This is a genomic window from Streptomyces sp. NPDC059668, from assembly GCF_042734135.1.
Taxonomy (GTDB): domain Bacteria; phylum Actinomycetota; class Actinomycetes; order Streptomycetales; family Streptomycetaceae; genus Streptomyces.
This window is the reverse complement of sequence record NZ_JBHWEL010000042.1, coordinates 1-41,312: the sequence shown is the minus strand read 5'-3', so window position 1 is coordinate 41,312 and position 41,312 is coordinate 1. Positions and strand designations below refer to the sequence as shown.

Here is a 41,312-nt window from a genome sequence, read left to right as displayed (position 1 = left end):
CCCCTTGGGCTGTCGGGCCTTTTTTTTTGTTATCCCCGGTGGCCCAACCCCCGGGGGGGGCCGGGCCCCCCCCGGGCCCGGCCGCCGCCGCCCCGTCGGTCCGCGGGCCACGGGCGCGCACCACGACCGCGTATCTGCGTTATGTGGCGGGCAAGTTGGGCGGCGCGGCCGTCTCGCTGCTCGCCGTCCTCGTCACCAGTTTCTTCCTCTTCCGGCTCATCCCCGGCGACCCGGTCAAGTACATGACCGGCGGTCGTCAGGTGTCCGCCGAGCAACTGGCCCACTACCGAGCGGAGTTCGGGCTCGATCTGCCGCTCTGGGAGCAGTTCACGGACTACTGCGGCAAGGCGCTCACCGGTGACCTGGGCACTTCCTACCAGTTCCGGGCCCCGGTCATCGACAAGATCACCGAGGCGCTGCCGAACACCCTGCTCCTGACCGTCACGGCGTTCGTCCTGTACACCGCGCTCGGCATCTTCCTCGGCACCCGCTCCGCCTGGCGCAACGGCGGGGTGAGCGACCGTCTCAACACCGGTCTGGCGCTGACGCTCTACTCGATCCCGTCCTTCTGGCTCGGGCTGCTGCTCATCATCGTCTTCTCGGTGGGCATGGGACCGGTCCCGGGTCTGTTCCCGACCGGCGGCATGGAGTCGGGGGGCAAGGAGGGCTTCGCGTACGTCCTCGACGTCGCCCATCACCTGGTTCTGCCGGTGGTGACGCTGGTCGCCGTCGAGTACGGGCAGACACTGCTGGTCACCCGCTCGGCGCTGCTGGACGAGATGGGCAGCGACTATCTGACCACGGCGCGGGCCAAGGGCCTGCGCGACGATCTCGTACGGCGCCGTCACGCCGTGCCCAACGCACTACTCCCGACGGTCACGCTGATCTTCATCAACCTCGGCCGGACGGTCGCGGGCGTGATCCTCGTCGAGACCGTCTTCTCCTGGCCGGGCCTCGGCGGCCTGTTCTACCAGGCGCTGAGCGTGCCCGATCTGCCGTTGGTCCAGGGCCTGTTCTTCGTCTTCGCGGCGGCGGTGGTCGTGATGAACACGCTGGCAGACCTGATCTATCCGCTGCTGGACCCACGGGTGGGCCGATGACCACGACCGAGTCGGACGGGCCGATGACAACCGAATCCACGACGGCCGAACCGGCCGTCACGGCGGGCGCGAAGAGCCCCCGCACACTCGCCAGGCAACGCCGCCGCAACTCCGCCGTCCGCTTCTGGCGGCAGTACCGCACCCACCGGGCGGGCGTCCTCGGGCTCGCCGCGCTCACGCTCTTCGCCCTGATCGCCCTGACGGCGCCGCTGACCGTCGGCTCCCACGTGCAGAGCGTGACCGACGCGCCGGGCCGTCCGATGGAGAGTCCCAGCGCCCGATTCCCGCTGGGCACCGACCAGTTCGGACGCAATCTGCTCGGACTCGTGGTGTGGGGCGCCCGGGTATCCCTGCTGGTCGGGCTGCTCGCCGCCGTGCTCTCGGTGGCGATCGGCGCCCTCATCGGGATCACCGCGGGCCACTTCCGCGGCTGGTACGCGACCGTGCTGATGCGGATCACGGACTGGTTCCTGGTGATGCCGACCCTGGTCCTCGCGATCGCGCTGGCGACCGTGATGACCCGCTCGCTCGGCACGATCATCCTGGCGATCGGCGTCACCACCTGGCCGACGACGGCCCGGCTGGTCCGCGCGCAGACCCTCGCCGTCGAGTCGCGGCCCTACATCGAGCGGGCCAAGGCACTCGGCGGCGGCCACTGGCACATCATGACGCGGCACGTGCTGCCCAACGTGATGCCGCTGGTACTGGCCCAGACGACCCTGATCATCTCGTCCGCGATCCTCGCCGAGGCGACGCTCGCGTTCCTCGGCCTGGGCGATCCCACGATCGTGTCGTGGGGCGGGCTGCTCCAGGACGCCCGGGAGGCGGGCGCGGTCAGCGCCGGCAAGTGGTGGTACCTGGTTCCGCCGGGGATCGCCATCGCGGTGGTCGCCCTCGCGTTCACCCTGTGCGGGCGTGCCGTCGAGTCGGTCCTCAATCCCAAGCTGGGGGTGACCCGTTGAGCACTCCGGTGCACACTCCCGCCAGGCAGCCCCTGCTGGCGGTCAGGAACCTCGAAGTGACGTACCCGGGCGGGGCGGCCGCCGTACGCGGTGTGGACCTCTCGCTCGACGCCGGGCAGAAGCTCGGCATCGCGGGCGAGTCCGGCTGCGGCAAGTCCACGCTGGCCCTCGCGCTGCTGCGGCTGCTGCCCGCGGGCACCCGCACGAGCGGGGAGATCCTGCTCGACGGCGAGGACGTGCTCACGATGAAATGGGGCCGGGTGCGCGCGGTCCGCTGGGCCGGCGCCTCGATCGTCTTCCAGGGGGCGATGCACTCGCTGAACGCCGTGCACCGCATCGGCGACCAGATCGCCGAGCCGATCCTGCTGCACAAGAAGGCGACCCCGGCGGGCGCCAGGAGGAAGACCGGCGAGCTGCTGGAACACGTGGGCCTGCCCGCCGCCCGCGCGGACGCCTACCCGCACGAACTGTCCGGCGGGCAGCGCCAGCGCGTCATGATCGCCATGGCGCTGGCCTGCGACCCCCGGCTCGTCATCGCCGACGAACCGACCACGGCGCTCGACGTGATGATCCAGGCGCAGATCCTCCGCCTGATCGAACAGCTCGTCAGCGAGCAGGAGTTGGGCCTCCTCATGATCAGCCACGACCTCGCGGTCCTCGCCGACACCTGCGACCGGCTCGCGGTGATGTACGCGGGCCGCGTCGTCGAGGAGGGCCCCGCCCGGCAGGTGTACGACAACGCCCGGCACCCGTACGGCAAGGCCCTGTCCGCGGCCTTTCCGCGCATCGGGGACAGCGCCTCGCGGTTCGCGCCGCGCGGCCTGCCCGGCGATCCCCCGGACCCGTCCGCGCTCCCCTCCGGCTGCACGTTCCACCCCCGGTGCCCGGTGGCGCTGGACTCGTGCGCCGACCAGGACCAGGCACTGCGGGACGCGGGCGCGGGACGGTGGGCGGCCTGCGTGCACGTGGACACGGCCGTGGGAGCGGCAGAGCCAGTCAGGAGCACGCCATGACGAACCCGCCCGCGCCGCCGGCCCCCGTACCGGCGGCGACACCGGCGCCCGCGCCCGCGCCGCCACTGCTGAGCGCGGAGGGACTGCACGTCTCGTTCCCCGGACGGCACGGCGCCGCCCGCGCCCGCGCCGTCGACGGGGTCGACCTCGACATCCGCCGCGGCGAGATCGTGGCGCTGGTCGGCGAGTCCGGCTGCGGCAAGTCGACGCTCGCCCGTTCCCTCCTCGGCCTCGTCCCGCCCACCGGCGGTCGCGTCACCTTCGACGGCGGACCGCTCGACTACTCCTCGCGCGCCCTGAAGGCCTACCGCAAGCGGGTCCAGCTGGTCCTCCAGGATCCGAGCGGCTCGCTCAACCCCCGGCACACCGTGTACGACGCGGTGGCCGAGGGGCTGCGGATCCACGGGTACGGGGGTGACGAACAGGCGGCCGTCGCGGGGGCCCTCTCACGGGCCGGCCTGCGTCCGCCGGAGCGATTCTTCCTGCGCTACCCGCACGAACTGTCCGGGGGCCAGCGCCAGCGCGTCGTCATCGCGGGCGCACTCGTCCTGGAGCCCGAACTCATCGTCGCCGACGAACCGGTGGCCTCCCTCGACGCGTCGGTACGGGGCGAGATCCTCGCCCTGCTCCTGCGGCTGCGCGCCGAACTCGGCCTGTCCGCTCTGGTGGTCACCCACGACCTGGGCCTGGCGTGGAACATCGCCGACCGGGTCGCGGTCATGTACCTCGGCCGGATCGTGGAGACGGGCGAGGTCGCCGAGGTGCTGACGGCACCCCGACACCCGTACACCCAGGCCCTGTTGTCCGTCCTCCCGGAGGCGCCGGGCGCTCCGGTCGTGCTCACCGGCGAGCCCCCGGACCCCTCCCGCATCCCCTCCGGCTGCCGCTTCCACGCGCGCTGCCAGATCCTGGCGGCCGGCGAGGCCGAACGGGCGGGAGTCGCGGACGCGTGCCGCGGGCAGGACCTGCCGGTCCTGGGCGGCGGCGGGGAATCACAGGTGTCGTGCCACTGGGCGGGGGCGCGGATCGGTACGTGAGGCACGTACCGATCCGTGAGGCGTGGGCCGGTGCGTGATGCGCGGATCGGCCCGTGAGGCACGGGCCGCTCCGTGAGGCACGGGCCGCTCCGTGAGGCACGGGCCGCTCCGTGAGGCACGGGCCGCTCCGTGAGGCACGGGCCGCTCCGTGAGGCACGGATCGCTCCGTGATGCGCGGGCCGGTGCATAAGGCGCGGGCCGCTCCGTGATGCGCGGATCGGTACATGAGGCACGGGCCGGTCCGTGAGGCGTGGGCCGGTGCGGGCAACGGGATGACCGGTGGCGGTGGCTCAGGTGGGCGCCTGCCGGGTCGAACGGCAGCGGCCGGCGCCGGGTCGGGTACCGGTGCCTGGTCCAGGTTCGAGTCCTGGACCAGGTCCGGGTCCGGGTCCGGTGCCGGGTCCGGGTCCGGGTCCGGTGCCGGGTCCGGGTCCGGGTCCGGTGCCGGGTCCGGGTCCCGTGACACCGGCGTGGGACCGTCCGGGGAAACAGTCGTGGCCGGTGCCCGGTGAGGGGCGCCGGCCACGCGGCTGTGTGCCGGACGCCTACAGGGTTCCGTACGCCTCGATCAGTTCCAGGGACCGCTTCACGTCGTCGGCGATGGCTTCCAGCAGCGCCTCGATGGAGTCGAAGCGGGCCTGGCCGCGGACGAAGGCGAGGAAGTCGACCGCGACGTGCAGGCCGTACAGGTCGAGGCCGACACGGTCGATGGCGTAGGCCTCCACCGTGCGCTCGGTCCCGTCGAACTGCGGGTTCGTGCCGACGGAGATCGCCGCGGGCATCGCTTCGTCCCCGACGTGCAGCCAGCCCGCGTAGACGCCGTCGGCGGGGATGGCGGTGTGCGGGAGCGTCTCGACGTTGGCCGTGGGGAAGCCGAGCTCGCGGCCGCGCTGGGCGCCGCGGACCACGATGCCCTCGACGCGGTGCGGGCGGCCCAGGATCTCGCGCGCGCCCTCCACGTCGCCCTCGGCGACCAGTCGCCGGGTCATGGTCGAGGAGAAGGGCTCACCGCCGCCGGCCGCACCGCTCACGTACAGCTCCACCACCTCGACCTCGAAGTCGTACGTCTCGCCCTGTTCGCGCAGGAAGTCGACGTTGCCGGCGGCCTTGTGACCGAAGCGGAAGTTCGGGCCCTCCACGACGGCCTTCGCGTGCAACTTGTCGACCAGCACCTTCGCCACGAAGTCGGCGGGCGACAGCTTCGAGAACTCGGTCGTGAAGGGCAGGATCAGCAGCGCGTCGACGCCCAGCTCGGCCATCAGCTCGGCGCGGCGGTGGTGCGGGGCGAGCAGCGGCGGGTGGCTGCCCGGCCGGACGACCTCGCTCGGGTGCGGGTCGAAAGTGACCACGACGGAGGGAACGCCCAGCTCCCGGGCCCGGTCCACCGCGTGCTTGATGATCAGCTGGTGTCCGCGGTGCACCCCGTCGTAGGAACCGATGGTGACGACGCTGCGCCCCCAGTCCTGGGGGATGTCCTCCAAGCCACGCCAGCGCTGCACTGTGACCGCTCCTTGTCGAACCCGTGTCCGTGATTGCCTCATTCGCAGCTCTAAGGGTGCCATGCCGCGTGCTCCCGGTTCGCATCGGCATCGAGCTGTGACGCGGAGCACGAGAACCTGACCAAGGCCTGACTCAGGCGGGGACCCGCACACCGGCCAGATTCTCGATCATGCGGCGGGTGCTCGGGCCGACGACTCCGGCCCACTCCTCGGGGGCGCCGGCCAGCCAGCGGGCGACCACGGCGGCGAATCCCGGCACCTGGCGGGCCAGCTCGACGAGGCCGCGGTCGAAGCCGGTGGCCCCGGTGGGCGTGCGCACCATCAGCCGGCCCACCCGGTTCACCAGCTCCCTGGTGGGTTCCTCGCCCCGGCGGGCCAGGCCCTCCGCGGCGGCCCGAAGCAGGGTTTCGAGGACGGCCGGGTCGCGCTCGTGCGCGAGCAGCAGATCCAGCAGTTCACGCCGCAGCTCCTGGGAGGCACGGCTGCCCGGCGCGGCCAGCACGGTCGCGAGGGCCGCCCGCACCGAGGCCGGACAGCCGATCAGCAGCCCCGTGACCAGCGGGAAGAGCGCCGTGCGTGCGACGGACCCGTGGGCGAGACGACGGTCGACATAGGCGGCCATGTGTGTGGCGGCCTCCGGGCGCAGCTCCACCATCTCCCGTACGAGGGCGGCGACGCGGTGGGCGAGCGCGGGCGTGGTGACGTCGGCGAGCGTGCGCAGCGCCTCCGCCGGGTCCGCGCCGGGCTGCCGCAGCCGGGCCCGGAACGCGGCGATCACCGGGTCGGGGTGCGTGGCGAGGGCGGGCACCAGGGCGCGGGCGGGGAGCTGTGCGTCGCCCGCGGCGAACCGCTCCAGCGCCTGTGGCAGGTAGGCGGCCCGGCTCCGCGGATCGCGTACGAGCAGGCCGAGCGCTCCGCCGTGCAGTGTGCAGTCGGCGGGGCGGGCCAGCAGGGCGAGCGCCGCGTAGCGCAGCAGGGCGCGGTCGGCCTCGGTGCGTACGTGCGGCGCGGCGCGCAGTCCGTACGCCACCGCCGCGACCCGCCGCGCCGGGCGCGTGTCGTGCGCCCACCGGTCGACGGCCCGGCACACCGCCGACGGTTCCTCCTCGGCGAGCGCGGCGAGCAGTTCGTCCGCCCGGCGGTGCGCGCTGTCCACGAGAGCCTCCGCCAGGTCGTCCAGCGCGCGCCGCCGGTGCGCGTAGAGCAGCGCCTGCGCCGCGGTGGCCACCGTCGCGTGGGGCGTCGCGGGCAGGGGGCGGTCGTCGTCGAACCAGGTGATGAGGTGAGGTGCCACGCCGGCGGGATCGGCGGCGAGGAGCCGGGCCACCGCGTCCAGGTAGCGGGGGGTACGGGGGTCTCCTGGCACGGGGAGGCCTTCCGGTACACGGGGGCTTTCCGGTGTGCGGGTGCTCTTCGAGGCCCCGGCGACCACCGGCGTGGGGGTGTCCACCGGCGTGCGGATGTCCTCCGGCGCGCGAGTGCCCGTCGGCGTGCGGCGGAGAGCGATGGTCCGTTCGTCGGGGGCCTCTTCCAGGAGGGCAGTCCCGGCCTGCACCATCGCGGCTGGAACGGTGTCCTTGGGACCCATATCCTCCGGCCCCATGTCGGCCGGAGCCATGTCGACCCCACCCATATCGGCCGGCCCCATGTCGATGGCACCCATGTCGACCCCAGCCATGGCGACCCGAGCCATGGCGACTGGTGCGGCCTCATCCGCGGTGGTGCCGTCCAGCGCCGTCCGACGTGGTGCCTCGTCCGCGACGACCAGGCTCCTGAGCAGGTCGAACCGCTCCGCCGGCGGCAGTGCCAGCGCCTCCCAGAACGCGGGCCCGAACTCCGCCGGCACCCGCCGTCCCTCCGCACGCCACCGCACGATCCGCTCGGCGAGCAGCGCGAGGGTCCCCGCGTACGGGGACGTGTCGGGCAGCCGCACCACGACGTCGCCGAAGAGGCGCGTGGCCCACCAGGCGGGGTCCTCCGGCGGGGCGGGCACGTCCGGCAGGAGGGCGTCCAGGGCGTGGACCAGTTCTTCGAGTCGAGGGGTCAGTGCCGCCGCGCCCTGTTGACGGGCCAGGAGCAGCAGGGCCTCGACGACCGGTCCGATGCGGTGCCGGGGGACGGGGAGGAGACGCGGACCGGTGCGGACGGCGGGCCGGGAGCCACGGGACCGGCGGCGGCGCGACGCGCCCGGCCCGGTCACCGGTCCCGGCGCGGACCGTGGGCCCGTCCCGGCCGGCGACGGTGTCCGCTGGGCGGGAACCCGCTCGGCGTCGGCCCCACGCGGGGACGGCGCGCGGACCCCGGTGGACGGGGCCGTGTCACGGCTCCGGTGGACCAGGGCGTGCAGGGCCGCGTCCAGGTCCAGGTGGGTGCCCTGGATCCAGTCGGCGAGTTCCTCGTGGGCGAAGCGGTAGCCGTTGCCGGCGGGGACCAGGAGGCGCTCGGTGAGGACGGCGGAGGCCCAGCCGGTGGTCCGGCCGGAACGGCGCCCCGGAGCGGGACCCCACGGGAAGACCGCTTCGAAGGACTCGCGGTCCAACTGGCCCTGCCCCGGACCCAGACACCGCCGCGCGGCCTCGTGCACCCGACCGGAGACCTGCGCGGCGAGGCGCCGTACGGCGTTGCCGCGCAGCCCGTTCGCCGCCGCGAGCCGGACCGCGACGCGCAGGCACATCAGGTCCAGATGGGCGCCGAGGACGTCGTGCCGGTCGAGCCGGCCGGGCGGGGCGTCCGGCAGCGCGGCGCGCACCTCGGCCAGCAGGCGCAGGGTCAGCGGGTGCCGCGCGTCGGCGGCCCCCAGCGTGCCCTCGGGGATCCCGGCCCCGGCCCGGATCCGCCGTGCCTCCTCCTCCGTGAGATCACCCAGCAGGACGCACGGTGGCCCCGGCGGCTGCGGCTCGGCCCAGGCTCCCCGGTGCAGGAGCTCCGCGGGGAAGTGCTCCCCCGTCTGCTCCCAGTACTCCGGCCGGCAGGCGACGACGAGCCGCGCCCCGGTCTCCCCCAGCCACTCGGCCGTCCCCGCCGTCCAGTCGGACATCCGGTGGGCGAGGGCGGACGGCATCTCCTCGGGGCCGTCGAGCAGGAGCAGCAGCGGCCGTCCGGCGCCCCGGGCGAGCGAGGCGACGCGCTCCGGGCCGATGTCGCCCAGCTCACCGCCGTACCCGCCGGGGGGCAGCACCTCCGAGTCGCCGGGCGTCCCTTCCCGCGAGGCCGCCACGATCCGTCCCGCCCGTTCCAGCGCCCGTGCCGCCGCGTCGGCGACGGAGGTGTCCGTGGCGAGAAGGTCGGCTCCCCGCAGCCAGAGCGTGGGGGCCGGTTCCGCGCCGCCGGTGCGGCGGGCGGCGAGGGCGGCCAGTTCCGTCGTACGGCCGCTGCCGGGTGGGCCGACCAGCCCGAGTACGGCGGCCGGACCGCGCACGAAGGCCTCGAACTCCCTGACGACGGCGCTCCGTTCGACGATGGTGGACGATTCCGCACCGGTGCCGGACGGGGGCACCGCACCCGGCCCGTCCGAGCCGACCGAGGTCGCCGTGAGCTCCAGCACCCCGGCCGGATTGAGGTCGGCGCCGTACGCGGGCACGGTCGCGGCGTTGCGGGCCAGCAGCGCGGCGAGCGGGCCCCGCACGCCGGGTGTCCGCAGGGGCACGGCGAACCGCGCCGCGGGGTGCTCGCCGTGCAGCGCGGTGCCCACGACGCCGATCACCGCCCCGGTCGACAGGTCGAGCACCGGGCCTCCGGCCGCCCCGCCACCGAGTCGGAGCGCGTCCGCGCCCGCCGTGCCGATGGCCAGCTCCAGCGCCTCGCCGAGGACGTGGAATCGGTCGGTGGCGGTGTACGTCACGGCGGTGGTGCCGAGCACCCGTGCCTCGCGCCAGCCGCCCGCGGCGAGCCGGACGTACGCCCCGGTCCCGACCCGGTCCCGCACGGTGACGGGGAGCGGATCGAGGCCGAGTCCCTCGGTGCGGACGAGTGCCAGATCCACGGCGGGCAGGGGGGTCACGGCGTCGGCGTCCACCACGCAGCTGCGGTCGCCGGGGGCGTGGAGGACGAGGCGGGCCAGACCGTCCACGGCCTCGTGGCTGGTGATCACCGTGCCGAGGTGGTCGGCGACGAAACCCGTACCGCGCGGGCGTCCGGCCAGGTCGCAGATGCGCACCACGCCTTCGTCCCGCGCGCGGCCGATGGCGTCCGCCGCCTGCTCGTCCCCGGTCCGCGGGCCTCGTCCCGCCATGTTCGAACCTCCCCGCCGCGCTCCGATCCTCCGACGGTAGGCGCGAGGTGATCAGCGGGACAGATCGCATGGTGAACGCGCCCCCTTCCGCTCCCTCGGTTCACTCCGAGCGCCTGCCCGAAGGGGTGAACAGGGCCGTGCGGATGGATAGACCCTTGGGTGGGGGAACCGAGGGGGGACCATGGAGCGGCGGGCACGAAGCCCCGTGACCGCCGCTCCACGGGCGAGTGCCACTTCGCCGGCGCGCCGAGGGCGCCTGGGCCCGCTCGCGCGAAAGCCGTGGAGCCACACGGGCTTCGCGGGCACCGCCGGCTTCGCGGGACGGCGCGGGCCTCAGCCGAAGACGGCGAGGCTCTTGGCCTTCCCCTTCTGCTCCTCCACCAGCGCCAGGAACTGCCCCGCCGGATCGAAGACGGCCACGGCGCCCACCCCCGCGTACTCCTCGGGGATCTCCAGACGCACGCCGTTGAGCAGCAGCCGCGCCCGTCTGTCGTCCACGTCCCAGCGCGGGAACGCGGCCGTGGCGGCCTCCGCGACCGGCATCACGGTCAGCTCCTCCTGGAGCTGGTCGAGGGTGCGCGCGCCGTCCAGCTTGTACGGGCCGACGCGGGTGCGGCGCAGGGCGGTGAGATGGCCGCCGACGCCCAGGTCCGCGCCGAGGTCGCGGGCGAGCGCCCGGATGTACGTCCCGGACGAGCAGACCACGGAGACGACCAGGTCCAGGACGGGCGTGCCGTCCTCGGCCACGGCCTCCCGGACGTCGTACACGGTGAACGACGAGATCGTCACCGGGCGGGCCGGGATCTCGAAGTCCTCGCCCTCACGTGCCCGCTTGTAGGAACGCACGCCGTCGATCTTGATGGCGCTGACCTTGGACGGCACCTGCATGATGGCGCCGCTGAGCTTGGCGATCCCGGCGTCGACGGCTTCCCGGGTCACCCCGGAGGCGTCGGTGGAGGAGGTGAGGTCACCCTCGGCGTCGTCCGTCAGCGTGTTCTGGCCGAGCCGGATCGTACCGAGGTACTCCTTCTCGGTGAGCGCGAGGTGCCCGAGGAGCTTGGTGGCCTTCTCGACGCCGAGGACGAGCACGCCCGTCGCCATGGGGTCGAGGGTGCCGGCGTGGCCGACGCGACGGGTCTTCGCGATGCCCCGCATCTTGGCGACCACGTCGTGCGAGGTGAAGCCCGACGGCTTGTCCACGATGACAAGCCCGTCGGGCGTCCGGAGCTTCTGGGTCATTCGGCGGCGTCGTCCTCGTCCTCGTCGCCCGGCTTCTTGTACGGGTCCGCTTCACCGGCGAAGGTGGCTCCCGCCGAGACCTCGCGGACCTTGGCGTCGGAGGCCCGTGCCTTGTCGAGCAGGTCCTCGATGGTCTTGGCGGTGTCCGGCAGGGCGTCCGCGACGAAGGTCAGGGTCGGGGTGAACTTCACGCCCGCCGCCGCGCCGACCGCGGAGCGGAGCACGCCCTTGGCGCTCTCCAGGCCCGCGGCCGCGGCCGCGCGCTCCTCGTCGTCCCCGTACACCGTGTAGAAGACGGTCGCCTCCCGGAGGTCCCCGGTGACCCGGGTGTCCGTGATGGTGACGTGGGTGCCGAGCCGCGGGTCCTTGATCCCGCGCTGCAGCTTCTGGGCCACGACCTCTCGGATGAGGTCCGCCAGCCTCTTGGCACGCGCGTTGTCGGCCACTGGTCCGTCTCCTTCTTCGCCTTGCTTGTTTCGTCAGTCTTCGTCTGTGTGGAGCCTGCGCCGTACCGACAGCAGTTCCACCTCCGGCCGTGCAGCGACGAACCGTTCGCACCGGTCCAGTACGTCGGTGAGGTGCTCGGTGTCCCCGGAGACCACCGCGAGGCCGATCTCGGCCCTGCGGTGAAGGTCCTGGTTGCCCGTCTCCGCCACGCTGACCGCGTACTTCCGCCGGAGTTCGGCGACGATCGGGCGGACGAGAGAGCGCTTCTCCTTGAGCGAGTGGACATCGCCGAGGAGCAGATCGAAGGACAGCGTCCCCACATACATGTGTAACCGGATGTCCCGCCGGTACGGGATAGATGGCCTGCCAACAACACTTGGCAGGGACATCAGAACCGTACAACGAACCGGTGGGATGCTCGCCGGGGTTTTCCGCCCCTGCATCCTCGCGGGGCTCCGCCCCGGACCCCGTGGGTCGTTTCCCGGTCGCGGCCTGGAGGGGCCGGTCGCGCAGTTCCCCGCGCCCCTCGGAAGGGGCGCGGGGAACCGCACGGCCTTTTGAACGGCGAGCCGGCCGGCGGTGACTTCTCACCACCGGCCGGCTCGCGCCACTGCCTTACGACCGCGGCTTCTCGCGCATCTCGTACGTCGCGATGACGTCGTCGACCTTGATGTCGTTGAAGTTGCCGAGGTTGATACCGCCCTCGAACCCTTCGCGGATCTCGGTGACGTCGTCCTTGAAGCGACGCAGCCCGGAGATGTTGAGGCTCTCCGCAATGACCTTGCCGTCGCGGATGAGGCGCGCCTTGGTGTTGCGCTTGACCTCGCCCGAGCGGACCAGGACACCGGCGATGTTGCCCAGCTTGGACGACTTGAAGACCTCGCGGATCTCCGCCGTGCCGAGCTCGACCTCCTCGTACTCCGGCTTGAGCATGCCCTTGAGGGCCGCCTCGATCTCCTCGATGGCCTGGTAGATCACCGAGTAGTACCGGACGTCGACGCCCTCGCGCTCCGCCATCTGCGCCGCGCGGCCCGCGGCGCGGACGTTGAAGCCGATGACGATGGCGTCGGAGCCGGTCGCCAGGTTGATGTCGGACTCGGTGACCGCACCCACACCGCGGTGCAGGACACGGATGTCGACCTCGTCGCCGACGTCGAGCTGGAGCAGCGAGGACTCGAGAGCCTCCACCGAACCGGACGCGTCGCCCTTGATGATGAGGTTGAGTTCCTGCACCAGACCGGCCTTGAGGGCCTCGTCCAGGTTCTCCAGGGAGAACCGGACACCCCGGCGGGCGAAGTTGGCGTTGCGCTCGCGCGCCGCCCGCTTCTCGGCGATCTGACGCGCCGTGCGGTCCTCGTCGACGACGAGGAAGTTGTCGCCGGCGCCCGGGACGTTGGTGAGACCCAGGACCAGGACGGGGGTCGACGGACCCGCTTCCTCGACGTTGTTGCCGTTGTCGTCGAGCATCGCCCGGACACGGCCGTACGCGTCGCCGACCACCATGGTGTCGCCGATGCGCAGCGTTCCGCGCTGGACCAAGACCGTCGAAACGGCACCGCGGCCGCGGTCGAGGTGGGACTCGATCGCAATACCCTGCGCGTCCTGCTCCGGGTTGGCCCGCAGGTCGAGCGAGGCGTCCGCGGTCAGGACCACGGCCTCCAGCAGGGCGTCGATGTTCAGACCCTGCTTCGCGGAGATGTCGACGAACATCGTGTCGCCGCCGTACTCCTCGGCCACCAGACCGAACTCGGTGAGCTGACCGCGCACCTTCGTCGGGTCGGCACCCTCGACGTCGATCTTGTTGACCGCGACCACGATCGGCACGTCGGCCGCCTTGGCGTGGTTCAGCGCCTCGATCGTCTGGGGCATCACGCCGTCGTTGGCCGCCACCACGAGGATCGCGATGTCGGTCGACTTGGCACCACGGGCACGCATGGCGGTGAACGCCTCGTGACCGGGGGTGTCGATGAAGGTGATCCTGCGCTCTTCACCGTTGACCTCGGTCGCGACCTGGTACGCACCGATGTGCTGCGTGATACCGCCGGCCTCGCCCGCGACGACGTTCGTCTTGCGGATGGTGTCGAGAAGGCGGGTCTTACCGTGGTCGACGTGACCCATGACGGTCACGACCGGCGGACGGACCACGAGGTCGTCCTCGTCGCCCTCGTCCTCGCCGAACTCGATGTCGAAGGACTCGAGCAGCTCGCGGTCCTCCTCCTCGGGGCTGACGATCTCGAGGACGAAGTTCATCTCGTCCGCGAGGAGCTTCAGCGTCTCGTCGGAGACGGACTGCGTGGCAGTGACCATCTCGCCGAGGTTCATCATCACGCCGACGAGCGACGCCGGGTTGGCGCCGATCTTCTCGGCGAAGTCGGTGAGGGACGCACCGCGCGACAGGCGGACGGACTGTCCGTTGCCGCGAGGCAGCATCACGCCGCCGACCGACGGGGCCTGCATGGCCTCGTACTCCTGGCGCCTCTGCCGCTTCGACTTGCGACCACGACGCGCCGGACCGCCGGGACGGCCGAACGCACCCTGCGTGCCACCACGGCCACCGGGACCACCCGGACGACCGCCGAAGCCGGGACGGCCACCGCCGCCGCCACCCGGACCACCGGGACGACCGGCGAAACCGCCGCCACCGCCACCGGGACCGGCCGGACGACCGGCGAAACCGCCACCGCCGCCACCCGGACGACCGGCGAAGCCGCCGCCACCCGGACGACCGCCGCCGCCACCGGGACCACCGGGACGACCGCCGCCGCCACCGGGACCGCGGCCACCGGGGCCGCCACCGGGACGCGGGCTGCCCGCAGCGGGACGCTGCGGCATCATGCCGGGGTTCGGACGGTTGCCACCGGGGCCACCGCCGGGACGCGGAGCGCCACCCTGCGGACGGGGCATGCCGCCCGGGGTCGGACGGGCACCGCCCGGACCGCCCTGCGGACGCGGAGCGCCGCCGGGACCGCCCTGGGGACGGGGACCGCGGTCCTGACCGCCCGCGCCCTGCGGACGCGGACCACCGGGAGCACCGGCACCGCCGGGACGCGGGGCGCCACCCGGACGGGGCGCCTGCGGGCGCGCCATTCCGGTGGAGCCACCCGAGGTGAAGGGGTTGTTGCCCGGACGGGGACCGGCCGGACGGGCGCCGGGACGCGCGGACTGGCCGCCGGGACGCGGGGCGCCCTGACGGTCGCCGCGCTCGGGGCGCTCGGGACGGTCGCCACGGCCCTGGCCACCCTGGCCGGGACCACCGGCGGGACGGGCACCGGGACGCGGAGCCTGGCCACCGGGACGCGGGGCGGAACCCGGACGGGGACCCGCGGCCGGAGCCGAGGGAGCCGACGGGGCCGACGGGGGCGCGGTGAACTCGGGTGCGGCCGGCGCCGGAGCCGCGGGAGCGGGCTTCGGAGCGGGCTTGGGACCCGGGGTCGGACGCGGACCCGGCGCGGCCGGGGTGACCGGCGCGGCGGCGGGCCGCTCGGAAACGGCCGGCTTCGGGGCCGGCGGCCGCGGGGCGGCCGGACGGGCCGCCTGCGCGGGAGAGGGGGCTGCCGGCCTAGCCGGGGCAGCCTTGCGTGCGGCGGGCTTGCCGCCACCGTTGCCCTGCTGGAGGGCGTCGGTCAGCTTGCGTACTACGGGCGCCTCGATCGTCGACGACGCCGAACGGACGAATTCACCGAGCTCCTGGAGCTTGGCCATGACGACCTTGCTCTCAACCCCGAACTCCTTGGCGAGTTCGTATACCCGGACCTTAGCCACTTCGCTCCTTTTAGGTCCGGGTTGCGTCCGGACCGTCGCTACTTCATGGGCGTACTCATCGCGTGCTCATCGAGTGCTCATCGCAATCTCGACCTACTTCCAACTCGCGGGGTACCAGGGCCGTACGGGGGTTCCGCACGACACGTCTTACGGTGTTGCCTGCTCGACGCAGAGGCGCAACGCCGCTGTGTCGAGCACTCCCTGGGCACGCAGCGCCCTTGGGAACGCCCGGCGGCGTACCGCCAGGTCCAAACAGACCAGGGCGGGGTGTACATACGCACCCCGGCCGGGCAGCGTACCGCGATGATCGGGGACGCATTCACCCTCGATCGCCACGACCCGCAGCAGATCAGTCTTGGCCGCTCGCTCCCGGCACCCCACACAGGTGCGTTCAGGGCATGCGCGGGCTCGCGTCCGGCCAGACACTCTTAAGTCTACCTCTCCGCACCGACCTCACCCCTTTGGGGCAAGAATCGAACAGTTGCTGTGCAGATAACTGTCGTGATCCAAGCCACTCGCGGCTCGGATCTATTCCCCGTTCCGGTCCCCGCGCCGCTCGGCGGGCTGCTCCGAGGGCTGCTCGGTGTCCGGACGGATGTCGATACGCCAGCCGGTGAGGCGGGCCGCGAGGCGGGCGTTCTGGCCCTCCTTGCCGATCGCCAGTGACAGCTGGTAGTCGGGGACCGTCACCCGCGCGGAGCGGGCCGCAAGGTCGACGACCTCGACCTTGGAGACACGGGCCGGGGACAGCGCGTTCGCCACCATCTCGGCCGGGTCGTCCGACCAGTCGACGATGTCGATCTTCTCGCCGTTCAGCTCGGCCATCACGTTGCGCACCCGGCCGCCCATGGGACCGATGCAGGCGCCCTTGGCGTTCAGGCCCGAACGGGTGGAACGGACGGCGATCTTCGTACGGTGGCCGGCCTCGCGGGCGATGGCGGAGATCTCGACGGAACCGTCGGCAATCTCCGGCACCTCCAGCGCGAAGAGCTTCTTCACCAGGGCCGGGTGCGTACGCGACAGCGTCACGGACGGACCGCGCACACCCTTCGCCACCCGGACGACGTACGAGCGCAGCCGCAGGCCGTGCTGGTAGGTCTCGCCGGGGACCTGCTCCTGCACGGGCAGGATGGCCTCCAGCTTGCCGATGTCGACGAGCACGTTCTTCGGGTCGCGTCCCTGCTGGACCACGCCCGTCACGATGTCGCCCTCACGTCCGGCGTACTCGCCGAGCGTCGCGTCGTCCTCCGCGTCCCGCAGACGCTGCAGGATCACCTGCTTGGCGGTGGTCGCGGCGATCCGGCCGAAGTCCGACGGGGTGTCGTCGAACTCGCGGATCTCCTGCCCCTCCTCCAGGTCCTCGGGGTCCTCCTTCGCCCACACGGTCACATGACCGGTCTCCCGGTCGAGCTTCACGCGCGCGTGGCGGCGGCTTCCCTCGGTGCGGTGGTAGGCGATGAGGAGGGCCGACTCGATCGCCTCGACCAGCAGGTCGAAGGAGATCTCCTTCTCCCGTACCAAACCCCGCAGGGCACTCATGTCGATGTCCACGGCTACGCCTCCTCTGCGTTCTCTTCGGTCTCTTCGTTCTTGCTCTTGCGGTTGAACTCGACCTGGACGCGGGCCTTGGCGATGTCCGTGAGGGCGAGTCGCCTGGTGGTGGGCCTGCGCCCCTTCACACCCGGCACTTCCAGGTCGAGGCCGTCGTCGTCGGCCTTCAGGATGCGGGCGACCAGCTCCGCGCCGTCCCCCAGCTGGAACTTCACCAGCCGGTCCGTGGCGCGTACGTAGTGTCGGTGCTCCTTGAGCTCACGCTCGGCACCGGGGGTTCCGACCTCGAGGGTGTACTCGCCCTCGCCCATCGCGTCGCTCTCGTCGAGCTTCGCCGAGAGCGCGCGGCTCACATCGGCGATCTGGTCCAGGTCCGCACCGGCGTCCGAGTCGACGACCACACGCAGCACGCGCTTGCGTCCGACCGAGTCCACCTCGATCTCTTCCAGGTCGAGTCCCTGGGAGCTGACGAGCGGTTCCAGAAGTTCTCGCAGCCTCTCGCTCTGGGTGGTGCTCATCCGGGTGACTCCTCGGCCGCGTGTGCTGTTGTGGGTTGGTCGCGTGTCTGGTCAAAGGGTATCCGGTCGCAGGGGGTGTTGCCGTCCATCGGGGCGGGCGGGGGAAGGGCCGGCGGCCGCGCGGGAACCGGCCCGGCGGAGGCGGGGGAGAGCCGCTGGCGGGCGCCGGGTCCCGGCGCGGGTACCGTGATCACGGGCGCGCCGCCCTCCCGTTCGTACGAGCCTTCCGAGGACGTCTGCCGTGTCGTTCACCCCGCCGTCCCGCACCCCGTCGGGTCCGCGCCGCAGGAGCCTGCTCACGTCGGCCGCGGGTGCCGCCGTGCTCGTGGGCTGTTCCCCTCCCGAGTCGTCGTCCCCCGGCACCGCGGACCGCGGCCCCTCGGCCGCGGACGCCGCACGCGCGCGCGCCGCCCGCGACAGCGAGACGCTCGCGGCGCGCTACGCCGCCGTGATCGCCGCCCATCCGTCGCTGGCGAAACGGCTGGACCCGCTGCTGACCGAGGTCGTGCGGCACGCGCAGGCGTTCGGCGGCACCGCGCACCGGCCGTCGGCCTCACCGTCCGCCTCTCCGTCCCTCTCGCCGTCCACCCCTCCCTCCGCGTCCTCCTCGGGCTCCGCTTCCGCGTCCGCGTCGGCCTCCCTCTCCGCCACCGCCTCCTCCTCCGCTCCGGCTTCCGCGGGTGCCTCGCCCGCCGTGCCGGCCCGCGGGAAGGACGCCCTCGCCGACCTCGCGGCCGCCGAACTCGCCCTGGTGGACCGGCGGACGAGAGCCCTGCTGGACGTGCCGGGAGAGCTGGCCCGACTGCTGGCCTCGGTGGCGGCGGCCGGGGCGGCCCACGCGTTTTTGCTGACCAAGGAGGCGAAATGAGCTCGACGGGGGCGACGGAACCGGCCGGGAAGGCCGAGGAGAGCCGGAGTGCCGGGACGGCCGGACCGGCCGGTCACGGGAGCAGGACGGCGGAGCTGACGGCCCTGCAGGCCGCCCTGTCCGCCGAGCACGCCGCGGTGTACGGGTACGGAGTCGTCGGCGGCAGGATCGGCGGGTCCCGCCGGACCGAGGCCCGCGCCGCGTACGACGCGCACCGTGCGCGCCGCGACGAACTGGCCCGCGCCATAAGGGACCTGGGCGGGCAGCCCGCGCCCGCGGCGGCGGCGTACGCGCTGCCCTTCGCCGTCGAGGACTCCGGCGCGGCCGTACGGTTCGCCGCGGAGCTGGAGGAACGCGTGGCCGGGATCTACTCCGACCTGGTGCGCGCCTCCTCGGGCGACCGGCGGCGCTCGGCGGCCGAGGCGCTGCGGGAGGCGGCAGTGCGGGGCGTGCGCTGGCGCGGGGAGAGCGTAGCCTTCCCTGGTCTCGCCGAGCGGACGGCCGCCTCGTTCGCGGCGGCACCCTCGCACACGTGACGCGACTCTCGGAAGGAACCCCTCCCCCATGGACTCCCGCATGGCTTTCGAACCGCCGCAGCGCCTGGTACGGGCGCTCGGCGAGGCGCAGCGGGGCGGGGCCGACGGGACCAAGGCGGACGACGGGTCGGGCAAGTGGCTGGACGAGCTGGCCGGAGCGGTTCAACAGACGGTCGCCCTACGCGAGTTGACCGTGGAGCGGGTGCAGGCGCCCGGCGGCCGCAGCAGTCTGGTCGTGCTGGTGCGGCAGGCCGACGGAACGCCCGCGGTGCTGAAACTGGCGCCGGAGCGGGCTCGTCCGGAGAGCGAGCGGGCCGCGCTCGCGCACTGGGGCGGGCGGGGCGCCGTGCGGCTCCTGCCTCCGCTCGGCGCGGTGGGCGACGTCCACGGAAGTCTGCTGCTGGAGCGGTTGCGGCCCGATCTGTCCGTGCGGTCGCTGCCGGAGGCGAAGGCGTTGCTGGAGGCGGCCGGTACGCTGCGGCGGCTGTGGGTCGAACCGCCCGCCGCGCAGGTGCACGCCTTCGAGACGGTGGCCGAGCGGACCGGGCGGCAGGCCGAGGCGATGCGGGCCGCGGCGGACACCGACGCCGAGGTCGTGGAACTGGTGGACGCGGCGCTCGCGGCCCGCGCGGAGCTGATCGCCGGCCCGCCCGAGGAGCGGCTGCTGCACGGCACCTTCCGGCAGAGCAAGGTGCTCGCCGGTGAGCGCATGCCCTGGCTGGCCGTGGGCCCGGACCCGGTGATCGGTGAGTGCGCCTTCGATCTGGCCCGGCTGGTCCGTGACCGGGTGGAGGACCTGATCGCCTCGCCCTCGGGGGCCTCGATCACCCGGCGGCGGGTGAAGCGGCTCGCCGAGTCGCTGGAGGTGGACCAGGAGCGGCTGCGCGGCTGGACCCTGTTCCGGGCGGTGGAGTCGGGGGTGCGGGCCCGGCGGGTGGGGCGTGAGCAGGACGCCGAACTGCTGCTGGAGTTCGCCGGCTGGCTCTGAACCGGCGGACCTGGCGGCCTGTTCCGGCCACCCGGCGAGCACCCCCTGGCGGCGGCTCGCAGGACGGACCTCCGGCTGCGGCCGGGGCCGTGGTGACCCCGGCCGGACCGTCCGTCCCGCCGTCCTGCCCGCCCGGCTCGGTCAGGCCGTCAGCCGCGCGATCGCCTCGTCGACGGTCAGTTCCTCGCGCTCGCCGGTGCGGCGGTCCTTCAGCTCCAGGACGCCCTCGGCCGAGCGGCGCCCGGCGACCAGGATCTTCGGCACGCCGATGAGTTCGGCGTCCGTGAACTTCACGCCCGGGGAGACACCGGCGCGCTCGTCCACCAGGACCCGCACGCCCGCGGCGCCCAGCTTCTCGGAGACGTCGAGGGCCAGCTCGGTCTGCAGCGCCTTGCCCGCGGCGACGACGTGGACGTCGGCGGGGGCGATCTCCTTGGGCCAGCACAGACCCTGCTCGTCCGCCGACTGCTCGGCGAGCGCCGCCACCGCGCGCGAGACGCCGATGCCGTAGGAACCCATGGTCACGCGGACCGGCTTGCCCTGCTGGCCGAGGACGTCGAGCTGGAAGGTGTCGGCGTACTTGCGGCCGAGCTGGAAGATGTGGCCGATCTCGATGGCGCGGCCCAGCTTCAGGCCGGCGCCGCAGGACGGGCAGGGGTCGCCCTCCTGCACCACGACGACGTCGAGGTAGTCGTCGACCTCGAAGTCACGGCCCGCGACGACGTTCTTCGCGTGCGTGTCGGCCTTGTTGGCACCGGTGACCCATGCCGTGCCCGGGGCCACCCGCGGGTCGGCGATGTAACGGACCTTCTCCAGGCCCTGCGGGCCCACGTAACCCCGGACGAGGTCGTCGCGGCCTTCGAAGTCCTCGGCCGTCACCAGTTCCACGACGGCGGGCGCGAGGTGCTCGCCCAGCTTGCCGAGGTCGACCTCGCGGTCGCCGGGGACGCCGACGGCGACGATCTCGCCGTCGACCTTGACCAGCAGGTTCTTGAGGGTGGCGGAGGCCGGGACGCCGAGGTGCCGGGCGAGCGTCTCGATGGTCGGGGTGTCGGGGGTGTCCAGCTCCTCGACCGGGCCGTGCTCGCCGGCGACGGGCGTGAGCTTGAAGGTCACGGCCTCCGTGTTGGCGGCGTAGTCGCAGGCCGGGCAGTCCACGAAGGTGTCCTCGCCGGCGTCGGCGGGGGCGAGGAACTCCTCGGAGGCGGAGCCGCCCATGGCGCCCGAGACCGCCGACACGATGCGGTAGTCGAGACCCAGCCGGGCGAAGATCTTCTGGTACGCGGCGCGGTGCAGCGCGTAGGACTCGGCCAGACCCTCGTCCGTGGTGTCGAAGGAGTACGAGTCCTTCATCTGGAACTCGCGGCCGCGCAGCACGCCGGAACGCGGGCGGGCCTCGTCGCGGTACTTGGTCTGGATCTGGTACAGCATGACCGGCAGGTCCTTGTAGGACGCGACCTGGTCCTTCACCACCAGGGTGAAGATCTCCTCGTGCGTGGGGCCGAGCAGGTACTCGCCGCCCTTGCGGTCCTTGAGGCGGAACAGCAGGTCGCCGTACTCCTCCCAGCGCGCCGAGGCCTCGTAGGGCTCCTTCGGCAGGAGGGCCGGCAGCAGGACCTCCTGGGCGCCGATGGCGTCCATCTCCTCGCGCACGACCCGGGAGATGTTGTCGAGGACCTTCTTGCCGAGCGGCAGCCAGGTCCAGATGCCCGCGGCGTTGCGGCGCACATAGCCGGCGCGGACGAGGAGCTTGTGGCTGAGCGTCTCGGCGTCCGCCGGGTCGTCACGCAGTGTCTTGACCATCAAACGGGACATGCGCTGGACCTGGGCCATGGTTCTCGACTCCTGCTGCGTAAGGGTGATGGCAAGGAGGTTAGCCGGGGGGCCGCCGTCCCCGGAAATCCGTTTCGCCCCGGGCCGCCCGTCAGGGACGCCGCAGGGGCAGGGGCGCGCCCATCACGGCGTACGGTTTCGGCGCGCTCGGGAAGTGGACCTGCCGTGCCAGGTCCTCGTAGCCAAGCGAGTGGTACAGGCCGCGGGCGGGACTGTCCGTGTCGATGGCCGAGAGGATCGAGCGGGGCTGGGCCGCGCTGTCCGTGATGCCGGTGATCAGGGCGCGGCCCGCGCCGCGGTTCTGGTAGCGCGGGTGGACGTGGAGCTCGGTGATGACGAAGGAGTCGTCGAGCCAGGTGTCGTTGCCCCGGGCGCGCAGATAGGGCTCGACGACGGTGGACCACCAGTGCCCGCGGTCGTTGGGCATGCCGTAGACGAATCCGACGAGCCGTCCGTCGACGGTGGTGGCCCCCAAAGCGCGGGCTCCCGGACTGGTGAGGTGGCGCAGCACGATCTGGCGGCGGACGGCGATCTCGTCGGCGCCCAGTCCGAAGGCGAGCGCCTGGACGTCGAGCGCCTCGTCGACGCGCGCGGCGAGATCCAGCGGGCCGATGACCACGTCGTCGGGGGTGCGGGGCCCCTGACCGGGAAAGCGCAGCATGCCGGGGAGACTACAGGGCACCTACGAGGGCCGGAGCGGCTCTTCGGGGCGGTGGCCGCGGGTGCGGTGGGCGGCGTGGCTAGAACAGGACGCTCATGAAGGCCCCGATCTCCTGGAAGCCCACGCGTCGGTAGGTCGCCCGGGCGGCCGTGTTGAAGTCGTTGACGTAGAGGCTGACGAGGGGGGCGACGTCGGCGAGGGCGTAGCGCAGGACGGCCGCCATGCCGGGGGCGGCGAGTCCCTGTCCCCGGTACTCGGGGGCGACCCAGACGCCCTGGATCTGGCAGGCCTGGGAGGTGGCGGCGCCGATCTCGGCCTTGAAGACGACCTTGCCGTTCTGGTCGACGCGGGCGAACGAGCGTCCGGTGCCGACGAGTTCGGCCACGCGCGCCTGGTAGAGGAGGCCGCCGTCACCGGCGAGCGGCGAGACGCCGACCTCCTCGGTGAACATCGCCACGCACGCCGGCATGATCGTCTCCATCTCGTCCTTGCGGATGCGGCGGAGGTAGGGGTCCGGGGCGATGTCCGCGGGGAGGCGGTCGGTGACCATCAGGGGCTGGTGGGCGCGGACCTCGCGGGCGGGGCCCCAGCTCGGTTCGAGCAGCCGCCACAACTGGGCGGTGGCCTCAACGGGGCCGACGATCGAGGAGCAGCGGCGGCCGGCCCGGCGGGCGCGGTCGGCGAAACCGCGGACGGCTCGGGGGGTGGCGCAGATCGGGACCAGGTTGGCGCCGGCGTAGCAGAGGGACTGGAGCATGCCGTCCTCGTACCAGCCCCACATCTCACCGCCGAGCCGCCAGGGGTCGAGGCCGGCGATCTGCACCCGGGACGCGACGAAGGCGTTGGCGACCGGCTCACGGTCGAGCACGGCGAGCGCGGCGTCCAGGTCACTCGGTTCGAGGACCCTGGTGGTGGTCTGGGTCAACACGTACGGGGGCCTCACCCTGGGGTCTACTGATCTCCGCACTTTACCTGGCGAGGTTCTGGCCCGCCGCCCCTTGTGCGGGACGGCGTCCGGCCGCGGGGTGGGCCGGTTCGGCCGGGGGCGTCCGGGTGCGGCGTGGTTCGGTTCGGCCGGGGGCGTTCGGCCGCGGGTGGGTGGGGGCTGGGCGCACGGTCCCCCGCGGCCCCGGAGCGGGGGCCGCGCCTCGGAGCCAGCCACTGCCCGGAGGTGTCCGGGTGCGGGTCGGCGAGGGCTCGGCGCGTAGTCCCCCGCGTCCCCGGAGCCGGGACTGCGCTCCGGAGCCGGCCGCTGCCCGAGAACGTTCGGCCGTGGGTCCGTGAGGGCTTGAGGCGCAGTCCCCCACGCCCCCGGAGCGGGGGCTGCGCCCCGGAGACAGCCACTGCCCGGAGGTGCCCGGGTTCGGGTGGGAGGAGGGTCAGCCCGCCACGGCCACCGAAGGCTCGCCGGAGGCGACCCCGTCGGCCTCCATCTGCTCGGCGAGCTTCATCGCTTCCTCGATGAGGGTCTCGACGATCTTCGACTCGGGCACCGTCTTGATGACCTCGCCCTTGACGAAGATCTGCCCCTTGCCGTTGCCCGAGGCGACGCCGAGGTCGGCCTCGCGGGCCTCGCCCGGTCCGTTCACCACGCAGCCCATGACGGCGACCCGCAGCGGGACCTCCATGCCGGTCAGACCCGCGGTGACTTCCTCGGCCAGCTTGTAGACGTCGACCTGGGCGCGGCCGCAGGACGGGCAGGAGACGATCTCCAGGCCGCGCTGCTTGAGGTTGAGGGACTCCAGGATCTGGAGGCCGACCTTGATCTCCTCGACGGGCGGGGCCGAGAGGGAGACGCGGATCGTGTCGCCGATGCCCTCGGACAGCAGTGCGCCGAAGGCGACCGCCGACTTGATCGTGCCCTGGAAGGCGGGTCCCGCCTCCGTGACACCGAGGTGGAGGGGGTAGTCGCAGGCGGCGGCCAGCTGCCGGTAGGCGTTGACCATGACGACCGGGTCGTTGTGCTTGACCGAGATCTTGATGTCCCGGAAGTCGTGCTCCTCGAAGAGGGACGCCTCCCACAGCGCCGACTCGACGAGCGCCTCCGGCGTCGCCTTGCCGTACTTCTGGAGCAGACGCCGGTCGAGCGAGCCCGCGTTGACGCCGATCCGGATCGGGGTGCCGGTGTCCTTCGCGGCCCGCGCGATCTCCTTGACCTGGTCGTCGAACTGCTTGATGTTGCCCGGGTTGACGCGGACGGCCGCGCAGCCGGCGTCGATCGCGGCGAAGACGTACTTGGGCTGGAAGTGGATGTCCGCGATCACCGGGATCTGCGACTTGCGGGCGATCGTCGCGAGGGCGTCCGCGTCGTCCTGGGTCGGGCAGGCGACCCGGACGATCTGGCAGCCGGACGCCGTCAGCTCGGCGATCTGCTGGAGCGTGGCGCCGATGTCCGACGTACGCGTGGTCGTCATCGACTGCACCGAGACGGGTGCGTCTCCACCCACGGCCACGGTTCCGACCTGGATCTGCCGGCTCTTCCGGCGCTCGGCGAGCTTGGTCGGAACGGACGGCATGCCGAGAGAAATCGCAGTCATCTGCTGTGCAACCCCAAGTTGTGGATCAAGGTCCCGGAATCGTGGGCTCCAGGCTCCGAGATTACGGCACCGGCGCGCGCCCGGGCACATCACGCCCCTAAACCCACTCGATGGAGAACGGCCGGACACCCAGGGTGCCCGGCCGCCGCCAACAGAGCCCTGCTAGGAGATTTTGACCGGGTTAACTACGTCCGCGATCAAGACGAGAAGGGTGAAGCAGACGAAGATCCCGGCCACCACGTAGGCCACCGGCATCAGCTTCGCGACGTCGAACGGACCCGGGTCGGGCCGCTTGAGCACCTTCGCCGCGTTCCGCCGCAGCGACTCCCACAGCGCGCCCGCGATGTGCCCGCCGTCGAGCGGGAGCAGCGGGAGCATGTTGAACAGGAAGAGGGAGAGGTTGAAGCCCGCGACCAGCAGCAGCATCATCGCGACCTGCTGGGACGCCGGGATGTCGAGGGTGAAGACGTCACCGCCGATCCGGGCCGCTCCGACGACGCCCATCGGGGAGTCCGCCTTGCGCGGGCCGTCGCCGAAGGCCGCGTTCCACAGGTCGGGGATCTTGCCGGGCAGCGAGACCAGCGACTCGACGCCGTTCTGCATCATGTCGCCCATGCGGTTCACGGACTGTCCGAACGACTGCTGGACGATGCCGGAGGCCGGGGTGAAGCCGAGGAAGCCGGCGTACACGTACTTGCCCTCGACGTAGCCGCCGTTGCCGTCGGTCTTGCTGACCTGGTTCTTGATCAGGTGGGCCTTGAGGTCGAGCCGCTGTCCCTTGCGGTCGACCGTGATGGTGACGTCCTTGCCGGGGTTGGAGCGGATGTCGGACTGCAGTGCGGACCAGTCGCCGACCGCCCTGCCGTCGAACGCGACGATCTTGTCGCCGCCCCTGAGCCCGGCGGCCTTGGCGGGCGCGGCCTCGTCGCTCGCCGCGCACTTGGAGCGGTTCTCGCTCTGCTGGATGACGCAGTCCGAGACCTTCCCGACCGTGGTCGTCTGGGTCTGCACGCCGAACGTCATCATCACGCCGAGGAAGATCACCACGGCCAGGATCAGGTTCATGAACGGGCCCGCGAACATCACGATCACGCGCTTCCACGGCTTGCGCGTGTAGAAGAGGCGGGTCTCGTCGCCGGGCTTGAGCTCTTCGAAGGCCGCGGACCTGGCGTCCTCGATCATGCCCCGGAAGGGGGAGGTCGAGCGTGCCTCGATCCGGCCGTCGGGTCCCGGCGGGAACATCCCGATCATGCGGATGTAGCCACCGAGCGGGACCGCCTTCACCCCGTACTCGGTCTCGCCCTTCTTCCGCGACCAGATGGTCGGTCCGAAGCCGACCATGTACTGCGGCACACGGATGCCGAAGAGCTTGGCCGTCGAGAGATGTCCCAGCTCGTGCCAGGCGATCGAGATGAGCAGGCCGACCGCGAAGACGACTATGCCGAGGATCATCATCAGGGTCGTCATGCACGAGCCTCCGCGGTTGTCGTCTGTGCCGTCAGTTCACGGGCCCGGGCACGCGCCCAGGTCTCCGCTTCGAGGACGTCCGCCACGGTCAGGGAAGTTCCCGATCGGGGCGTTCCGTGTTCCTCGACCACCCGTGTGACGGTCTCCATGATCCCATTGAACGGCAGTGTGCCGTTCAGGAACGCGTCGACGCACTCCTCGTTGGCGGCATTGAACACGGCCGGGGCCGTGCCCGCGAGCCTGCCCACGTGCCGGGCGAGTCCGACCGAGGGGAACGCCTCGTTGTCGAGCGGGAAGAACTCCCAGCTCGACGCCTTGGTCCAGTCGCAGGCCGGGGCCGCGTCGGGGACGCGCTCCGGCCAGCCGAGACCGATGGCGATCGGGCCCCGCATGTCGGGGGGCGTCGCCTGGGCCAGTGTCGATCCGTCCATGTACTCAACCATCGAGTGGACATACGACTGCGGGTGCACCACCACCTCAATGCGATCGAAGGGAATGTCGTAGAGGAGGTGCGCCTCGATGACTTCAAGTCCCTTGTTGACCAGGGTCGCGGAGTTGATGGTGATGACCGGTCCCATGGCCCAGGTGGGGTGGGCCAGGGCGTCGGCCGGTGTGACATCGGCCAGCTCCGCCTTGGTACGGCCCCGGAAGGGCCCTCCGGAGGCGGTCACGACCAGTTTGCGGACGTCCGCGCGGGTGCCGGCCGCCAGTGCCTGGAACAGGGCCGCGTGCTCGGAGTCGACGGGAATGATCTGTCCCGGCTTGGCCAGCGCCTTCACCAGCGGGCCGCCGACGATGAGCGACTCCTTGTTGGCGAGCGCGAGGGTGCGGCCCGCCTCCAGGGCGGCGAGGGTGGGGGCGAGGCCGATGGAGCCGGTGATGCCGTTGAGGACGGTGTGACCGTCGGACCCGGCGAGGTGGGTGGCGGCGTCGGCTCCCGCGAGGATCTCGGGGAGCGGCTCACCGGCCGAGTACTGGGCGGTCAGGGCCTCCCGCAGCGCGGGTACGACGTCCTCGCGCGCGACGGCGACCGTGCGCACCCGCAGCCGGTGGGCCTGCTCGGCGAGCAGTCCGACCCTGCCGCCGGCGGCGGAGAGCCCGGTGACGCGGAAGCGGTCGGGGTTGCGCAGCACGAGGTCGATGGCCTGGGTCCCGATCGACCCGGTGGAGCCGAGGATCACGACATCCCTGACTCCGTCCACGGGGTCGAAGACGAGATGCGGATCAGCGAGGGGGGCTGGACTGTCGCTCATCCCCCCATTGTGGCCGCAACGCGGGCCGCGCAGGACAGGGCTCCCTCTTCCGGTCCGGCTCTCGTATCACCCCCCGTGCACCGGACGGCACGAAATCACCCTTTGTGAATCTCGCGTGAAGATCACGTGATAACACTTCATCACTGGCCGGTGGACGACCGGCCGGGGAACGACACCCTGGGGGGTTTCTCATGCGGACTCGCGCCGCCCTGCCCGCGCTCGCGGGCGCCGTCGCACTGACGGGCTCTTTCCTTCTCAGCACTCCGGCGCAGGCCGCCGGCGGTGTGACCATCCATCACGTCTGGTTCGACAGCCCGGGCTCCGACAACCGCTCCAACGCGAGCCTCAACGGCGAGTGGGTGCAGATCAAGAACACCAGTTCGGCGGCGGTCTCGCTCAAGGGCTGGATCCTGAAGGACGTGTCGAACCACCGGTACACCTTCCCGAACGTCAAGATCGGCGCGGGCCGGACCATGAAGGTGCACACCGGAAGCGGTACGGACACCACGACGGACAAGTTCCAGCACCGCCGCGCCTACGTGTGGAACAACACCAGTGACACGGCCACGCTGACGAAGGCGAGCGGCTCGAAGGTCGACTCGTGCTCGTGGACGACACGGGATCCGAGCGACAAGTACTGCTGATCCCGGGCGTTGGGGGGGCGGCGGGGGCCCCGCCCCGGCGGGGGGGGGGGGCGGGGGGGGGGGGGGGGGGGGGGGGGCCCGCCCCCCCCCCCCCCGGCGCGCCGGGGGGGGGGGGGGGGGGGGGCGCGGCGCGCGCGGTCTCTCGGTGGGCGCGGGGGCGCGCGCCGCCGGGGCCCCCCCCCGCCCCGGGGGGGGGGGGGGCGGGCCCCCCGCGCCCGCGGGGGGCGCCCACCGCCCCCGCCTGCCGGGACCGGGGTCAGCGGATGGGCCGGCGCACGTTCTCCCGCTGAGCGGGACCGGGCGTCGCGTCCGCGATCCACGGACCGTCGCCGGACGGGTCGACGACCCCTTCCTCCAGCCAGGTGTACGTGCCCGACATCACACCCTTGACGACCCTGCGGTCGAGCTCGTCGGTGTTGGTCCACAGCCGCCCGAAGAGTTCCTCGACGCGGATGCGGGACTGCCGGCAGAAGGCGTCGGCGAGCTGGTACGCCTCGCGGCCGTGCTCCCCGCTGGTGCGCAGGAGTTCGGCGCGCACACAGGCGGCGCTCATCGCGAAGAGCTCGGCGCCGATGTCGACGATCCGGCCCAGGAAGCCCTGCTTGGTCTCCATCCGTCCCTGCCAGCGGGACATGGCGTAGAACGTGGAGCGGGCCAGTTTGCGGGAGCTGCGTTCGACGTAGCGCAGGTGCGGCGAGAGGTCGACGCCGTGCTGGAACTCGCCGTACGAGCGCGGGAGCTGACCGGGTCCCGCGACCAGCTTCGGGAGCCACTTGGCGTAGAAGACACCGGCGTTGGCGCCCGCCTTCGCCTTGTCCGAGAGGGACTTGTCGGGGTCGATCAGGTCACCGGCCACCGAGAGGTGGGCGTCCACGGCCTCACGGGCGATCAGCAGGTGCATGATCTCCGTCGAGCCCTCGAAGATGCGGTTGATGCGCAGGTCCCGCAGGATCTGCTCGGCCGGGACCGCCCGTTCGCCGCGGGCCTTGAGGGACGCGGCGGTCTCGAAGCCGCGGCCGCCGCGGATCTGGACCAGTTCGTCGGCCATCAGACAGGCCATCTCGGAGCCGTACAGCTTGGCGAGGGCGGCCTCGATACGGATGTCGTTGCGGTCCTCGTCGGCCATCTGCGAGGACAGGTCGACGACCGCCTCCAGGGCGAACGTCGTCGCCGCGATGAAGGAGATCTTCGCTCCGACCGCCTCGTGGAAGGCGACCGGCTTGCCCCACTGCTCGCGTGCGGCGGACCACTCGCGGGCGATCTTGAGGCACCACTTGCCCGCTCCCACGCACATGGCGGGGAGCGAGAGCCGGCCCGTGTTGAGCGTGGTCAGCGCGATCTTCAGACCCGCGCCCTCCGGGCCGATCCGGTTCGCGGCGGGGACGCGCACCTGGTGGAAGCGGGTGACACCGTTCTCCAGACCGCGCAGACCCATGAAGGCGTTGCGGTGCTCGACGGTGATGCCGTCGGAACCGGCCTCCACCACGAACGCCGTGATGCCGCCCTTGTGACCCTCGGACTTCGGCACTCGCGCCATGACGACGAGGAGATCGGCGACGACACCGTTGGTCGTCCACAGCTTCACACCGTCGAGCACGTAGTCGTCGCCGTCCGGCACGGCGGTCGTGGCCAGCCGCGCCGGGTCGGAGCCGACGTCCGGTTCGGTGAGCAGGAAGGCCGAGATGTCGGTACGGGCGCAGCGGGGCAGGAAGGTGTCCTTCTGCTCCTTGGTGCCGAAGATCTTCAGCGGCTGGGGTACGCCGATCGACTGATGCGCGGAGAGCAGCGCGCCGATCGCCGGGCTCGCGGAGCCGACCAGGGCGAGCGCCTTGTTGTAGTACACCTGGGTGAGGCCGAGGCCGCCGTACTTGGTGTCGATCTTCATGCCGAGGGCGCCGAGCTCCTTGAGCCCGTCGACGACCTCGTCGGGGATCCGCGCCTCGCGCTCGATACGGGCGGAGTCGATCTTCGTCTCGCAGAAGTCGCGCAGTTTGGCGAGGAACTCCTCGCCACGCTGGACCGCCTCGTCGGGCGGCAGGGGGTGCGGGTGGATCAGGTCGAGCCGGAAGCGTCCGAGGAACAGTTCCTTGGCGAAGCTGGGCTTGCGCCAGTCCTGTTCCCGCGCCGCCTCGGCGACCTGACGGGCCTCACGTTCGGTGACTGTGGGCCGGTGGGGTGTTGCGGACAAGAAGCTCACCTCGCCGCGAATAGGGATCACTGGGGGTCTTCGTTACTGACCGGTGCTACTCGATCGTATGTACCTGATTGCGGGCGACCCCACCAGTCCTCGCGCAGCGTTCGGGCCGCCCCCGGGCCGTCCGGGGATCGGCCGACGTCCGCCGCGTACGCGGCTTTCCAGCCGGTGTCGCCTGACATGTTCCACATTGCGCCCTTGTGACCGGCGCCGCCCTACCGGGTGTCACATCGTGGGGCCGTCCGGGGGACCCCTGGCGTGACACCCTCACGACGGTCACCGTCTCCCCCTCTCCCCATTAGGCCGCGACGGGGTCTCCCGGGGAGGCCGCGACGGGGGAAGGATGGAAGATCCGGGCGTCCAGCCGCCGCGTGCACCGTGTCGGTCGCGTTCACCGTGTCGGTCGCGTCGACCGCGTCGGTCGCCTCAGACGCGTCAGCCGTGTGAGCCGTGTCGTGTTCGAAAAGAGCCGGATGATTGATTCGAGTCGAAGCGCTTCGACATGTCTGGACACCGTCTCCGCTCCAGGTTACTGTCGATCAGCCTCCATTTGCCCGAGCTCGGGAGGCCTCATTGTCGAAGCGCTTCACGAAGTCGGGAGAGCCGGATGGTCACCCTCGCCGAGGTCGCCCGGCACGCCGGAGTCTCGGCGAGCACAGTGAGCTATGTCCTCAGCGGCAAGCGGTCCATCTCCGCCGACACCCGGCAGCGGGTCGAGCGGAGCATCCAGGAACTCGGCTACCACCCGAACGCGGGCGCCCGGGCCCTGGCGAGCAGCCGGTCCAACATCATCGCGCTGATGGTTCCGCTCCGCACCGACATGTACGTACCCGTGATGATGGAGATCGCCATCGCGGTGGCGACCCACGCCCGCACCTTCGGGTACGACGTCCTGCTGCTCACCGGCGAGGAGGGGCCCGACGCCGTACGCCGGGTCACCGGCAGCGGACTCGCCGACGCGATGATCCTGATGGACGTCGAACTCGACGACGAACGGCTGCCGTTGCTGCGCACGACGGACCAGCCGTCCGTGCTGATCGGGCTGCCCGCCGACACCTCCGGACTGACCTGCGTCGATCTCGACTTCGGGGCGACGGGCGCGCTGTGCGCCGAGCATCTGGCGGTGCTGGGCCACCAGGACATCGCCGTCATCGGCGAGGCGCCCGCCGTCTACGAACGGCACACGGGCTTCGCCGAGCGCACGCTCGACGGACTCCGGTCCCGCGCCCGTGAGTTGGGGCTGCGGGTGCTGCACCGCCCCTGCGAGGGCGGCTTCGACGCGATGTCCCTGACGCTGGCCCGGGTCTTCGACGAACGCCCCGGCACCACGGGCTTCGTCGTACAGAACGAGTCCGCGGTCGAGCCGCTGCTCGCCCTGTTGCGCCGCCAGCGCCGGGCCGTCCCCGAGGACGTGTCGGTGATCGCGATCTGCCCGGACCAGGTCGCCACACAGGCCTCGGTGCGGCTGACGTCGGTCGCCATCCCCGCACAGGAGATGGGCCGGCGCGCCGTCGAGCAGGTGATCGCCAAACTGGAGGGGCGGGGCGACGGTGAAGTCACGCTCATCGCACCGGAGTTGACGATCCGCGCCAGCACGGGCCCGGCCCCGACCGCCACCTGACACTCCGTATGCCGCGGGACGGGGCACGGGGGCCCATGGTCGAACGGTCGCGCGCGACACGTGACCCTTCCGTTGCCCGGAACTGTGGCCTCCACCACAGCGGGGCCGCTCCCGCCCTGTTGGAGTCGGCGGATGGTTCTTCTGCTCCTGCTGTTGCTTCCGGGTGGGCTGGTCGCCTGCGTCGCCCTCACCGGGTACGGCCTCCGCAGGCTCGCACGCCCGGGCACGGGGGGCGCCGACGGCGCGGGGCGACTGCGCGGACCGGCCGCCCTCGTGGGTGCCGCCGCGGTCGCCCTCTACGTGTGGGGCCTGCTCCACGTCGCCGGAGCGGTCCTGGCGGCGGAGGACGGCGGCACCGACTCGGCGCCGATCAGGCCGTGCCGTACGCCCGGCTGGCAGGAGTGGGCGCGGGACCCCGGCATCACCGGTTACACGGTGAGCTATCTGCCCCTGCGGTTCGTCTGTGAGACGGGGGACGGCGGCCGGTACGCCAGCGGCCATGTCCCCCGGTACGTCAACCCGGCCTTCTTCTGCCTCGCGGCAACCGCCGTGGCACTGACGGGCGCCGCCGCCCTCGACACGGAACGCCGGGCCAGGAGAAGCACGCCCGCGTGACACGCGGGGTCCCCCCGGTGCCCCTCAGTCCCCTCAGTCCCCCCAGTCAGTCCCCCCAGCCTTCTCGGCCGCCTCAGCCTTCGCGCCAGCCCAGCTTGACGAGCAGGTTCTTCGCCTCCTCCGCGACCTCCGCCTGGGCGACCACGTCGTACCGGGCGGCGACAATCTGACTGCGGGACGCGAAGTCGCGGCGGCCCCCGGTGAACGCGTGGCCGGCGAAGCCGAAGAGCGCGCCGAAGATCGCGCCGTAGAACAGGCCGCTGATCATCAGTACCAGGACGTGATGGTTGCCCGCGGCGAACAGCGACAGGAGCAGGCCGACGAGCAGCCCGAACCAGGCGCCCGAGCCCGCGCCGGCCAGGGCGGCCCGGCCGCGGGTGAGCCGGCCGAGGACCGTCTCCACCATCCGCAGGTCCGAGCCGATGATCGCCGTGTGCTCCACCGGGAACTTGCTGTCGGAGAGGAAGTCGACCGCACGCTGCGCGCCCTCATAGGTCGGATACGAGCCGACCACCGGCCGGTCGAGCGGCGCCGTCTGCGGTTGCTGGGTCATCGCGGGGCTCCCTTCCTCGTCGTCCCCGTCGATCAGCCTGCTGCGAGGCGGTGACCCCCGCAAGGCGGAACGCGCCGGCCGGGCGCACACGGGTCCGCCGCGCGGACCGGCCCGAACGGCGGCGGGCCCGGCGCCCGGCACCCCCTCGCCCTGCCGCTTCCCGCCTCACGGTGCTCGACGGCGCGCGTCAGGCGCCCCGGACACGCCGACGGCCCGAGCCCCCGCACAGTGGGCTCAGGCCGTCGGCGATCGTGCGGGCAGCGCTCAGAGCGCGAGGCCCGTCAGGACGAGGACGCGCTCGTAGGTGTAGTCGTCCATCGCGAACTTCACACCCTCGCGGCCGACGCCGGACTGCTTCACACCGCCGTACGGCATCTGGTCGGCGCGGTAGGACGGCACGTCGCCGACCACGACACCGCCGACCTCCAGCGCCCGGTGCGCGCGGAAGGCACTCTGCAGGTCGTGGGTGAACACACCCGCCTGGAGGCCGTACTTGGAGTCGTTGACGGCGTCGAAGGCGGCAGCCTCGCCGTCCACCTTCCGCACGGTGAGGACCGGTCCGAAGACCTCCTCGCAGGAGACGGTGACGTCGTCGGGCACGTCGGCGAGGACGGTCGGCGCGTACGCGGCGCCGTCGCGCTCGCCGCCGGTGAGCAGCGAGGCACCCGCCCGGACCGCCTCGTCGACCCACGACTCGACACGCTTGGCCGCGTCCTCGCTGACCAGCGGGCCGACGTCGGTCTTGTCGTCCGACGGGTCACCGGTCACCTGGGCCTCGACGGCGGCGACGATGCGCGGCAGCAGCCGGTCGTACACGGACGCGTCCGCGATGACCCGCTGCACGGAGATGCAGGACTGGCCGCCCTGGTAGTTCGAGAAGGTGGCGATCCGGGTCGCGGCCCAGTCCAGGTCCTCGTCGCTCGCCCAGTCGGCGAGCACGACCGCCGCGCCGTTGCCGCCCAGCTCCAGGGTGCAGTGCTTGCGGGGCACCGAGTCCATGATCGCGTAACCGACCTTCTCGGAACCGGTGAAGGAGATCACGGGCAGGCGCTCGTCCTGGACGAGGGCGGGCATGCGGTCGTTCGAGACCGGCAGGATGCTCCACGAACCGGCGGGCAGTTCCGTCTCGGCGAGCAGGTCACCGATGATCAGGCCCGAGAGCGGCGTCGCGGGGGCCGGCTTCAGGATGATCGGCGCGCCGGCGGCGATGGCCGGGGCGATCTTGTGGGCGCACAGGTTGAGGGGGAAGTTGAACGGCGCGATGCCGAGGACGACGCCCTTCGGGAAGCGGCGGGTCAGGGCGAGGCGGCCCTGGCCGCCGAGGTCGGTGTCGAGGCGCTGGGCCTCGCCGCCGTTGAACCTGCGGGCCTCCTCCGCGGCGAAACGGAACACGGAGACCGCGCGGCCGACCTCGCCGCGGGCCCACTTGATCGGCTTGCCGTTCTCGGCGGAGATGAGCTGCGCGATCTCCTCGGTGCGCTCGACGAGGCGGCGGCTCACGTGGTCGAGGGCGGCGGCGCGGACGTGCGCGGGGGTGGCGGCGAACTCGTCGCGGACGGCGTACGCGGCGGCCACGGCCTCCTCGACCTGGGCCTCGGTGGGGATGCTGACCTGGGCGACGAGCCGGCCGTCCCACGGCGAGGTCACGTCGAAGGCGGTCTCGCCGGTGGCCTGGCGGCCGGCGAGCCAGAAGGCGGTGGTGGAAGTCATGTCGAGTCCCGGGCCCTTCCGAGGTTGAGGAGTCCTTGGTTTTCGTGGTCCACGGTAGGGCCGGGGTGGCGGCGGGGCGTTTGTCCGGGGCGTAGCAGTCGCCCGGCGGGGCGCTCCGCTTTGTCCCGGTGACCGAGGGGGTTTTCGCCCCCCGGCGCCCTGGCCGACCCGTACTGTCCCCGGGGGCTCCGCCCCCAGACCCCCGCCAGGGGCGCTGCGCCCCCTGGACCCCCGCCATCGCCCGAAGGGCTCGTCCTCAAACGCCGGACGGGCTGAAGATGCGCGCCCGCACCGGAGATGAGGGCGCGGGCCGATGAGCTCCGGCCGGGGGCATGTCTCCAGCCCGTTCGCCGGCCTTGTGGCCTTGAGGACAAGGCCCTCAAGGCCGGCGAAACCCCTACTCCGCGGCGGCAGCCGTCGTCTTCAGCGCCAGCCAGAGTTCCATCCGCACATCCGGATCGTCGAGCGACCTCCCGAGGATCTCCTCGACCCTCCGCATCCGATAACGCAGCGTATGCCGGTGCACACCGAGGTCCGCCGCCGCCGCGTCCCACTGGCCGTGCCGGGACAACCACGCCCGCAGCGAGGCCACCAGGTCCCCACGACCGGTCGCGTCGTGCTCGTACAGCGCGCGCAGCAGCCCGTCGGCGAACGCCCGCACCGCGTCGTCCGCGAGCAGGGGCAGCACCGAGCCCGAGGCCAGTTCCTCGTGCTCGACCAGGGACCGGCCCCGCCGCCTGGCGACGGACAGTGCCTGTTCGGCCTGCTTGTAGGCGGCGGCCGCGGCGATCGGGCCGGCCGGGGCGGACAGGCCGACGACCAGTTCGTCCCCCTCCCCCGCCGGCTGCTCGCGGGCCACGGTCCGCGCCGCGTCCAGCGCGAGGGCGTACTCCCCGCACGCGGCCACCGCCGCGCCTCCGTCCACGGCGAGCACGACGAGCCGTTCGCCGTCGGGCACGACGAGCACGGACTCGCCGGAGCGGGCGGCGGCCGACTCCACGATCTCGGCGAGCCCGCCGAGCGGGTCGCCGTTCGTGTCCGGGACCGTGACCTGGGCCGTGGACGGCTTCGCCGAGGCGACCCGGGCGTGCCCGTCGGCGTGGGCGCGGGCCGCCGAGGCGGAGGCCGACTCGGCGAGGATGAGCCGGAACGGCGCGTCGAGCAGTTCCCCGTACAGGTCCCCCGCGACGGTCCGGGCGTGCTCGGGCTGGCCGGCGAGCAGCATGCGCAGCACGGCCGCGCCGATCCGCTGCTCCGCGGCGTGCAGGGGGCGTGACCGCTCGGTGGTCAGGGTCAGCAGGGCGATCGCCGAGTGCACGGCGTACCGCTCGGCGGTGCCGAGGGCGGCGGCCGTGCCGACGGCGAGCGCGGCGCGGGGCCTGCGTCCGGTTCCGAGGGAGTGCAGCTCGACGCGGTCCTCGCCGCCCACCACCGAACTCGCGGGCGCGGGCCGCTCGCGCAGCCGCTCCACGTCCGGGGTGAGCCGTGCGGCCCGCCGTCCGGCCCACTCGGGCGCGGCGGCGACGACGGCGCCCGAGGCGTCGTACAGCGCGGCCCAGCCGTCCACCTGTCCGGCGAGTGCGGCGAGCAGTCCCTGGGGGCCGTCGCTCAGCGCCTGCTTGGTCAGCTCGCGCTGTGCGGCGAAGCCGGCGGTCACGGCCCGGTACTGGTCCGCGGCGATCGCGGCCGACACCGCCTTGCTGATCGCCAGGAACGGTGTGCGCCGGGGTACCTCCAGCAGCGGGAGCCCTTCCTCCTCGGCCGCGTCGACGAGTGCCTTCGGGGTCTCGTCGTAGTTGACGCCGACGGCGAACCCGAGTCCGACGACCCCCGCCCCGGCGAGCCGCTTCACGTAGCGGCGCATGGCGTCCGGGTCCTCCGCGTCCAGTGTGAGCGCGGTGATGAGCAGCAGCTCCCCGCCCTCCATGTACGGCACGGGGTCGGCGAGCTCGCTGACATGGGCCCAGCGGACGGGTACGTCCAGTCGGTCCTCGCCGGCCCGCACGGTCAGCTTGAGCGCGGAGTGGTGGACGAGCGAGGCGAGCGTGGGTGGCATGGGACCTTCAGGTCTTCACAGGATCTTCGACGGCCACGGGCGGGTGTGATCTTTTGGATCTTTTGGCCGCAACGTATGAACGACCTGTGTCGATTCTGCCTCACCGTACGGTCGGCCGGTGACCCGGCGTCCGGGCGCCCGGGTCAGCCGCGCAGATCGACCAGCAGGGGCGGCGCGTGTTCACCGCGCACGTCGGTGAGCGACAGCACCGCGTGCCCCGGCGGTACCGCGTGCGCCAGCTCGGAGGCGGACCACCGCTCCCGTTCGACCTGCCGGACGGTCACGGCCCGTGCCGTCGGGGCGTTCCCGGTGATCACCCGGCGCAGCATGTGCACGGCCTTGCCCGCCGGGGTCTCCGCGATGATCTGCCGGTCGGTGACGTCCCGCGCCTCGATCCACTCCTTGCCCCACACCTCGGCGAAGTCCTGCCCGTCCCAGGGGGTGAGTCCGGACAGCGCCATCCGGCATCCGACGGAACCGAGCAGGGGGCCGCGCAGCGGGCGCGGTACGTCGTCGAGCGTGCGCAGCGTCAGCACGGCCCCGGCGTTGCCCGACCGCAGCCGCTGGATGCCCCGTACGGCCTCGGGTGTGACCAGTCCCGTCGCGTCGTCCAGTACGAGGCAGGCGAAGAGCGAGCGGTCCTCCCGTACCGCGACGCTCGCCGCGAACTGCGCGAGGACGAGCCGGGCGAGGATCCGCGAGGCGTCGGCGTGCCCGCGCGCGGGCAGGTCGATCCGTACCCGCACCGGGTGGTCGAGTGCCCGCAGGGAGAAGGGCCGCGACTGCCCGGAGGTGTCGAAGAACCCGGCGAAGGCCGGCCGGTCGAGCAGCGCGACCCGGTCCGCGAGCACGCTCCCCACATCACCGGGGTGGCCCATCTGGCGCTCCCGGGCGTCGAGTTCCCGCAGCAGTGACTCCTGGCCGCCGTCCTGCAGCGCCTTGCGCAGCGCGCCGAGCGGTCCGGGCGCCCCGTCGAGGAGCTGCCGCAGCTCGGGCACGGAGGGGAAGCGCCCGTGGACGGCGCGGTAGGGGCCGAGCAGCTGGGCGAGCACGGTGGTCGAGCGGCGGCTGTCGCCGCCGGGGTGCGGGTCGGCGAGGTCCCCGGCCAGTGCCTCGGCGAGCACCGCGGCGGCCTCGTCGGGGTCGGTGGTCCCGCCGTACAGGTCGAGGTCGTACACGGACTCGGGGTTCCCGATCCGTACGACGACGTCGTACGCGTCGACGGGGCCGAGTCCGGCGCCGGCGGCGCCCACCACCACGACGGCGGCGCGCCCGGCGAGGGCGTGCAGGCACAGCGACTCGGCGAGCGGCCAGACGACCGCGCCGGTCTTGCCGGATCCGGCCGGGCCGACGGCGAGCAGGGAGGTGCCCAGCAGCTCGGGGCCGAGGGCGAGTCCGGTGTCGCGGTAGGCGTAGGGGTTGCGCGGGTCGTCGGCGGTCGCGCCGAGCCGCACCTGTCCGGTCACCAGGTCGTGGCGGGCCAGCCGTCCGGGCAGGTCGCGGTCGCCGGAGGGGTGCAGGCAGGCGGCGGCGCCGTCCGTGAGCACGGCGGCGGTGAAGGTGGCGAGGCTGTGGCGTCCGCTGCGCACCCCCTGCCAGGCGCGGGCGATCCGGGCGTGGTCGACATCGCGCATCAGCCCGCGGCCGGCCTCGGCGGCGAGCCGGTCGGCGGCGTCGGCGGCTCCGGCGGCGCGCAGGTGGTTCCACCGGGCGGGGTCCTCCTCGGGCGCGGGCGGGCGCTCGTGGACGGGAGCGGCGCGGTGCCACGCGGGCAGTCCGTAGCGCCGCCAGACCTCACCCCAGCGGCCGAGGCGGCCGACGACGATCATGATGGCGAGGGCGATCAGCGTGTAGTAGCCGTACCAGAGGAACGCGTTGCCGACCCGGTCGTCGCTGTGGCGCCAGGAGTCGGGGGTGAACAGTTCGAGCGGCAGGACCCACCAGCCGCCGAGGTAGCCGTTCCACAGCAGCGACCAGACCAGCCAGCCGACCAGGAAGGCGATCACCGCGCCGCTCAGCAGCTGCCGGGCGGGGATGCGCTCCGGCTCCTGCTCGGGGCGGGGCCGGTAGCCGAACCGCCACACTCCGGGGGCGGCCTCGGGCCGCGGTGCCCGCAGCCAGGCCAGGAAGGCGGATCCGTCCGGCAACGGCGGTACGCCCGGCGCCTGTGCCGGCCGGGGTGGCATCGCCGCCGCGTCCACCGGTCCCGCCGGACGCGGCACCGGCCGGGCATGCGTGCCCCGCGCGTCCTGGGTCCCGTCGCTGTCCATCGCCCTGCCCCCTGACCAGCCGCTCCCTGCTTCGTCCGCGAGTCAATCTAGTGCCCCTGCGGGGCGAGTTCACCGTTTACGGGGCTGCCCTGCCGGGCGAGTCCGCGGTTCCGGGGGCCGGGAGCGCGCCGGCCCGGACCGCCGGCCCTTCGGCGCCGCCCGCGCACGACGTCTCCGCCTGCGCGCGCCGCAGCCGGCCGCGGTGCCCTGGTCCACGGTGTCCCTGTCCACGGTGTACAGGTCCTCACTCCGCCGCGCCCCCTCTATGTCCACCACGGACAAGCCGACCTGTCGACAACGCCCACATGGAGCATGCCCACCCCCCAGGGCCGGCCCTAGCCTGCGAAGAAAGAAGTCAAGCGTCCGAAAACACCCGCCCGGCGCCCCGTCCGCCGGGGACCGTCCGGTTCGCAAGATCATCAGGGAGCCCCTCATGACCGCACTTCCGCAGGAGCGCCGCGTCGTCACCGCCATCCCCGGCCCGAAGTCGCAGGAGCTGCAGGCCCGCCGTACCGCCGCGGTCGCGGCCGGCGTGGGCTCGGTGCTCCCTGTCTTCACCACGCGGGCCGGCGGCGGCATCATCGAGGACGTCGACGGCAACCGTCTGATCGACTTCGGCTCCGGCATCGCCGTGACGTCGGTCGGCGCGAGTGCCGAGGCCGTCGTACGCCGGGCCTCCGCCCAGCTCCAGGACTTCACCCACACCTGTTTCATGGTCACGCCGTACGAGGGGTACGTCGCCGTCGCCGAGGCGCTGGCCGAGCTGACGCCGGGCGACCACGCCAAGAAGTCGGCGCTGTTCAACTCGGGCGCCGAGGCCGTCGAGAACGCCGTCAAGATCGCCCGCGCGTACACCAAGCGCCAGGCCGTCGTCGTCTTCGACCACGGCTACCACGGCCGGACGAACCTCACGATGGCGCTGACGGCCAAGAACATGCCGTACAAGCACGGCTTCGGCCCGTTCGCCCCCGAGGTCTACCGGGTGCCGGTGGCCTACGGCTACCGCTGGCTGACCGGCCCGGAGAACGCCGGCGCCGAGGCGTCCGCGCAGGCCATCGACATGATCAACAAGCAGATCGGCGCCGACAACGTCGCCGCGATCATCATCGAGCCGGTGCTCGGCGAGGGCGGCTTCATCGAGCCCGCGAAGGGCTTCCTGCCGGCCATCAGCCAGTTCGCCAAGGACAACGGCATCGTCTTCGTCGCGGACGAGATCCAGTCCGGCTTCTGCCGCACCGGCCAGTGGTTCGCCTGCGAGGACGAGGGCATCGTCCCGGACCTGATCACGACGGCCAAGGGCATCGCGGGCGGTCTGCCGCTCGCCGCCGTGACCGGCCGCGCCGAGATCATGGACGCCGCGCACTCGGGCGGCCTGGGCGGCACCTACGGCGGCAACCCGGTGGCCTGCGCAGGCGCGCTCGGCGCGATCGAGACCATGAAGGAGCTCGACCTCAACGCCAAGGCGAAGAACATCGAGGCGGTCATGAAGGCCCGGCTGGGCGCCATGGCCGAGAAGTTCGACGTCATCGGGGACGTCCGCGGCCGCGGCGCCATGATCGCCATCGAGCTGGTGAAGGACCGCGCGACCAAGGAGCCGAACCCGGAGGCGACCGCCGCGCTGGCCAGGGCCTGCCACCAGGAAGGTGTACTGGTCCTGACCTGTGGCACCTACGGCAACGTCCTCCGCTTCCTGCCCCCGCTGGTCATCGGCGAGGACCTCCTCAACGAGGGCCTCGACGTCATCGAGCAGGCCTTCTCCCGCATCTGACGTCACCGGCGCACCCGCACCGGAACCCGGCCGAGCGCCGACGGCGTATTCCGCTTCGTTCCGCCGCGGGTGCGGCCGGGGGCAGAGCGTGTGAAGAACGTGTGCGAGGTGGATGACAGGAGGCGTTTGCGACTGTCGGTGCCGCATCCCCTGCCGTAGGTTCTACCCGGATGAGAGAAACACCCCGCCCACAGGGGACTGTGGGCGACACAGGGTCGAGGCCTCCCCAGCTTCACCCTGGTCGTGCCCTCGCGCACACACCCGGAGTTTCCAGCTCCGGATCTCCTCACCGATCGGACAGTCGCCCGCCCCAAACCCCCCCGGGCGCGCGCCCGCCCCCGCCCGCGGGCCCCCCCGCGACCGAGGGAGTGTCACACAC

General features: G+C 72.6%; 31 protein-coding genes. 11 read left to right on the top strand and 20 right to left on the bottom strand.

Annotation, left to right across the window (positions count from 1 at the left end; all coding sequences use genetic code 11):
• Positions 1–38 precede the first annotated feature (38 nt).
• From ACFV2J_RS26495 to ACFV2J_RS26480, 4 genes are read left to right on the top strand one after another with little or no spacing between them, the layout of a single operon-like run.
• Positions 39–1,100, top strand: a complete 1,062-nt coding sequence (locus ACFV2J_RS26495) for an ABC transporter permease (protein WP_385440984.1) — start codon at positions 39–41, stop codon at positions 1,098–1,100.
• A gap of 23 nt (positions 1,101–1,123) precedes the next feature.
• On the top strand, positions 1,124–2,062 hold the full coding sequence (locus ACFV2J_RS26490) for an ABC transporter permease (protein WP_385090401.1): 939 nt from the start codon (positions 1,124–1,126) through the stop codon (positions 2,060–2,062).
• Positions 2,059–3,075, top strand: a complete 1,017-nt coding sequence (locus ACFV2J_RS26485) for an ABC transporter ATP-binding protein (RefSeq protein WP_385090398.1) — start codon at positions 2,059–2,061, stop codon at positions 3,073–3,075. The genes ACFV2J_RS26490 and ACFV2J_RS26485 overlap by 4 nt, the downstream gene beginning before the upstream one ends.
• Positions 3,072–4,112, top strand: a complete 1,041-nt coding sequence (locus ACFV2J_RS26480) for an ABC transporter ATP-binding protein (protein WP_385090395.1) — start codon at positions 3,072–3,074, stop codon at positions 4,110–4,112. Before ACFV2J_RS26485 ends, ACFV2J_RS26480 begins: the two co-directional genes overlap by 4 nt.
• 545 nt (positions 4,113–4,657) lie before the next feature.
• Here the strand turns inward: ACFV2J_RS26480 and ACFV2J_RS26475 are convergent.
• The 9 genes from ACFV2J_RS26475 to rimP form a co-directional block, all read right to left on the bottom strand.
• Complete coding sequence (locus ACFV2J_RS26475) at positions 4,658–5,611, bottom strand: bifunctional riboflavin kinase/FAD synthetase (protein WP_385090392.1); 954 nt, start codon at positions 5,609–5,611, stop codon at positions 4,658–4,660.
• Positions 5,612–5,744: 133 nt separating this feature from the next.
• On the bottom strand, positions 5,745–9,842 hold the full coding sequence (locus tag ACFV2J_RS26470) for a trypsin-like peptidase domain-containing protein (protein ID WP_385090389.1): 4,098 nt from the start codon (positions 9,840–9,842) through the stop codon (positions 5,745–5,747).
• Between the two features lie 333 nt (positions 9,843–10,175).
• Entirely contained in the window at positions 10,176–11,081 is a 906-nt protein-coding gene (gene truB / locus ACFV2J_RS26465; RefSeq protein WP_385090386.1) for a tRNA pseudouridine(55) synthase TruB, read from the bottom strand.
• A complete protein-coding gene (rbfA, locus tag ACFV2J_RS26460) occupies positions 11,078–11,527 on the bottom strand; it encodes a 30S ribosome-binding factor RbfA (RefSeq protein WP_385090383.1) in 450 nt (149 codons plus the stop codon). Before rbfA ends, truB begins: the two co-directional genes overlap by 4 nt.
• 33 nt (positions 11,528–11,560) lie before the next feature.
• Complete coding sequence (locus ACFV2J_RS26455) at positions 11,561–11,854, bottom strand: DUF503 domain-containing protein (RefSeq protein WP_153288273.1); 294 nt, start codon at positions 11,852–11,854, stop codon at positions 11,561–11,563.
• A gap of 289 nt (positions 11,855–12,143) precedes the next feature.
• Positions 12,144–15,290: a translation initiation factor IF-2 gene (infB, locus tag ACFV2J_RS26450; protein ID WP_385440976.1), complete on the bottom strand. Its 3,147-nt coding sequence runs from the start codon at positions 15,288–15,290 to the stop codon at positions 12,144–12,146.
• A gap of 147 nt (positions 15,291–15,437) precedes the next feature.
• The gene (locus ACFV2J_RS26445) at positions 15,438–15,716 is read right to left on the bottom strand and encodes a YlxR family protein (RefSeq protein ID WP_385087748.1); all 279 of its coding nucleotides are present in this window, start codon (positions 15,714–15,716) and stop codon (positions 15,438–15,440) included.
• A 102-nt stretch (positions 15,717–15,818) separates the two neighbouring features.
• Positions 15,819–16,841, bottom strand: a complete 1,023-nt coding sequence (gene nusA, locus ACFV2J_RS26440) for a transcription termination factor NusA (RefSeq protein WP_385087746.1) — start codon at positions 16,839–16,841, stop codon at positions 15,819–15,821.
• Positions 16,842–16,843: 2 nt separating this feature from the next.
• Positions 16,844–17,359: a ribosome maturation factor RimP gene (gene rimP / locus ACFV2J_RS26435; RefSeq protein WP_385087744.1), complete on the bottom strand. Its 516-nt coding sequence runs from the start codon at positions 17,357–17,359 to the stop codon at positions 16,844–16,846.
• Positions 17,360–17,600: 241 nt separating this feature from the next.
• Between rimP and ACFV2J_RS26430 the strand changes: the two genes are divergently transcribed.
• From ACFV2J_RS26430 to ACFV2J_RS26420, 3 genes are read left to right on the top strand one after another with little or no spacing between them, the layout of a single operon-like run.
• Complete coding sequence (locus ACFV2J_RS26430; protein ID WP_385440972.1) at positions 17,601–18,227, top strand: hypothetical protein; 627 nt, start codon at positions 17,601–17,603, stop codon at positions 18,225–18,227.
• On the top strand, positions 18,224–18,763 hold the full coding sequence (locus tag ACFV2J_RS26425) for a ferritin-like domain-containing protein (RefSeq protein WP_385087740.1): 540 nt from the start codon (positions 18,224–18,226) through the stop codon (positions 18,761–18,763). Before ACFV2J_RS26430 ends, ACFV2J_RS26425 begins: the two co-directional genes overlap by 4 nt.
• 40 nt (positions 18,764–18,803) lie before the next feature.
• Positions 18,804–19,751, top strand: a complete 948-nt coding sequence (locus ACFV2J_RS26420) for an aminoglycoside phosphotransferase family protein (RefSeq protein ID WP_385087738.1) — start codon at positions 18,804–18,806, stop codon at positions 19,749–19,751.
• A 141-nt stretch (positions 19,752–19,892) separates the two neighbouring features.
• Here the strand turns inward: ACFV2J_RS26420 and ACFV2J_RS26415 are convergent, their stop codons facing one another.
• The 6 genes from ACFV2J_RS26415 to dxr form a co-directional block, all read right to left on the bottom strand.
• Entirely contained in the window at positions 19,893–21,584 is a 1,692-nt protein-coding gene (locus ACFV2J_RS26415) for a proline--tRNA ligase (RefSeq protein ID WP_385440967.1), read from the bottom strand.
• 91 nt (positions 21,585–21,675) lie between these two features.
• A complete protein-coding gene (locus tag ACFV2J_RS26410; RefSeq protein ID WP_385087732.1) occupies positions 21,676–22,245 on the bottom strand; it encodes a GNAT family N-acetyltransferase in 570 nt (189 codons plus the stop codon).
• A 79-nt stretch (positions 22,246–22,324) separates the two neighbouring features.
• Positions 22,325–23,173 carry a GNAT family N-acetyltransferase gene (locus ACFV2J_RS26405; RefSeq protein ID WP_385087730.1) on the bottom strand — a complete coding sequence of 283 codons (849 nt, stop codon included), beginning with the start codon at positions 23,171–23,173 and terminating at the stop codon, positions 22,325–22,327.
• 451 nt (positions 23,174–23,624) lie between these two features.
• Positions 23,625–24,782 (bottom strand): flavodoxin-dependent (E)-4-hydroxy-3-methylbut-2-enyl-diphosphate synthase, encoded by a 1,158-nt coding sequence (ispG, locus tag ACFV2J_RS26400; protein ID WP_266701812.1) that lies wholly within the window; start codon positions 24,780–24,782, stop codon positions 23,625–23,627.
• Positions 24,783–24,944: 162 nt separating this feature from the next.
• Complete coding sequence (locus ACFV2J_RS26395) at positions 24,945–26,249, bottom strand: M50 family metallopeptidase (RefSeq protein WP_385087728.1); 1,305 nt, start codon at positions 26,247–26,249, stop codon at positions 24,945–24,947.
• Positions 26,246–27,502, bottom strand: coding sequence for a 1-deoxy-D-xylulose-5-phosphate reductoisomerase (dxr, locus tag ACFV2J_RS26390; protein WP_385087726.1), 1,257 nt, complete (start codon positions 27,500–27,502; stop codon positions 26,246–26,248). Before dxr ends, ACFV2J_RS26395 begins: the two co-directional genes overlap by 4 nt.
• Before the next feature lie 191 nt (positions 27,503–27,693).
• On the opposite strand from dxr, the gene ACFV2J_RS26385 reads away from it, so the two are divergent.
• Positions 27,694–28,146, top strand: a complete 453-nt coding sequence (locus ACFV2J_RS26385) for a lamin tail domain-containing protein (RefSeq protein WP_385087724.1) — start codon at positions 27,694–27,696, stop codon at positions 28,144–28,146.
• A gap of 256 nt (positions 28,147–28,402) precedes the next feature.
• Here ACFV2J_RS26385 and ACFV2J_RS26380 read toward each other — a convergent pair whose 3' ends face one another.
• On the bottom strand, positions 28,403–30,343 hold the full coding sequence (locus ACFV2J_RS26380; RefSeq protein ID WP_385096038.1) for an acyl-CoA dehydrogenase family protein: 1,941 nt from the start codon (positions 30,341–30,343) through the stop codon (positions 28,403–28,405).
• Between the two features lie 604 nt (positions 30,344–30,947).
• Between ACFV2J_RS26380 and ACFV2J_RS26375 the strand changes: the two genes are divergently transcribed.
• Together ACFV2J_RS26375 and ACFV2J_RS26370 are read left to right on the top strand one after the other, a co-directional pair.
• Positions 30,948–31,961, top strand: a complete 1,014-nt coding sequence (locus ACFV2J_RS26375; protein ID WP_385096035.1) for a LacI family DNA-binding transcriptional regulator — start codon at positions 30,948–30,950, stop codon at positions 31,959–31,961.
• Between the two features lie 132 nt (positions 31,962–32,093).
• Entirely contained in the window at positions 32,094–32,576 is a 483-nt protein-coding gene (locus ACFV2J_RS26370) for a hypothetical protein (protein ID WP_385096032.1), read from the top strand.
• A gap of 73 nt (positions 32,577–32,649) precedes the next feature.
• Here ACFV2J_RS26370 and ACFV2J_RS26365 read toward each other — a convergent pair whose 3' ends face one another.
• From ACFV2J_RS26365 to ACFV2J_RS26350, 4 genes are all read right to left on the bottom strand, one after another.
• Positions 32,650–33,129 (bottom strand): general stress protein, encoded by a 480-nt coding sequence (locus tag ACFV2J_RS26365; RefSeq protein ID WP_385096029.1) that lies wholly within the window; start codon positions 33,127–33,129, stop codon positions 32,650–32,652.
• A gap of 264 nt (positions 33,130–33,393) precedes the next feature.
• Positions 33,394–34,839 (bottom strand): aldehyde dehydrogenase family protein, encoded by a 1,446-nt coding sequence (locus ACFV2J_RS26360; protein ID WP_385440958.1) that lies wholly within the window; start codon positions 34,837–34,839, stop codon positions 33,394–33,396.
• Between the two features lie 397 nt (positions 34,840–35,236).
• Positions 35,237–36,895, bottom strand: coding sequence for a PucR family transcriptional regulator (locus ACFV2J_RS26355; RefSeq protein ID WP_385095106.1), 1,659 nt, complete (start codon positions 36,893–36,895; stop codon positions 35,237–35,239).
• Positions 36,896–37,038: 143 nt separating this feature from the next.
• Entirely contained in the window at positions 37,039–39,165 is a 2,127-nt protein-coding gene (locus ACFV2J_RS26350; RefSeq protein ID WP_385095104.1) for an ATP-binding protein, read from the bottom strand.
• A 433-nt stretch (positions 39,166–39,598) separates the two neighbouring features.
• On the opposite strand from ACFV2J_RS26350, the gene gabT reads away from it, so the two are divergent.
• A complete protein-coding gene (gabT, locus tag ACFV2J_RS26345; RefSeq protein WP_385095101.1) occupies positions 39,599–40,933 on the top strand; it encodes a 4-aminobutyrate--2-oxoglutarate transaminase in 1,335 nt (444 codons plus the stop codon).
• The last annotated feature ends 379 nt before the right edge of the window (positions 40,934–41,312 follow it).

What these genes read in the sequence shown, in the direction of transcription:
- ACFV2J_RS26490 (WP_385090401.1), top strand. Translation starts at nt 1,124, where the DNA reads ATGACAACCGAATCCACGACGGCCGAACCGGCCGTCACGGCGGGCGCG.
- ACFV2J_RS26480 (WP_385090395.1), top strand. Translation starts at nt 3,072, where the DNA reads ATGACGAACCCGCCCGCGCCGCCGGCCCCCGTACCGGCGGCGACACCG.
- ACFV2J_RS26470 (WP_385090389.1), bottom strand. Translation starts at nt 9,842, where the DNA reads ATGGCGGGACGAGGCCCGCGGACCGGGGACGAGCAGGCGGCGGACGCC.
- truB (WP_385090386.1), bottom strand. Translation starts at nt 11,081, where the DNA reads ATGACCCAGAAGCTCCGGACGCCCGACGGGCTTGTCATCGTGGACAAG.
- ACFV2J_RS26455 (WP_153288273.1), bottom strand. Translation starts at nt 11,854, where the DNA reads ATGTATGTGGGGACGCTGTCCTTCGATCTGCTCCTCGGCGATGTCCAC.
- rimP (WP_385087744.1), bottom strand. Translation starts at nt 17,359, where the DNA reads ATGAGCACCACCCAGAGCGAGAGGCTGCGAGAACTTCTGGAACCGCTC.
- ACFV2J_RS26425 (WP_385087740.1), top strand. Translation starts at nt 18,224, where the DNA reads ATGAGCTCGACGGGGGCGACGGAACCGGCCGGGAAGGCCGAGGAGAGC.
- ACFV2J_RS26420 (WP_385087738.1), top strand. Translation starts at nt 18,804, where the DNA reads ATGGCTTTCGAACCGCCGCAGCGCCTGGTACGGGCGCTCGGCGAGGCG.
- ACFV2J_RS26415 (WP_385440967.1), bottom strand. Translation starts at nt 21,584, where the DNA reads ATGGCCCAGGTCCAGCGCATGTCCCGTTTGATGGTCAAGACACTGCGT.
- ACFV2J_RS26410 (WP_385087732.1), bottom strand. Translation starts at nt 22,245, where the DNA reads ATGCTGCGCTTTCCCGGTCAGGGGCCCCGCACCCCCGACGACGTGGTC.
- ispG (WP_266701812.1), bottom strand. Translation starts at nt 24,782, where the DNA reads ATGACTGCGATTTCTCTCGGCATGCCGTCCGTTCCGACCAAGCTCGCC.
- ACFV2J_RS26395 (WP_385087728.1), bottom strand. Translation starts at nt 26,249, where the DNA reads ATGACGACCCTGATGATGATCCTCGGCATAGTCGTCTTCGCGGTCGGC.
- dxr (WP_385087726.1), bottom strand. Translation starts at nt 27,502, where the DNA reads ATGAGCGACAGTCCAGCCCCCCTCGCTGATCCGCATCTCGTCTTCGAC.
- ACFV2J_RS26385 (WP_385087724.1), top strand. Translation starts at nt 27,694, where the DNA reads ATGCGGACTCGCGCCGCCCTGCCCGCGCTCGCGGGCGCCGTCGCACTG.
- ACFV2J_RS26375 (WP_385096035.1), top strand. Translation starts at nt 30,948, where the DNA reads ATGGTCACCCTCGCCGAGGTCGCCCGGCACGCCGGAGTCTCGGCGAGC.
- ACFV2J_RS26370 (WP_385096032.1), top strand. Translation starts at nt 32,094, where the DNA reads ATGGTTCTTCTGCTCCTGCTGTTGCTTCCGGGTGGGCTGGTCGCCTGC.
- ACFV2J_RS26365 (WP_385096029.1), bottom strand. Translation starts at nt 33,129, where the DNA reads ATGACCCAGCAACCGCAGACGGCGCCGCTCGACCGGCCGGTGGTCGGC.
- ACFV2J_RS26360 (WP_385440958.1), bottom strand. Translation starts at nt 34,839, where the DNA reads ATGACTTCCACCACCGCCTTCTGGCTCGCCGGCCGCCAGGCCACCGGC.
- ACFV2J_RS26355 (WP_385095106.1), bottom strand. Translation starts at nt 36,895, where the DNA reads ATGCCACCCACGCTCGCCTCGCTCGTCCACCACTCCGCGCTCAAGCTG.
- ACFV2J_RS26350 (WP_385095104.1), bottom strand. Translation starts at nt 39,165, where the DNA reads ATGGACAGCGACGGGACCCAGGACGCGCGGGGCACGCATGCCCGGCCG.
- gabT (WP_385095101.1), top strand. Translation starts at nt 39,599, where the DNA reads ATGACCGCACTTCCGCAGGAGCGCCGCGTCGTCACCGCCATCCCCGGC.